This is a genomic window from Kitasatospora sp. UYEF31 (assembly GCF_057291755.1).
In genome coordinates this window covers 1-57,671 of the sequence record NZ_JBXAWK010000007.1, presented here as the reverse complement: position 1 = coordinate 57,671, position 57,671 = coordinate 1, and the positions used below count along the sequence as shown (strand labels likewise).

Here is a 57,671-nt window from a genome sequence, read left to right as displayed (position 1 = left end):
GTGGCAGCCGATGAAGCTCTACTACAACCAGGGCTTCAACCAGGGGCGGACGATCGCGCTCCACGAGGCGATGCTGTCCCGCGGCCTGGAGTCGCCGTACGGCGACTGGCTGGAGCGCTGGGAGAAGTCCGAGCACCCGCTCCGGGAGATCACCACCAGGGTGCCCTGCGGCGAGTACTTCCCGACCCGGGACGAGGCGCTGCTCGCGCACGCCACCCAGATCGACCCGGACGGCTTCTGGTTCCTGGTGCCGATGGATCTCCAGCAGGAGGCCTGGCCGACGGAGGACTTCGAGCTGGCCCGTTCACTGGTGGACACCGACCTGCCGGAGGACGACCTCTTCTCGGGGCTGAGGGCGCGCGTCGACGCCTGACGCAGTCACTCCGGGGGTACGGGGGTCGTCCCCCGGGCGGGAACAGTTCGGGGTTGGGGGCGCGCGTCGACGCCTGACGCAGTCACTCCGGGGGTACGGGGGTCGTCCCCCGGGCGGGAAGAGTTCGGGGTTGGGGGCGCGCGTCGACGCCTGACCCGGACGGCGGCACACCGCGTGTGCGTTTGTGAATCCGACCGTGTCATTCTGGAGACTCCAGCGGAGGCGGCTCCGCGGGTCTCAGGAGGAAAGACATGATGTCGGGCGCATTGGTGCAGCTTGCAGTCGAGGACAGCAAGGTCAGCCCCGGGCTCCTCGGGTTCTGCATGGTCGCGTTCCTCGGCGTCGCCCTGTGGCTTCTGATGAGCTCGATGCGGAAGCGGATGGGCAAGGTGGACTTCGTGGAGAAGGACACCAAGGCGCCGAAGGCCCCTGTTGTCAAAACAACAACTAAAGAGACGGCCGAAGCGACGGCCGAAGAGCTGGTGGAAGCGACGAAGGCGACGGATCAGCCCAAGGAGCACAACGGCTCCACGGCCTGAAGCACCCGGCACAGCTTGTGGGCGGGGTGGACCCTGCGAGGATGTCGCCTATGGCGCATCGACTCGCGGATTCCACCTCGCCCTATCTGTTGCAGCACGCGGACAACCCCGTCGACTGGTGGCCGTGGTGCGACGAAGCGTTCGCGGAAGCGGAGCGGCGCAACGTCCCGGTCTTCCTCAGCGTGGGCTACAGCGCGTGCCACTGGTGTCACGTGATGGCGCATGAGAGCTTCGAGGACGAGGCACTCGCCGCCTACCTCAACGAGCACTTCGTGGCGATCAAGGTGGACCGCGAGGAACGCCCGGACGTGGACGCCGTCTACATGGAGGCCACGGTCGCGATGACCGGCTCCGGCGGCTGGCCGATGACGGTGTTCTGCACCCCGGACGGTTCGCCGTTCTACTGCGGTACGTACTTCCCACCGACCTCGCGCGGCGGCTTGCCGTCCTTCCGGGAGCTCCTGGAGGCGGTCGCCCGCTCGTGGGCGGAGCGCCAGGGGGAGATCGAGGCGGCGGGGGCCCGGGTCGCCGGGCAGTTGAACGCCCCGCGCGACAGCCTCATCGGCGAGATTCCGCCGGCCGCCCCCGAACTGCACAACGCGCTGCTCGCGCTGGCCCGCGGCCATGACGACCTGCGCGGCGGGTTCGGCACCGCGCCGAAGTTCCCGCCGTCGATGGTCCTGGAGTTCCTGCTGCGGCACCATGCGCGCACGGGGTCCGAGGCGGCCTTGGAAATGACCGCGCGTACGTGTGAACACATGGCCCGTGGCGGCATCTACGACCAACTGGGCGGCGGGTTCGCGCGTTACAGCGTGGACGCCGACTGGATCGTCCCGCACTTCGAGAAGATGCTCAGCGACAACGCCCTGCTCCTGCGGGTCTACACCCACCTGTGGCGGTCCACCGGCGATGAGCTGGCCCGCCGGGTCGCGCTGGAGACCGCGGACTTCCTGCTGCGGGAACTCCGTACGCCCGAAGGCGGTTTTGCCTCCGCTCTCGACGCGGACAGTCTCGACTCGACCGGGCACAGCCACGAAGGTGCGTTCTACGCCTGGACGCCGGACGAACTGGCCGAGGTGCTCGGCCCGGTGGACGGCGCGTGGGCGGCGGGGGTGTTCAACGTCACCGACGAGGGCACCTTCGACTCTGTCCACAGCGGCCAGGGCCGCGGGGGGAAATCCGTACTCCAGCTCCTCGAAGACCCCAAGGACACTGAACGCTTCGCCGATGTGCGGCAACGCCTCTGTGCGGCCCGTGAGCTGCGTCCGCGCCCTGGTCGTGACGACAAGGTCGTCGCGGCGTGGAACGGCCTGGCGATCGCCGCGCTGGCCGAGGCGGGGGCGTTGTTCGAGCGCGACGACCTGGTGGACGCCGCGGTCGGGGCCGGTGACCTGCTGATCGCGCTGCACCTGGGCACGGACGAGCACGGAGACCGTCTCGTACGGACGTCCAAGGACGGCAGGCAGGGAACCAGCGCCGGGGTTCTGGAGGACTACGGTGACGTCGCCGAGGGGTTCCTGGCGCTGTACGCGGTGACGGGGGCCGACGACTGGCTGACCTTCGCGGGTGTGCTGCTCGACGTGGTGCTGTCCCACTTCGCCGACGAGCGCGGCGCGCTGTACGACACGGCGGACGACGCCGAGGAGTTGTTCCGCCGCCCGCAGGACCCGATGGACAACGCCTCCCCGTCCGGCTGGAACGCCGCCGCCGGGGCCCTGCTCACGTACGCGGCCTACACCGGCTCCACGGAGCACCGGGAGGCTGCGGGGAGGGCCCTGGGTATCGCCCGTACGGTCGGCCAGCAGGCACCCAGGGCGATGGGTTGGGGCTTGGCGGTGGCTGAGGCGTGGCACGAGGGCCCCGTGGAGATCGCGGTGGTCGGCCCGGCCGGTGACCCGGCGACGCGGGCACTGCGGCGTACGGCCCTGATGGCGACCTCGCCGGGCGTGGTGGTGGCGGTCAACGACACCGACGGTGACGAGCCGCGGGTGGCGCTGCTGAACGACCGGACCGTGCAGGACGGGAAGCCGGCGGCCTACGTCTGCCGGCACTTCACCTGCCGGGCCCCGGTGACGGACCCCGCGGAGTTGGCCGCCCAGGTCGGGTCCCGGGTGACGGAGTAGTGGTCCGCCTCGCGGGGCGACGAGTAGTCGCTCCGTAAGGCGACGGGCGAAGCGAGGAGCGCGGCTGGAGGCGGCAGCTTTTCGGGCGACGCAACCGGCCCCAGGGCGACGACCGGAGCGAAGCGACGGTCGGCGGCCCCGGGCCGTTTGCTTGGAGCCCGGGTCAGGAGCTGTAGACCACCAGCGACACCGCGATGTAGTGCGAGATGAACGCGGCGAGCGTGAACGCGTGGAAGACCTCGTGGAAGCCGAAGTACTTCGGGGACGGGTTAGGGCGCTTGAGGCCGTACACGACCGCGCCCAGGCTGTAGAGGATGCCGCCGGTGGCGATGAGGACCAGGACGGCGACGCCGCCCTTGTGCAGGAACTCCGGCAGGTAGAACACCGCGGCCCAGCCCAGGCCCAGGTAGATGGGCGTGTAGAGCCAGCGGGGCGCGCCGATCCAGAAGACCCGGAAGAGGATTCCGCCGATCGCGCCGGACCAGACCACCCAGAGCAGCGGAGAGTCCTCGTCCAGCATGAGCACCGCGAACGGCGTGTAGGTGCCCGCGATGATCAGGAAGATGTTGGCATGGTCGAGGCGGCGGAGGATCGCTTCGCCGCGCGGGCCCCAGTTTCCCCGGTGGTAGATGCCGGAGGTGCCGAAGAGCAGCGCCGCGCTGACCGCGAACACCACACTGGCGATCCGGGCCTTGCCGGACGGTGCCAGGCAGATCAGCACGATGCCGGCGGCCACTGCGAACGGGAAGGTCCCGGCGTGCAGCCAGCCACGGAGTTTGGGCTTCAGTGGCTGCAATGCAGCCAGAGGGGCATGCATGTCGATGCTCATAGTCCGACAGTGTACTTACGGAACCGTAAGTTACCGGCAAGTAAAAGGTGAAGAGCATCACCCGGGAATGCGCGTCAACCCGGAACGATACGGGAAACCTTGGGGCATCCGCCCGGGTTCGTGACGCGATATCAGGGTTCGGGGAATCCCGACGAAGACCACTAACAGGTGAGCGCGTTACACTCCGGGCAACCCTCAACCCCCGACGCCGGGGGCTCGCCGTCCCCGGCGCGAAATGGAGCGATCGTGGCGTACGAGGCTCTCGACCTGGACAAAGCCCCGACGAAACACCGACAGCTGATCGACTGGGTGGGTGAGGTCGCCGAACTCACCCAGCCTGACCGCATCGAGTGGTGCGACGGAACCGACGAGGAGTACAACCGCCTCGCCGAGCTGCTTGTGGACAAGGGCACCTTCAAGCGGCTCAACCAGGACAAGCGTCCGAACAGCTACTACGCGGCTTCCGACCCTCGGGACGTCGCACGTGTAGAGGACCGGACGTTCATCTGCTCGCAGAAGCAGGAGGACGCCGGCCCGACCAACAACTGGATGGCTCCTGCCGACATGCGGGCCAAGTTCAGTGGGATCTTCGCCGGCTCCATGAAGGGCCGCACCATGTACGTGGTGCCGTTCTGCATGGGCCCGCTGGGCTCACCGCTGTCCGCGTACGGCGTGGAGATCACCGACTCCGCGTACGTCGCGGTGTCGATGCGCACCATGACCCGCATGGGTCAAGCCGTACTGGACATCCTCGGCACCGACGGCGACTTCGTGAAGGCGGTGCACACCCTCGGTGCACCCCTGGCCGAAGGCGAATCCGACGTGCCGTGGCCGTGCAACACCGAGAAGTGGATCTCGCACTTCCCGGAGGACCGCGAGATCTGGTCCTTCGGCTCGGGCTACGGCGGCAACGCCCTCCTGGGCAAGAAGTGCTACGCCCTGCGCATCGCGTCGGTCATGGCACGCGACGAGGGCTGGCTCGCCGAGCACATGCTCATCCTCAAGCTCACCCCGCCGACCGGCGCCGAGCCCAAGTACGTCGCCGCGGCCTTCCCGTCGGCCTGCGGTAAGACGAACCTGGCCATGCTGGTGCCGACGGTGCCGGGGTGGAAGGTCGAGACGATCGGTGACGACATCGCCTGGATGCGCTTCGGCGCGGACGGGCGGCTGTACGCCATCAACCCGGAGGCCGGCTTCTTCGGTGTCGCTCCGGGCACCGGCGACGACACGAACGCCAACGCGATGAAGACCATGTGGGGAAACTCGGTCTTCACCAACGTGGCGCTCACCGACGACGGTGACGTGTGGTGGGAGGGCATGACCAAGACTCCGCCCGCCCACCTCATCGACTGGAAGGGCAACGACTGGACCCCGGAGTCCACGACCCCGGCGGCCCACCCGAACGCCCGTTTCACCGTGCCGGCGTCGCAGTGCCCGATCATCGCTCCCGAGTGGGAGGACCCGGCGGGAGTGCCGATCTCGGCCATCCTGTTCGGCGGTCGCCGCGCCACCGCGGTGCCGCTGGTCACCGAGTCCTTCGACTGGCAGCACGGCGTCTTCCTCGGGGCGAACGTCGCCTCCGAGAAGACGGCGGCTGCCGAGGGCACGGTCGGCGAGCTGCGCCGCGACCCGTTCGCCATGCTGCCGTTCTGCGGCTACAACATGGGCGACTACATGGCGCACTGGCTGAAGGTCGGCCAGGCGACGGACGCGGACAAGCTCCCGAAGATCTACTACGTGAACTGGTTCCGCAAGGACGCGGCCGGCAAGTTCGTGTGGCCGGGCTTCGGGGAGAACTCCCGGGTGCTCAAGTGGATCGTCGAGCGTCTGGAAGGCCTCGCCGACGGTGTCACCACGCCGATCGGCGTGCTCCCCACCCAGGAGGCCCTCGACCTCAAGGGCCTTGACCTCTCCGACGCCGACCTGGAGCTGCTGCTCACGGTCGACAAGGAGATCTGGAAGCAGGAGGCCGCACTGATCCCGGAGCACCTGGAGAAGTTCGGCACCCACACTCCGGAAGCCCTGTGGGACGAGTACCGCGCACTGGTCGCGCGTCTTGAGGCGTGACGTCTGACGCTTGATTATTGACCTTTGAGGCCCCGGCGGTGTCACACCGTCGGGGCCTCAGTGGGTTGAGACCAGCCAGGGCAGGTCAAGACCAGTCAGAAGAACGTACGGATGTACCCCACGGCGGTGCCGTCCCCGGCGACCTCCGGGATCAGCTGCCAGCGGTCGAACGTCGTACACGCGTGAGACACCCCCAGGCACACCAGATCGCCCACCCCGAGCTCCGCGCCGTCGACCAGCCGGACGAACGCGTGCTGGTCGGCCAGCGCCGTCACCGTCAGCCCGTCGGCCTTCCGGGCCGAGCCGCCGACCGTACGGACGGACAAGGGCACGGGCAGCCCCAGATCGCAGCCGACGTCCCGCTTGCCCGCGTTCAACAGGGCAAGGCCAGGCTCAGGCCGGGACAGCACCTGTGCCCACAGCCGCAGCGCCGGCCGCAGTCGCGCTTCACCCGTACGGCCCGATGGTGTGACGGTTTCGTAGAACCCGTCGTCATGGCCGATGTAGGCACCGCTGCGCAGCAGTTTCAAGACAGGCTGGTCCAGCTTCAGCTCACGGTCCAGGACCTCCGCGACGACGTCGAAGAACGAGCTGCCGCCCGCGCTGACAATGAATTCGTCGGTGTCGGGGACAAGCTCCCGGCCGATGAGTTCCGCGGTCCGGGCGAGGTCCCGGGTCCAGTCGCGTACGGCCGCCAGTGACTCGGGCCGGGCGTCGTGCACCAGCGCGCCCTCGTAACCGGCGACTCCGACGAGGTTCAGCGTCGGCATCTCCTCGACTACACAGGCCACTTCGAAGGCTGCGGCAGGAGTGCGGCATCCGGTCCGGCCGCCGGGGGAGCCCAGTTCGACCACCACGTCGACCGTGCCACGGAAGCGCGCAGCCGCCAGTCCGCTGTCCATCATGTTCGCCCCGGCGACCGAGTCGACGTAACAGACGAACCGGAAGTCCGGGTCGGCTGTCAGCTCCCGGGCGAGCCAGGCCAGCGCGGCCCGGTCGACGAGCTGATTGGCCAGAAAGACACGCCGCACGCCGAACGCCCGGTACACCCGCACATGGTGCGGTGTCGCGGCGGTGATGCCCCACGCGCCGTACGCCAGTTGCCGGGCGAACAGTTGCGGGGCCATCGTGGTCTTGCCGTGCGGCGCGAAGGCGAACCCGTGCCCGGCGGTCCAGTCGGCCATGGTCCGCAGGTTGTGTTCGAGCGCGTCCGAGTCAAGCGTCAGGACAGGAGTGCTGAAGCCGTCGTCGAACAGGTTGAGGCGGTCGGCGGTCAGCTCGCCGACCGTGCGGCCGTCGGCGGCAGGCGGCAGGCCCTTGAACCGGAAGTCCACCGGTTCGTCAGCCAGCGCGGCCAGCGCGGCCGATGTGGCTGGTTCCGGCGGTGGACCCGGCACAACAGGCACCGGATCACGCGGTGCTCGGCTACTGTCCGTGACATTTTTCGCTGTCATCTCTCGATCCCCAGGTCAATTGTGTGCCGATTCACCACTTCTTCACCAGATCCTGCCGATTCCGCGATTCCAGGAGGGGCGTAACCGGGAGTAGGGTTCTGGACGCGGTCGATCGCACGGCAGGAAGCTGCTGATCCCGCGGTCGGTGACCCCTACGACGGAGGAGCAGGTGAAGATGGGCCTGCGGGACCTCATTTACGGCGTGTATGAACGTCGCGTCGAAGCAAAGCTCGACCGGACAGCGATCCCCCGGCACGTCGGAGTCATCCTCGACGGCAACCGGCGCTGGGCCAAGGCCTACGGCGAACAGCCCGCCGAAGGGCACCGCAAGGGTGCCGACAAGATCCACGAGATGCTCGGCTGGTGCGAAGAGGTAGGCACCGAGCTGGTCACCCTGTGGCTGCTGTCCACGGACAACCTCAACCGCCCAGCCGATGAGCTCGCCGAGCTGATGGGCATCATCGAGAACGCCGTCCACGACCTGGCCGCGGCCCGCCGCTGGCGGGTCAACCCGGTGGGCGCCCTCGACCTCCTGCCCGCGCACACCGCGCAGGTGCTCAAGGAGGCCGCCGCATCCACGGCGGACATCGACGGCGTCATGGTCAACGTGGCGGTCGGCTACGGCGGCCGGCGGGAGATCGCCGACGCGGTCCGGTCGATGCTCCAGGAGCAGGCCGGCAAGGGCACCACCATCGAGGAACTGGCCGAAGCCCTCGACGTGGAGCACATCGCCGAACACCTCTACACCCGCGGTCAGCCCGATCCCGACCTGGTCATCCGTACATCCGGCGAACAGCGCCTGTCCGGCTTCCTGCTGTGGCAGAGCGCGCATTCGGAGTTCTACTTCTGCGAGGCCTTCTGGCCGGACTTCCGCAAGGTGGACTTCCTGCGCGCGCTGCGGAACTACGCGATCCGGAACCGCCGCTACGGCGTCTGAGGTTTTCCGGTCACGGGTTTCCTGGCCCAGGTTTTCTGACGCGTTGTCCGGTGTGGAGAGAAACACGGTCCGCAAGATCGAGCCGATTGTGTCGATTGCCCGACCGGAGGGCATAACCGTTGCGAGCCGACTCGGACACCAGCCCTGGCGACTCGCACCGCGGGTGACATCCCGTCATCCGCCCGGAACGCCCGCGCTGCCAGCAAGCCGCACCGGAAAAGGCGCACAAGCCCCGCCCGGAACAGCGGCCCCGGCAGCGGATTGGACAGGACCGGCCACCCGGCTCTGGGGCGTCACCGGAAAAACGGGACCGATCAGGGCGTCGGTGTGCGCGCCTTGAAAGAGGGGGCGACGCTCTCCGTGACCACGAACAACCGCCGTGCTCAGCAGCACCGCACTTACGTCCTGGACACCAGCGTGCTGCTGGCTGACCCGTCCGCCATCCTGCGGTTCGACGAGCACGAGGTGGTCCTGCCGGTGGTCGTGATCACCGAGCTGGAGGCCAAGCGGGACCACCCGGAACTCGGCTACTTCGCCCGGCACGCGCTGCGCATGCTCGACTCCCTGCGGGTCGAACACGGGCGCCTCGACCAGCCGGTGCCGATCGGCGAGGTGGGGGGAACCCTGCGGGTCGAGCTCAACCACAGTGACCCGGCGATCCTCCCGTCGGCCTTCCGGCTCGGCGACAACGACAGCCGCATCCTGACCGTGGCCCGCAACCTGCAGGCCGAGGGGCGCGACATCACCCTGGTGTCGAAGGACGTGCCGCTGCGCATCAAAGCCTCCGCGGTGGGCCTCAAAGCCGAGGAGTACCGCGCGGAGCTGGTGCACACGACCGGCTACACCGGTATGGCCGAGCTCCAGGTGGACGCCGACGAGATCGACGACCTGTTCGATAACGAGAAGGTCCGGATCACAGCGGCGGCTGAGCTGCCCTGCCACACCGGGCTGACGCTGATCTCCGAGCGCGGCAAGGCCCTGGGGCGGGTCATGCCGGACAAGCAGGTCAAGCTGGTGCGCGGCGACCGGGAGGCGTTCGGGCTGCGGGGCCGCAGTGCCGAGCAGCGGATCGCCCTGGACCTGCTCCTCGACCCGGAGATCGGCATTGTGTCGATGGGTGGCCGGGCCGGCACCGGCAAGTCCGCGCTGGCGCTGTGCGCGGGCCTGGAGGCGGTCCTGGAACGCAACCAGCACCGCAAGGTGATGGTGTTCCGTCCGCTGTACGCCGTCGGCGGCCAGGAACTGGGCTTCCTGCCCGGTAGCGAGGGCGAGAAGATGAGCCCGTGGGCGCAGGCGGTGTTCGACACGCTGTCCGCGCTGACGACCAAGGAGGTCATCGACGAGATCATCGCCCGGGGCATGCTCGAGGTGCTGCCGCTGACGCACATCCGCGGCCGGTCGCTGCATGACGCGTTCGTGATCGTGGACGAGGCGCAGTCACTGGAGCGCAACGTGCTCCTGACGGTGCTGTCCCGGATCGGCAGCAACTCCCGGGTGGTGCTGACCCACGATGTGGCGCAGCGGGACAACCTGCGGGTGGGGCGGCACGACGGTGTTGTGGCGGTGGTGGAGAAGCTCAAGGGCCACCCGCTGTTCGCGCACGTGACGCTGACCCGGTCGGAGCGCTCCCCGATCGCCGCGCTGGTGACCGAGATGCTGGAGGACCTGCCGGGCTGACGCTTTTGCCCCGCGGATTCACCCGCAAGGGACTACGGACCTGTCCGCCCGGTCGTTCGGGCGGTCAGGTCCGTTCGTTCTGCTCCAGGTGCACGCGGGCCGGAGGTCCGGTAGAAGCAGGTGTTCCAGCTCACATTCCGCTGGTCGAATGACTGTGCGGAATGGGGGCTTAAGTCCCGGTTCACCGTACGCCCGAATGTTCTGAGGTTTTCCGTGTTTGTTCTGCTCCGGGGGCGCGACCTGCGAAAACGGTAAACAGTAATGCGCACCACAGGGTCCCGTCCGACGGATGAGGACTTTGCCGACGGGAGCCCTGATGTGATTTAGGCCACACCTGTAGGGATTTGCTAAGCGGTTTGCGCTGAGGCAGGCTTCAGGGCTTGTAAGACCCCGCGTACGGCAACGTATGTAACCCGGACGGATGTACGGAACCTCGTACATAACGGACGTGGCGACGTGCGGCCCGGTTCCCCGGGCACCCGCTCGGATCATCGTGACTGTTTCCATGCACGCGGATCCGGCCGGCGCCCGTACGCCGCCCGAACTACTTCCCGAACCGGGAGGCCCCGGGCCGAAGTGGTTCATCGATGACTGATGGGCGGCTGGAGACCGGGGTACAGCCTCGTCGGACGCCCTTGATAAGGCGGACGGTGAAGTCGGAAGGAACATGTGTGAGCCGGGTTTCAGTCAGAGGCATTGCTGTCGCATCCGCGACTGCCGTCACCGCCGTCGGCGCTGTCGTAGGTATCAGCGGCGCGGGCGTTTCGGCGGCCGAGCCGGACACGATCGACACGGCGAGCACATCCGCCGCCTCCACCTCAACCCTGCTGCTCGCGGCCCCGGCCAAGGCGCAGGCCGAGACGCTGACCCAGGGCATCACGCAGCAGGCCGACGCGCAGAAGGCCTCCTTCGACGAGGCGCAGCGCGTCGCGGCCGAAGAGGCCGCGAAGCTCAAGGCCCAGCAGGAGGCCGACGCCAAGGCGAAGGCTGAGGCCGACGCCAAGACGAAAACTGAAGCCGACGCCAAGGCCAAGACGAAGGCTGAAGCCGACGCCAAGGCCAAGGCTGAGAAGGCCGAGAAGGACGCCAACGAGGAGCGGGCCAGCCGCAGCAACGAGCGGCTTGAGCTCACCACGGGCGACCCCAAGGCCATCGCCAAGTCGATGATGAACGCCACGCAGTTCCAGTGCTTCTCCAACATCGTGGAGCGCGAGAGCGGCTGGAACCCCAGGGCCACGAACAAGTCCTCCGGGGCCTACGGCCTCGTCCAGGCACTGCCTGCCAGCAAGATGGCCACGGCGGGCGCTGACTGGCGCACGAACCCGGCCACGCAGATCAAGTGGGGCCTGGACTACATGAACGAGCGCTACGACAGTCCCTGTGGCGCGTGGTCGTTCTGGCAGTCGCACCACTGGTACTGAGCCGTACCTGATTGAACTCTGACGCGCTGCGACCCCGCCCCTCCGTTCCGGAGGTGCGGGGTCGCAGTCGTTATTCGCCTGATCGGCGAGCAGGAGGCCGTTCCGGTTGTCATCGACGGATTCCCCTATCTCGTCTCCACGGCGCCTGCGCTGCCTTCCTACCTTCAGCAGGCGCTGAGCCCCCTCTGGTTCGCCAAGGAGAAGACGTGTACCCGCCTGATCCTGTGCGGCAGCGCGCTGACCACCATGGCCCAGCTTCCGGGAGGGGACGCCCCGCTGCGTGGCCGGGCCGTCCTTGAGCTGGTGGTCCGTCCGTTCAAATTCCGTGACGCGGCGGCCCGGGGTGATGTGGAGTTGGTGGACCTTGAGCGGATGTACCAGGACGCATAAGTGATGCGACCGCTATCCCGTACGGCAGGAAAGCGGTCGCATCAGATATCTACGAAGACTTGTCAGATCCGCTCGATGATCGTGCCGGACGCGTTCGCGCCGCCCGCGCACATGGTCACCAGGGCGAACTGCTTGTCCTGGCGCTCCAGCTCGTGCAGCGCGGTGGTGAGCAGCCGGGCGCCGGTGGAGCCCACCGGGTGGCCCAGGGCGATCGCGCCGCCGTTGACGTTGACCTTGTCCATGTCGGCCTTCTGGACCTGCGCCCAGGACAGCACGACCGAGGCGAAGGCCTCGTTGATCTCGACCAGGTCCATGTCGGCAAGTGACATGCCTGAGCGCTTCAGCAGCCGCTCGGTGGCGTCGTTGGGCCCGTCCAGGTGCAGGTAGGGGTCTGAACCGACGAGGCACTGGCTCACGATCCGGGCGCGGGGGGTCAGGCCGAGCTCGCGGGCCCGGTCCTCGTCCATGAGCAGGACCGCGGCGGCGCCGTCGGAGATCTGCGAGGAGTTCCCCGCGGTGTGGATGCCCTGCGGGTGTACGGGCTTGAGCCTGGCCAGGGACTCCAGCGTGGTGTCCCGCAGGCCTTGGTCCACGGTGACCGTCCGGGTCTCGCCGGTGGGCTGCCCTTCGGCGTCGAGCACGGGGGCTTCGATCGCGGCGATCTGCGAGTCGAAGCGGCCCTCCGCCCAGGCGCGCTTGGCGTTGGCCTGGGAGCGGACGCCCAGCGCGTCCACGTCGGCGCGGGTGATGCCGCGCAGCTGGGCGATCCGCTCGGCGGCGGTGAACTGGTCGGGGAGGTCGATCGCCCAGTCGGCGGGCTTGGACTTCTGGCCGGGTTTGGCCGTGTGGCCCAGCGGGTTGCGGCTCATCGATTCGATGCCGCACGCGACGCCCGCGTCGATGGCGCCGGTGGCGATCAGTCCGGCGATCAGGTGGACGGACTGCTGGGCCGAGCCGCACTGGCAGTCGATGGTGGTGCCGCCGGTGCGGTGCGGGAGCCCGGCGTACAGCCAGGAGTGCCGGACGATGTCGCCGGACTGCTCGCCGGCCTGGGTCACACAGCCGCCGATGGCCTGGTCGATGAGGTCCGGGTCGATTCCGGACCGGTCGACGACGGCGCGCTGTACCTGGGAGAGGAGCTGGACCGGGTGCAGTCCGGCGAGTACGCCGTTGCGCTTGCCGATGGGGGAGCGGACGGCTTCTACGAGTACGGGGTTGCCCATGGGCGGGTGCTCCAGCCTGCCCGGCAGCGAGCCGGGCGGTTAACTTGCCTGTGTCAAGGATATAGTCGCTTCACGGTAAGCCAGGCGGGCCCGGTGGGCAATGTCCGACCCGGCGTGAATGCCCGTCAGTCCCGTTTTGGCTTTCGGTATCGAGCGGGTTGGTCCAGATCTGCGCACCCGATAATCTGACGACGTGATCAGCGACGGAGCCGGTGCGGAACGTGACTTAGATCGCTCGCTCGACCGGCGCGAGTTGATCCTGAGACAGGCCGGGGCGCTGTTCGCCAGACATGGGTACAGCGGCACGACGGTCCGGCAGATCGCCGACGCCGCCGAACTACTGTCCGGCAGTCTCTACCACCACTTCCCCTCCAAGGAATCGATCCTGCTCCAGATCGTGGAGGACTTCTTCAGCGAAGTGACCACCCGTCACCAAGCCGAACTGGCCGCCCGGCGCGAACCGGTCACCGCCCTGTGCGGACTGGTCCGCGGCACCCTGGAAGTCATCGGGCGCAACCCGGACGCGGCGATCGTGGTCGTCGGCGAATCCCGCCGGCTGCGCGACACCGCGTACTACAGCCGGCTCGCCGACCACACCCGCAGCGCCGCTTCCTTATGGGCCGGGGTCCTCCAGGACGGCGTCGACCGGGGGCGGCTGCGCCGCGACCTGAACCCGGCCGTGCTGTGCCAGCTGCTCCAGACCACCGTGTGGGGCATGGCGCACTGGTACCGCACGGACGGTCCCTACGGGCCCGCTGAGGCGGCCCACGCCGTCGTGGGCCTGTTCGTCGACGGCCTGACCCGCCCGGACCGGCACCTCCGCGGTGACATCGGCGCGCTGCTCGGCCCGGCCCGCCACGCCCGGCCCGGCGACACGGTGCTCGCCGCGGGCGTCAACGTTGTGCCAGGGGAGGTCCGGAGCCTCGCCGCCGGGCACGGCGTCGACGCCCGCGACCGGATCAAGGCCGCCGCCGGACTGCTGTTCGCCAAACAGGGCTACTCGGCCACCACGGTCCGGCAGATCGCCGACGCCGCCCAGGTGCCGCCCGGCAGCCTCAACCACCACATCGGCTCCAAGGAGCGACTGCTCACCGACCTTCTCGGCGGCTTCCTCGACGATCTGACCGTCGAGTTCGACCGGGAGTTGAGCGCCACGAAAGCCCCTGTCGACCAGGTGCGCGGCCTCATCGGCTGCACCGCCGCGGCCCTGGCCGACCGGGGCATGTCCACCGTGCTCCTGGTCAACGAGCTGTCCCGGCAGGAACTCGCGGGCCGGCGGCGGGCCCTGGCCGACCGCTGGACCCAGACCCTGCGCGAAGGCGTCCGGGCCGGCGTGTTCCCGGCCGGCCTCGACCCGCTGTTCACCCACCGGGTCATCCGTACGGCCGTCACCGTCGGCGGCGCCACCTTCCGGGCGTACGGCGTACCCGACGTCGGGGCACTGTACGTGGAAGTGCTGCTCGGCGGCCTCGGGGCCAGGTGCTGACGGCCGTGCGGCAGGTAGGGCCTGCCCTACCTGCGAAGTGGCCTGTGGCCCATGCCGGGCGACCCCGCCGGAGACCTAGGGTTTCCCCATGACCACACCAGAGGACACCGCAGCCCCAGAAGCCGTCCCCGGCGCCGGTCCCGACAGCGGCCAACCGTCCGCAGGGGCGCTCCGCCAAGCCCTCCTCCGCCGCGATTTCCTCCGTACCGCCTGGCCCTGGCGGTCCTTCGTCTACCTGCTCAGCGGAGTCGTCGCCGGCCTGTCCGTACTGCTCATCCTGTTCGTCAGCCTGGTCGTCTCCGTCATCCTCGCGTTCCTGCTCATCGGACTGCCGCTCGTCGCTGCCCACATCTTCTGCGGTATCCCGATCGGCTCCTTCGAACGCCGCCGCCTGCGACTCGTCGACGACGACCCCATCCCCAACCCGCACCGGCCCGTCGCCGACCGCGGGATCTGGGCGTGGTCCAAGGCACGCTTCCACGAAGCCGCCACCTGGCGGGAGCTGGGCTACGCCGCCCTGTTCACCTGCGGCCTGTGGATCGCCGACCTCTTTGTGATCGGACTCACCGTGACTCTGCCGGTGATGATGATCGCCGCACCGGCCCTCCTCGCCGGAGCCAGTGACGGCGCGGTGGATGTCCTGATCAACGTAACGACCTACTCCCAGGCCTGGACCGTGTCCGTGCTCGGCCTCCTCGCACTGCCCGTCGGCGTGTACGCGATGACCGCCTACACCGTCGCCCGGACCGCCCTCACCCGGCTCATCCTCGCCCCGGGGGCCGACGAACTGGGCGAACGCGTCCAGGAGTTGAACCGCTCCCGGGCCCGCATCGTCGACTCCATCCAGGTCGAACGCCGCCGCATCGAACGCGACCTGCACGACGGCGCGCAACAGCGCCTGGTCTCCCTCAGCATGTCCCTCGGCCTGGCCCGCCTCGACGCCGCCGAGACGCCCCTCGCTCCGGCCCTCGCCCAGGCCCACGGGGAGGCCAAAGCCGCGCTCCAGGACCTCCGCGACCTGATCCAGGGCATCCACCCGCAGGTCCTCACCGACCGCGGCCTCCCGGACGCCCTCGCGGACCTCGCGGACCGCTCACCGATCCCCGTGGACGTGCACCTCGACCTGCCCGGTCGGCTGCCCGAACACATCGAGACCGCCGCCTACTTCGCGATCTGCGAAGCGTTGGCGAACATCGCCCGGCACAGTGGAGCGGACCGGGCCGGCATCAGCGGATCCGTACACGACGGAAAGCTTCTTCTTGCGGTGACCGACAACGGTGTCGGCGGCGCGGACATCAACGCGGGGACGGGAATCGCCGGACTGGCCGACCGGTTGGCCGCCGTGGATGGCAAACTGTCCCTGTCCAGCCCGGTCGGCGGGCCCACACTGCTGCGCCTGGAGATCCCTTGTCCACGAACACCGGCGGCTACGTTCCGCTCCCGGACGGGACGCGGGTTCCCGCGCGGCGGGAAGAAACCGCTGAAATCCTGACGCCTGAACCGAAGTCGGACAAAAGTCCGGGCCTGCGGGTGGCCCTCGCCGAGGACTCCGTCCTCCTGCGTGAGGGCCTTGTCAGCCTGCTCGCCCGGTTCGGCCACGATGTGGTCGCCGCCGTCGGTGACGCCCCGTCACTCATGGTCGCCGTGGAAGATCTCCAGCCGGACATCGTCGTCACCGACGTGCGCATGCCCCCCGGCTTCACCGACGAAGGCCTGCGCGCCGCCGTGGAGTTGCGCAAACAGTGGCCCGCGCTGCCGATCCTCGTGCTCAGCCAGTACATCCAGCGGGCCTACGCCGCCGACCTCCTGGACTCAGGGGACGGAACGGGCGTCGGCTACCTGCTGAAGGAACGGGTCGGCGACGTCGAGGAGTTCGTCGACGCCCTGGGCCGGGTCGCGGCGGGCGGCACGGTCATCGACCCCGAGGTCGTACGCCAGCTCCTGCGCCGCCGGCGCGACCCCCTTGAGCGCATCAGCCCCCGGGAGCGCGAGGTCCTCGGGCTGATCGCCGAAGGGCACTCCAACGCAGCCATCGCCCGGCTGCTGACGATCAGTGACGCCGCGGTCGGTAAGCACATCGGCAACATCTTCTCGAAGCTCGACCTGCCGCCGGCGGACGACACCCACCGACGGGTGCTCGCGGTCCTCGCCTATCTGCGGGACTGACGCGGTTTTCATCGCCGGAAAAGAAAAAAGCCTTTCGCGTACGGAATTCCGTACGCGAAAGGCTTTTTTGTCTTGGGTTCGGATCAGCCCTCGATGACGGCTTCCGTCTCCAGGGTCACACCGACCGCGTGGATCACCGAGGCGATCTTCACGGCCTCCTGGATGGTCTCGCGCGGCACGCCGTCCTTGCGCAGGACGCCCTCGTGCGACTCCAGGCAGCGACCGCACCCGTTGATGGCGGAGACTGCGAGCGACCACAGCTCGAAGTCGTCCTTGCCCACACCCGGGTTCGCCATGATGTTCATCCGGAGACCGGCACGCAGGTTCGCGTACTCCGGGTCACCGATGAGGTGCATCGTGCGGTAGTAGATGTTGTTCATGCCCATGATGGCGGCGGCGGCCTTGGCGGCCGTGTACGCCTCCTCGGACAGGTGCTCCTTGGCCTCGGGGGCCAGCTCGGCGAGCACCTTCGTGCTGCGGGTGGCGATGGCGCAGGCCAGCACCGTCCCCCACAGGGTCTGCGCGGGGAGCTTCGAGTTGCCGATGACCGAGCCCAGGTTGAGCTTGAGGTCCTTGGCGTACTCCGGCATCGCTGCCTTCAGGACATCGAGACCCATGGGGTTCAGCCCGCCATCAGCTTGGCGGCGTCAAGGGTGTCGCCGCCCTTGTTCCAGTTGCACGGGCACAGCTCGTCGGTCTGCAGCGCGTCGAGGACACGCAGGACCTCGTCGGGGTTACGGCCGACGGAACCGGCGGTGACCATCACGAACTGGATGGTGTTGTCCGGGTCGACGATGAAGACGGCGCGGTCGGCGACACCGTCGGCGTTGAGCACGCCACAGGCGGCGGACAGCTCGCGCTTGAGGTCCGACATCATCGGGAACGGCAGGTCGGTCAGGTCCGGGTGGTCCTTGCGCCAGGCGAGGTGCACGAACTCGTTGTCGACGGAGACACCCAGGATCTGGGCGTCACGGTCGGCGAACTCCTCGTTGAGGCGGCCGAACGCGGCGATCTCGGTCGGACAGACGAAAGTGAAGTCCTTCGGCCAGAAGAAGACAACCTTCCACTTGCCGTCGTAGGACTTGTCCGTGATCTGCTCGAACGCCTTGTCCGCTTCGAGGGCGACAACAGAGGTCAGGTCGAACTCGGGGAACTGGTTGCCGATCGTAAGCACTGGGTCTCCTCCAACAAGGCGCTGTAAAGCGTTGTGGCTGCCCGGCGGCCCCAAGAGGCCCGGCCGGTTCGGACGTACGACGATCACGGTGCCACACGCGCGATTGATTAGGGAAATAGAGATCTATGTGATCGTTGATAGGTTGCCGCTATCAGTGCGTGGTGGTACCAAGAGACATGGTCATACGTTCCCCCACCGTCTCCCAGCTGCGCGCTTTCGCCGCGCTGGCCGACCAGCTGCACTTCCGGGACGCCGCGGCGTCCATCGGGATGAGCCAGCCGGCGCTGTCCAGCTCGATAGCCGCGCTGGAGGAGAACCTGGACGCAAAACTGGTGGAACGTACCACGCGGCGGGTCTTCCTCACCCCCGCGGGGGAACGCGTCGCCAGGCATGCGCGGCGCGTACTCGACGCCGTTGAAGACCTGGTCTCCGAAGCCGAGGCGGCCCGCCGGCCGTTCACCGGGCCGCTGCACCTGGGGGTGATCCCGACCGTCGCGCCGTACCTGCTGCCTACGCTTCTGCGGCTCGCCCGCGACGACTATCCGGAACTGGAACTCTTCGTCCACGAGGAACAGACGTCACTGTTGCTGGACGGCCTCACGTCGGGGCGGCTCGACCTCCTGCTCCTGGCGCTGCCCGCCGGGGGCGCCGGGCTTGACGAAATCCCGTTGTACGACGAGAACTTCACACTCGTTGTGCCCGAAGGGCACGCGCTGGCCGGTGCTGCGGCGGTGGAAAAGCCCGCGTTGCGGGACCTCGACGTGCTGCTGCTCGACGAGGGGCACTGCCTGCGGGACCAAGCGCTCGACGTGTGCCGCGAGGCCGGGGCCGGCGAGGCCGGCGCGACCCGCGCGGCGAGTCTGCCGACGCTGGTGCAACTGGTCGCCGGGGGGTTGGGCGTGACGCTGCTGCCCGAGACGGCGATAGAGGTCGAGACCCGGCCGGGGTCCGGGCTTTCCGTGGCCCGCTTCAAGGCACCCGCGCCGTACCGGCGCGTCGGGCTGGTGATGCGGGCGAGTACGGCGCGGGGGCAGGAGTTCAGCGAACTGGCGGACGCTTTGCGGGAGTCGGCGCGGCGGCTGCCGGTGCGGGTGGTGGGTCAGCGGGGGCCCGAGTAGGAGGGCTGGCCCGACCGGTCCGGGACGGCGCTGACTTCCTGGCCTTCGCTCGCTTGGCCGTCGTTCATCGGGTGCGCGACCCAGAAGTCGACGAGCTTCAGGAACTCGGCGTTGACGGCGATGTCCAGCACCGCATTGCTGTTGAGCTCAAGGCGGGGGGACAGCGGCTCCGTACCTTTGTTGAAAAACAGGCTCACCACATTGTCCTGGCGTGGGAAGTGCAGAGTCGGCGGACTCACTTCCGTCTGCCGGACGGTTCCGTCGTCGGCGCGGCCAGCGTCGAGTCCGTGGGCCAGCTCGCGGGCTGGAGCGGCATCGCGCGACTGCTCCCCGCGGAGCTGCTGCTGACGTGCCGTCGCGTATTCGGTGAAGTCGCGTTCATGGTTCATTCCCCGCCCCCTGGTGACTGCTCTCAACCTGTACCGAGCGCAGTAGGCCTGGATGGGTTGCACGGACATGGAAAGATCCCCGTGTATTCAACTGACTGATTTTCCAGCCGGTTGAATACACGGGGACCTTGGTCCGTGCCGCTCAGGCCACCTCGGCCCAGTCCTGCGGAAGCTTCGGCGTCGGCCACGCCGGGTCCGGCCGCCACCGCTGCCACCCGTCGCCGAAGGGGAAACCCCAGGACTGGACCAGCTCCACGGCCCGGTGGCCGTCGGCGTAGATCGCTTCCACGTCCGCGGCGGTGTAGCGCCCGGCGTCCTGGCAGGCCGCGAGCTCGTCCTCGTCTTTGAACTCCCAGCGGCGGTCGGGCGTCACCCACACGTCCAGGACCTGGTCCTCTGTGTCGACGCCGCCGGCGAACCGGGTGTACGGGCGTTCGATGTTGACGTACCAGCCCATGAAGCGCCAGTCGGGCGACCAGAACAGCCAGATCGACCACGGCTCCCCGGGCCGGGCCAGCATCAGCACGCCGTTGCCCGTCCACTCCTCCTCGGCGGGGATCCGGTCGAGCCGGAAGCGCTGGTCGACCGGGACCGTACGGATGTCCGAGCCGTCCGGGAGCACCGGTTTGATCCGGCGGGTGCCGCCGGCGAGCCAGACGACAAGCAGATCGGGGGTGTCCTGGACGACGGTGACCGGGCGTGCGTCCAGCACACGGTCGCCGCGCAGATAGCGCCACAGGATCTGGTCTCCGGGTGTCCACGTCTGCGGGTGGATTCTGGTGATCTCCGTCATCGCGCGATCGTAGGTCCTGTCTGCTCGTTCCGCACGGGGTGCGCTCAGCTGCTTACGGACGGGTCATCCGCAGGACATCGAGTGCCTCGTCGAGCTGCTGCTCAGTCAGCCGCCCGTCTTTGATATGCCCACGTTCAATCACTACCTGATGAATCGTTTTGCGCTCTTTCAGTGATTGCTTTGCGATCGCCGCCGCCTCCTCGTAGCCGAGGACCCGGTTGAGCGGCGTCACGATGGAGGGGGAGCTCTCGGCGTACTCGCGCAGGCGTTCGACGTTAGCGGTGATTCCGACCACTGTGCGCTCGGCGAGCACCCGGGTGACGTTGCTCAGCAGCCGGATGGACTCAAGCAGGTTGCGGGCCATGACCGGGAGCATGACGTTCAACTCGAAGTTGCCGGACGCCCCGGCGAAGGCGACCGCGGCGTCGTTGCCGATGACCTGCGCCACGACCTGGTTGACGGCTTCGGGGAGGACCGGGTTGACCTTGCCGGGCATGATCGATGAGCCGGGCTGGAGATCGGGGAGCTCGATCTCGCCGAGGCCGGTCCGGGGTCCTGAGCCCATCCAGCGCAGATCGTTGCTGATCTTGTACAGGCCGACGGCGATCGTCCGCAGCTGGCCGGACAACTCCACCAGGGCATCGCGGGCACCCTGGGCCTCGAAGTGGTCGGCCGCCTCGGTGAACGGCAGGCCGGTGACCCGGGCGATCTCTTCGATCACGGCGGCGGCGAAGCCGGGCGGAGTGTTGATGCCGGTGCCGACGGCGGTGCCGCCCAGGGGCAGCTCGGCGACCCGGGGGAGGGCGGATTCAAGGCGCTTGACGCCGTACGCGACCTGTGTGGCGTAGCCGCCGAACTCCTGGCCGAGGGTGACCGGCGTGGCGTCCATGAGGTGGGTGCGACCGGCCTTGACCACGTCCTGGAACTCGTCTGCTTTGCCGGTCAGCGCGGCGGCCAGAATCCGCAGCGCCGGGATCAGGTCGTGGGTGACCGCCGCCGTCGCCGCGATGTGGATCGAGGACGGGAACACGTCGTTGGACGACTGCGACGCGTTGACGTGGTCGTTCGGGTGGATGTCGAGGCCGGACCGCTCCGTCGCCAGGGTGGCGATGACCTCGTTCACGTTCATGTTCGACGACGTGCCCGAGCCGGTCTGGAACACGTCCACCGGGAACTCGCCGGGCCACTTGCCCTCGACGACCTCGCCCGCTGCGGAACTGATGGCCGAGGCGCGTTCGGGGTCCAGGACGCCGAGTCGGGCGTTGACGCTCGCGGCGGCGGTCTTGATCAGCGCGAGGGCGGCGATGTGCGCGCTTTCGAGCCGGGTGCCGGAGATCGGGAAGTTCTCCACAGCGCGCTGTGTCTGCGCCCGCCACTTGGCGTTCGCGGGCACCCGCACGTCGCCCATGGAGTCGTGCTCGGTACGGAAGTCCCGGCCGGAATGGGAATCGGGGCCGGAATGGGAATCGGGGCCGGAATGCGAACCCTGGTCGGAATGGGAATCCTGGTCGGTCATGGTTGATGCCTCCTGGGAGAAGTCAACTGCGGGGAAGACCAGTGTCTTCCCCGCTACCCCAGGACAAGGACGTGGAGGGTCCGCGGGCCGTGGACGCCCTCGACGCGCTCCAGCTCGATGTCGGACGTCGCCGACGGGCCGCTGATCCACGTCTGCGGGCGGTACGGGTCGAGTCGTCCGACCGCTTCGGGCACCGTCGCCACGATCTGGTCGGCGCGGACCACACACAGGTGGTAATCGGGGAGCAGGCTGAGCACCCGGCGGCCCTGCTCGGGGCCGCCGTCGAGGATGATCGTGCCGGTTTCGGCGACAGCGACCGCACAGCCGGTGACCACTCCGTCGAGGGCGTCGAGTTCGGCGTAGGAGAGGCGAGGGGTGTCGTCGACCAGGTCGACACCGGTCGCGGCGAGCCACGCGAGGCGGGGGCCGGCGGGAACGGCAAGACGGCGTACGGACGCCTGTCCCAGGAGACCGCGGGCCGCGGCGAGCATCGTGGTGGCGTCCGCGCGCACCACGGTGGCCTGGTAGTCGCCGACGCGTTCGGCGAACTGCCCGACCAGGTCGGTCCCCGCAGTGCGGGCCCGCTGGTAGGAGCGGTCCACCGGGGAGGGCGCGGGCCGGTCGGCCAGGGCTGCGCGCAGACGCTGGAGTGTTTCCGTACGGGCGTCGGATGAGGGGCCGGGGAGTCGGCCCCCGGTGGGTTCGGTTCTCACGGCTCTTCGGTCCTTCCGCCGTCGGTGTTCTTGAACCACTGCCGGAACGACTCGGCCGGTGGTGCGGGGGCGTCCCGTTCGGCGGACCAGGCCGCGGCGGCGGGGCCGCCGAGCAGCTTGGGGATCTTCCCGATGGTGTCCTTCTTCCGGAAGACCTTGGGCACGAAGGCCGCCGCGTGCTGGGCCAGGCCGAGCCGCCACGGCTCGTCGAGCACCCAGGCGGTGGTCTTCATCGCGAACGCCTCGCCCTTGGCCTTGGGGCCGTGGCCGCCGTCGGTGAGTTTGGTCCGCAGGTCGAGCAGCAGGTCGGGGATGTCGATCCGGACGGGGCACGCGTCGAAGCACGAGCCGCACAGCGTCGAGGCGTACGGCAGGGACGCGGTCTGAGCATCGACCTCGTGCTGGTTCACGCCACGCAGCTGCGGAGTCAGGACCGCGCCGATCGGCCCGGAGTACACCGAGCCGTACGCCTGCCCGCCGGTCCGTTCGTAGACCGGGCAGACGTTGAGGCACGCGGAGCACTTGATACACCGCAGGGCCTGCCGGCCCTTGGGGTCGGCGAGCACGTCGGACCGCCCGTTGTCGAGCAGGATCAGGTGGAATTCCTGCGGCCCGTCACCGTCGTGCACACCGGTCCACATCGAGGTGTACGGGTTCATCCGCTCACCGGTGGAGGACCGGGGCAGGAGCTGGAGGAAGACCTCCAGGTCCTGGAAGGTCGGCAGCAGCTTCTCGATGCCGAGGACCGTGATGAGGGTGTCCGGCAGGGTCAGGCACATCCGCCCGTTGCCCTCCGACTCGACCACACACACCGTGCCCGTCTCGGCGATCGCGAAGTTGCCGCCGGACACTGCGACTTTGGCCCGCAGGAACTTCTTCCGCAGGTGCAGGCGGGCGGCTTCGGCGAGGGCGGCCGGATCGTCGGTCAGCCCGGCGGGCGCGGGCCGCCCCGCCGCGGCCATGTTCTGGACGAAGATGTCGCGGATCTCGCTGCGGTTGCGGTGGATCGCCGGGACCAGGATGTGCGACGGCAGGTCGTGGCCCAACTGCACGATCAGCTCGGCGAGATCGGTCTCCCACGCGTGGATTCCGGCGGACTCGAGGGCCTCGTCGAGACCGGTCTCCGTGGTGGCCGTCGACTTGACCTTGACCACCTCGTCGGCCCCGGCCGCCCGGGTGAGCCGGACGACCAGGTCGTTCGCCTCGGCGGCGGTCCGCGCCCAGTGCACGGTGCCGCCCGCCTTAGTGACGGCCGCTTCCAACTGGAGCAGGTATTCGGGAAGGCGGGCGAGAGTGTTGTCCTTGACCGCCTCACCGGCACGGCGGAGCTTCTCCCAGTCGTGCTTCTCGCCGACGGCCGCGTCCCGCCTGGCCCGGATGGTGTGGGTGGCCTTGCGCAGGTTCGCCCGCAAACGCGGGTCCGCGAGGGCGGACCTGGCCGCCTCGGGGAACGGCGGCATGCCCAAAAACGTGGGCCGCGCGTCGCTCCGGGCGGCGGTGACGGTGCGCCGGGCCCGGGCGGCCTTCAGGGTCCTGATCGGATTGACCGGGTGGACGGCGCTCATGCGGGGGCCTCCGCGGGGTCGTCCCAGTTGATGGAGAGGAACGACCGGTAGGCGTCCTGCGGGCTGCTCGGCGGGAAATACGGTGGGAGGTCCGGCTGGGCCTGCGTCGAGGCGAGGATGTCGGCCAGGTGCAGCACCCGGATCGCCGCCTGGGTGCGGGAGGCGATGCCGCCGATGTGCATCAGACAGGAGTTGTCCAGCGCGCACAGCACCTGCGCGCCGGAGTCCTGCACAGCGTGCATCTTGTCCCGGCCGATCGCCACCGAGGTCTCGGGGTTCTTCACCGCGAACGTGCCGCCGAAGCCGCAGCACTCGTCAGCCTGCGGCAGGTCGAGCAGGGTGAGCCCGCGGACGGCCCGCAACAGACGCAGCGGCCGGTCCTCGACGTTGAGCAGCCGCAGGGAATGACAGGTGGGCTGGTAGGTGACGCTGTGCGGGAAATACGCGCCCACGTCTTCCGTCTGCAGCACGTCGATCAGGAACTCGCTGAACTCGAAGACCTTCGCGGCCGTCCGCGCGGCGCGCTCCCGCAGCGCGGGCGGGGCCGTCTGCGCGTGGTGCCGCCGGGCCATCGCGGCGCACGATGCCGACGGCGTGACGACCGCGTCGTACGGTTCGAAGGTCTTCACGAAGTTCTCCACCAGCGGCAGCGCGTCGCGCCGGTAGCCGGTGTTGACGTGCAGTTGACCGCAGCAGACCTGTTCGTACGGGAACTCCACCTCGTGGCCGAGGCGGCGCAGCAGCCGGACGACGCTCTTGCCCGTGCCTGGGAAGAGTGTGTCGTTGAAGCACGTGATGAACAGGGCGATACGCACATTCCACCTCCGGACACGACGTTACGTTCGGGCCCGGTGTTTCGCCCGGCGACTGTGCCGGTTAGCGTGCCCGGTGACTCCGGATGGCGGATCAGGAGTCGCCGGGTACTCCCCGAACGGCTCCTGCCCGGCGGGCGTAAAGATCACGACATAGGGTCTGAGCATGAGTCGCCTGCCCGTCCTGAGCCGCTATCTCCCCGCATCACGCCGCGGGCGGGTGGTGACGGCCGTGCTGCTCGTGCTCGCCGTGCTCGCCCTGTTTGTCGTCGGCGCACTCGGCACAGGCGGCGACGGGTCGCCCGTCCGCAGCAGCGACCAGAAGATCGAGGTAGCCGCCGGGCCCGGAGCCGAGGCCGGGCAGAAGATCCAGCTCGACACCCGACTCTTCCTGCCCGACACCAGGGCCCCCGCTCCCGCCGTCCTGCTCGCGCACGGCTTCGGCGGCAATAAGGAGAGCGTCCAGGCCGATGCCAAAGACCTGGTCAGCGCCGGTTACGCCGTGCTCACATGGTCCGCGCGCGGCTTCGGCGCGTCCGGGGGGCAGATCGCACTCAACCAGCCGGACTACGAAGTCGCCGACACCCGCGCCCTGATCGACTGGCTGGCCGCCCGCCCCGAGGTCCGCAAGGACGCCCCCGGCGACCCCCGGGTGGGCATCACCGGCGGGTCGTACGGCGGAGCGGTCTCGCTGCTCACCGCCGGTTACGACCAGCGGGTGGACGCCATCGCCCCGCAGATCACCTGGAACGACCTGCCCGACGCGCTGCTGCCCAACGCCACCGGCGCGGGCGCGGAGCAGGGAGTCTTCAAGAAGACCTGGGCCGGGTTCTTCTTCTCCTCGGGGATGAGCCCCCTCGCCGCCGTGGGCCTGGCCCCGCCGGGTACGGACCCGGGCTGTGGACGGTTCAAGGCCGATGTGTGCGCCGTCTACCAGGAGGTCGCCCGTACGGGTAAGGCCACCCCGCAGGCCGTCGAACTGCTGCGCAAGGCCAGCCCATCCTCGGTCGCCGACCGGATCAGAGTCCCCACCCTGCTGATCCAGGGCCAGAACGACTCGCTCTTCCCGCTCGACCAGGCCGACCGCACCGCCCAGGCGGTCAAGCGCAACGGCGCACCGGTCGAGGTGGCCTGGCAGGCCGGCGGCCACGACGGCGGCCCCAGCCAGAGCGCCTGGACCCGGGGGCTGGTCAAGGACTGGTTCGACCGGTTCCTGAAGCCTGAATCGAAACCTGACACAAAAACAGCCGGGGACACACCCTTCCGGGTGACGCGCCCCGGCACGGTGGACACCCAGAGCCGCGAACGCACGCTGAAGATCGCCGCCGACGGCACCTACCCCGGACTGAACGGCACCCGGCAGCGCGACATCACCCTCGCCGGCCCCGAGCAGACCGTCATCAACCCGCCGGGCGGCGCCCCCACCTCCATCTCCACACTCCCGGGCCTCGGTCTGCTCGGCTCACTGGGCGGCGACGGCGGCGGGCTCGGTGACATCAGCCAGTTCACCGGCGGCCTCGCCCTGGACATGCCCGGACAGAGTGCGATTTTCCAGTCCGCGCCGCTCACCGGCGAACCACTGACGATCACCGGGTCCTCGACTGTCAAGGTCAAGGTGTCCGGCGCTGACGACATCGTCCTGTTCGCCAAGCTCTACGACGTCGACCCCGGCGGCACCGCCGTCCTGCCACACCAGCTCGCAGCCCCGGTCCGGGTCACCGGCGCCAAGGACACCCCGCGCGAAGTCGAGATCCACCTCCCGGCCATCGACGAGGAGATCAACTCCGGGCACCGGCTGCGCCTCACACTGACCACCACCGACCTCGGCTACGCCACCCCACTGGATCCGGCCACCTACAAGGTCGTGCTCGCCGGACCGCTGACCGTGCCCAGCGTTCCCACCCTGAAAGTCGAGCCCGACGGGATCGTCTGGTGGGTCTGGGCGCTGCCGCTGGCCGCCCTGGCCATCGCCGCCGGAATCCTCTACTCGCTGCACCGGCGCCGGGTCCAACTCCCGGCCCCGGATCCGGAACTGGCCGAAGTGCCATTGCGGATCAGTAATCTGACGAAGCGTTACAAGGGTGGCAAGCTCGCCGTCGAAGACCTGTCCTTCAGCGTCGACAAGGGCCAAGTGCTCGGCCTGCTCGGCCCCAACGGGGCGGGCAAGACCACCACGCTGCGCATGCTCATGGGCCTGATCCACCCCGACGAGGGCAGTATCCGCATCTTCGGGCACGCCATCACCCCCGGCGCACCCGTGCTGTCCCGGCTCGGCTCCTTCGTCGAAGGCCCCGGCTTCATGCCGCACATGTCCGGGCGGGTCAACCTCGACCTGTACTGGAAGGCGACGGGCCGCCCGGCGGCGGACGCCCACCTGGCGGAGGCCCTGAAGATCGCCGCGCTGACCGACGAGGCCCTGGCCCGCCCGGTCCGCACCTACTCCCAGGGCATGCGCCAGCGACTGGCCATCGCCCAGGCCATGCTCGGCCTGCCCGACCTGCTGATCCTCGACGAACCCACCAACGGGCTCGACCCGCCGCAGATCCGCGCCATGCGCGACGTCATCGTCGACTACGCCGCCACCGGCCGGACCGTCGTCGTCTCCAGCCACCTGCTCGCCGAGATCGAACAGACCGCCACGCACGTGGTCGTGATGGCCGGCGGCAAACTGATCGCGGCCGGCCGGACCGAGGAGATCACCAAGGTGACCGGGCGCAGTCTGGAAGACGCGTTCCTCACTCTGATCGGGGAGCAGTCATGAGCACACCGACCACCACCGCCGACCACAACGGTCCGGGCCGTGACGACCAGGACCACGACAGTCGGGCGCACGGCGACCGGGCCCACGGCGACCGGGCCCACGGCTACCGGCCCCGGCACACGCTGCCGTTCAAGGTGGAGTTCGTCCGGCAGCTGCGCCGTCGGCGCACGCTGGTCATGCTCGGCCTGCTCGCGCTGTTGCCGTGGATCCTGGTCGCTGCGTTCAAGATCGGCGGCTCACCCAAACCCGGTGCCGTACCGGCGTTTTCGGACGTCGCCACCAGCAGCGCGATCAACCTGACCGCGTTCGCCCTGCTGGTCTCCACCGGGTTCCTCCTGGTGGTGGCGATCGCACTGTTCTGTGGTGACACGGTCGCCAGTGAGGCTGGCTGGTCGTCGCTGCGCTACCTGCTCGCCGCCCCCGTGCCGCGGGCGCGGCTGCTGCGGGTGAAACTCGCGGTCGCGCTGACCTACAGCGCCGGCGCGCTGATCCTGCTGCCCGCGATGTCGCTGCTCGCGGGCACGATCGCCTTCGGCTGGGGCCCGCTGCGGGTGCCCACCGGGCCCACGCTCCCCGCGGACACGGCCCTGGGCCGGATGGCGATCGTCGTCGCGTACGCGATCATTTCGCAACTGGTCGTCGCCGCCCTGGCGTTCTACCTGTCCGCGGTCACCGACCAGCCGCTCGGCGCGGTCGGCGGCGCGGTCGGCCTGGTCGTCATCTCCAACATCGTCGACGCGGTCACCGCACTCGGCGCGTGGCGCAATATCCTCCCCACTCACTGGCAGTTCACGTGGATCGACGCGCTCCAGCAGGACCTGCGCTGGGAGGGCATGCTCAAGGGCTGCGCGGTGTCGATCTCGTACTCAGTGATCCTGTTGGCCCTGGCGTTCCGGCACTTCGAACGCAAGGACATCGTGTCCTGACCAGAGAAACCGTTGGTCATCCGCACCCTGTGCCTCTCAGCTGTTCACTTCTTCGCTACTGACAGGTAGCTTGTCGCTCGCTCCAGAGCGCATCCGGGTGCTGGCGCGTCCGGTGTGACTGCATGTGTTCCTGTTCTGCCCGGGTTTCCCCACGTTTCGCGGTGACCCGGTGGCACTGAGACCAGACGTACTGTCACGTACCGAAGGTGAGGGAACATGTCCCCAACTGCGTTGCGCAGTCGCAAAAGACGGAACTGCCTGATCGGGGTGGCCGCCGTGGCGGCCACCCTGTGCGGTGGCCTGGTCGCTGTCCCGACCAGTGCCCAGGCGGCACCCGGCGCGGGTCCGACCGTCACGGCCCTGTCGCCCGAGCTCGAAGCGATCCGGGTGGCCGAGGCCAAGCAGCTCTACGGCGGCGACGGTTCGGTCAAACCGGTCGACCAGCGCAAGTCCGGGCTCATCGCCCTCGGCGACAGTGAGATGTCCGGGGAGGGTGCCGGCAACTACGAGTACCCCACCGACGGTCAGACGAACTGGTGCCACCGCTCGGCCGACCAGGCGATCCACAAGACCGGCATCCCGGCGGACCTCACGTACAACGTGGCGTGTTCGGGTGCGGCGACGTACAACCTGAAGATCGGCGGCAGCAAGCAGTACGCCGACGAACTGGTGCAGTCCGACAGTCTGGCGATCAAGGCCAGGAACACGAAGATCAAGCTGGTCACGGTGTTCATCGGCGCCAACGACGACATCGACTTCAGCGGCACGATGACGGACTGTGTCACTAGACGCCTGCTGTTCCAGGGCGAGTGCTACCAGAACTACACCGGTGTCTGGCAGGGCCGGGCCGACGCGATCGTCCCGAAGGTCACGCAGACCCTGCTCGACCTGAAGACCACGATGCGCAACGCCGGTTACGCCGACGGCGACTACAAGCTCATCGCGATGAGCTACCCGTCGCCGATCGGTCCCGACGTCGAGGACAACCCGAACTTCCCAGGCTGGTACACCGGCGGTTGCGTCGGCTACCTCAGGGACGCCGCGTGGGGCCGCAACGAGGCCGTGCCGGTCTTCGAGAAGGCTGAACGCCAGGCCGCGGTCAACGCCGGGGCGACCTACTTGGACGCTTCGCGGCTCTTCGAGGGCCATGAGGTGTGCAGCGACAACACCTGGGCGCGCGGGTTGTACATCGCCGACCCGCTGCACCCGCTCGACCCCAACAGCACCCGGCAGTCGTTCCACCCGAACGCCAGGGGCCACGATGCCTTCGCGTCCTGCTTGACTCAGGCGTACAACTCGAACCTGAGCCAGGTCTCCTGCGCCGACGTCAACAGCAGCGGCAGCCCGAAGCTCTACCCGGGTGTCCTCAGCGCCTCGTTCACCCAGCAGAAGAACGACGGCACGGGGCTGTGCGCGGACAGCTACGGCTACTCCTCGCGCAACGGCACCAAGCTCGACCTGTGGCCGTGCCACGGGGGCCGCAACCAGGGCTTCTGGTACGACGGGGCGACCAAGACCCTGCACAGTGAGTTGAGTCAGGACCGCTGCGTGGACATCGCGGGCGGCTTCACGACCGGCGCCACGGTGGCGCTGTGGGACTGCCACGGCGGAGTGAACCAGCAGTTCGTCCAGGTGGGCGGCACGATCCGGCCGGCGTCCGCGCAGACTCTGTGTGTCGCGCCGTCGGGTACCGATCCGACCGTCGGGGCGCTGCTGACCCTGGCGGCCTGCGACGGTTCGGCGAACCAGCGTTTCACCGCAGGGGCGGCCCAGCTGACGCAGTTCAGCGAGTTGAGGAGCGGCGGTACGGGCCTGTGCCTGGACGTCACCGGCAGTGCGCCGGCCAACGGGCAGACCGTGGGCACGTTCGCGTGTGACGGGGCGTCCGACCAGAAGTGGTGGCGCAACCCGGTCACCGGCCAGGTGCACAGCCTGAAGGACCCGGCCTACTGCCTGGACAACCGGGGCGCGACCGCGGCCGGCGCCCAACTCGGCACGTGGTCCTGCAAGGACGCTGTCGGGGCCTACCGCAACAACATGGCCTTCGACCAGTCCGCGACGGGTGCCCTCACCAGTCGGGTGTCCGGACTGGTGGCGACTGCTCCGGCCGGTGGTGGGGGTCTGCTGACCCAGCAGACGGCCAACAACGGCGCGGCGCAGAAGTGGGCGGCCGGCGCGGCTGTCGCGCTGCCGCACGGTGCGATCCCGTACGACGCCTATTGATTCTGATCGGCCCAGCACAAACGAGGGCCCGGTTTCTGGGGGTCGATGCCAGGGGCGGGGCCCTTCGCCGTTGATCTGGTTCCCTGTGCTCGCGTTCAACGCAAGCACAGGGAACCAGATCAAGAGAGCGCCGTCAGGGTCGCTTGCCGATGTTCAGCGTCGGCCCGGTCAGGTCGGCGAAGAAGTCCTCGCCCTTGTCATCGACGACGATGAACGCGGGGAAGTCCTCGACCTCGATCTTCCACACCGCCTCCATGCCGAGTTCGGCGTACTCCAGGACCTCGACGGACTTGATGCAGTCCTGCGCGAGCCGGGCCGCCGGGCCGCCGATGGAGCCGAGGTAGAAGCCGCCGTGTTTCGCGCACGCGTCGGTGACCTGCTTCGAGCGGTTGCCCTTGGCCAGCATCACGAACGAGCCGCCCGCCGCCTGGAACTGCTCGACGTAGCTGTCCATGCGGCCTGCGGTCGTCGGGCCGAACGAGCCGGACGCGTAGCCCTCGGGGGTCTTGGCCGGGCCCGCGTAGTAGACGGCGTGGTCGCGCAGATACTGCGGCATGCCCTCACCGGCGTCCAGACGCTCTTTGATCTTGGCGTGTGCGATGTCGCGCGCCACGACCACCGGACCGGACAGTGAAAGCCGGGTCTTCACCGGGTGCTTCGACAGTTCGGCGCGGATCTCGGACATCGGCCGGTTGAGGTCGATGTGCACGACGTCGCCTGACACGTCGTCATGAGTGGTCTCCGGCAGGTACTGCGCCGGGTCCTTCTCCAGCCGCTCCAGGAACACGCCCTCGGCAGTGATCTTGGCGAGTGCCTGCCGGTCGGCCGAGCAGGACACCGCCATCGCGATCGGCAGCGACGCGCCGTGCCTCGGGAGGCGGATCACCCGGATGTCGTGGCAGAAGTACTTTCCGCCGAACTGCGCTCCGATGCCCATCTCTTGAGTGAGCTTCAGGACCTCGGCCTCCAGCTCCAGGTCGCGGAATCCATGACCCAGCGGCGATCCCTGAACAGGCAGGTTGTCTAGGTAGTGTGCCGACGCGTACTTCGCAGTCTTCAGCGCGAACTCCGCGGACGTGCCGCCGACCACGATCGCCAGGTGGTAGGGCGGGCAGGCCGCCGTGCCCAGCGAGCGGATCTTCTGGTCCAGGAACTTCACCATCGCGGCGGGGTTCAGGACCGCCTTGGTCTCCTGGTAGAGGTACGACTTGTTGGCGCTGCCGCCGCCCTTGGCCATGAAGAGGAACTTGTACGCGTCACCCGCGGTCGCGTACAGCTCGACCTGTGCGGGCAGGTTGCTGCCGGTGTTCTTCTCGTCCCACATGTTCAGCGGGGCCATCTGCGAGTAGCGCAGGTTGAGTTCGGTGTACGCGTTGTAGATGCCACGCGACAGCGCCTCTTCGTCCCGTCCGTCCGTGAGGACCTGCTGGCCGCGCTTGCCCATGACGATCGCGGTGCCGGTGTCCTGGCACATCGGCAGCACACCGCCGGCCGCGATGTTGGCGTTCTTCAGCAGGTCGAGCGCCACGAAGCGGTCGTTGGGGGAGGCCTCGGGGTCGTCGAGGATCTTGGCGACCTGCGCCAGGTGCGTCGGCCGCAGCAGGTGCGAGATGTCCCGCATGGCCTCGCGGGCCAGCAGCGTCAGGGCCTCAGGATCGACCTGTAGGAAGGTGCGCCCACCGGCTTCGAAGGTGCTCACGCCCTCACTGGTGACCAGGCGGTACGGAGTGTCGTCCGTGCCGGTAGGCAGCAGGTCCGTGTACTGGAACTCGGGCATGACCATCCTCATTCAACCGGTGATTGCAGTCTCCCCAGCGTAGAACGGGGCCCGGCGGCCTTGGCACTGCCCCGCGCCGAGGCCCCGGAACCGTAGGTCAGCGGTGTGTCGTACGGGGCCTGGCCGCAGGTCAGCGGTGTGCGGTGAGGCCCCGGCACCGCAGTTCGGGGACGTGTCGTACGGGGCCGGGCCACAGGTCGCTCAGGAGGGCAGCGGGACCTTCCAGTACGCCGAGTCGTACAGCGCCGAGGGCTGCAGATCGATCACCAGGTCGCCGGTCGCCCCGGCCGGGACGCTCAGGCCGAAGGTGCGTGTCTCACGGTCGCCGGCGTTCAGCGCGTCGATGTCCGCAGAGTTGGTCACGCCGGAGTTGTCCGTGGCCTGGATCTGCCGGGCTTCCCGGCGGTCCTGGCCCACCGTGCCGCGGATGGAGTTGAAGACCAGGTGTGCGCTGTCCCTGGCGGTGTTCTCGTACACGACGGTCACTTTCACGGCCTTGTCGCCGGGCTTGTTCCCTGTCGCGTTCGTGTCCGGCTGGAGCTCCTCCACCCGGGTCAGGGTGACCTTCAGGCCGCCCTTGTAGCCGACCGTGCCGCCGATGACCTGCGCCTGGGACGCGGAGCCACCGCGTGGGGAGGTGACGTCGCCCTTGTCCACCTCGTCCTTGACCAGCACGCCGAAGAGCACGCCCCACACGACGGCGACCAGCAGGGCGAGCAGGCCCAGGATCCACCCGGCCAACGCCACTCCGCCGTTGTTCGCCAGGCGCTTCTTGAACCGGCTGCGCCCGATGAGGCCAAAGATGACCGCCAGGACGCCGAGGGGGATGGCGATGACCGCGCCGACGAGGGGGATCAGCGAGGACAACAGGGCGATGATGCCGAGCACCAGCGCGGCGGTCCCCAGGCCGTTACGGAGCGCGACGGGCGGGTAGTAGCCGCCGCCGTTCGGGGTGGTCGGATACGGCGTGGACACCGGGCCTCCAGGGAGTTCCTCGGACTCCCAGGTTTTGCGCCGGAAGTCCTATTTGTCATTAATCATCACTATATGTGATCTTCGCTGCGGCGGCGCTCCCGACGGGCGGCCCGACCGTGGACTTTCCGACTGCGGGGCCCCCGTTTTTGAGTGGGGCGGCCAGTGGGGCGGCCAGTGGGGCGGCCAGTGGCGTGGCCAGTGGTGTGGCCAGCGGTGCGGCCGCCGGAGCCTTGCTCCCCGCCCGCATCCCCAGCGCCACGCCCACACCCACCAGCACCGCCCCCACGTACTGCCCGCCTGTCGGCGCCCCGGTGCCCAGGACGAGCCCGGAGACCGCCGCGGTGATCGGCACGAGGCCGCTGAACAGCCCCGCCCGCTCCGGACCGAGCAGGCCCAGTGAGGAGTACCAGAGGAGGAACGCCCCAGCAGTAACGGGAAGCGCCATGTAGAGCAGCGCCAGGACCTCCGTGCCGGTGGGCGTCCGCAGCAGTTCCCCGCCGTCCACGGCCAGACCGAGCAGCAGCATCTGCGGCACCGCCATCGCCGTGGCGTACATGGAGATCCGCAGCGCCCCGAAGCGCGGCAGCAGCGGGATCGCCACCAGTGAGAACGCCACCTCGCACAGCAGCACCCCGACGGCCAGGCCCATGCCCCCGGCGGTGCCGGAGCCGAACCCCTGCACGATCCCGCTGCCGACCACCACGACAGCCGACGCGGCCAGGAGCCCGAGTGAAGGACGACGGCGTACGAGGAGTGGGCCGAGAAGGGTGAGGAGTACGGGGGAACTGCCGACGATGCTGCCCACGGTCGCCGGGTCCGCCCGGTCGAGGGAGGCGATCAGCAGGAGGTTGAACAGGGACTGGCCGCACAGGGTGAGGACGGCGAGGCGGGCCCACTCGCCGCCGGTCGGCCGCAGCAGCGGCACCCGCTTCACCCGCATCACGAGGTAGAGCACGCTGGTGGCCAGCGTGTAGCGCAGCGCCTGCCCGCCGGGGACGGGGAAGTGGACCAGCGCGGCCGAGACCCCCATCGAGCTGCCGAGCAGGATCTGTGCTCCGGAGGCGTAGGCCATTCCGGTCTGCCGGGTTTTCTTGACTGAGAGGGCTGATTGCGCGGTCTGTGTTGTCACGGCGTCCATGTGATGCAACGTTAGGAACGAAGTGGACTGCTGGACAGGTCCATTTGACAGCAATCGGAGGGGACCAATGCGCGACATGCTGCTGACCGTGGACCACACCGTCGGCGCGCTCGGTGTCCAGGTCGCCGCCACCCTGCGGGACGCCGTACGCGAAGGCCGGTTGAAGCGCGGGGAGCGCCTGCCGTCCTCACGGGCCCTGGCCGGCGACCTCCGCGTGTCCCGCGGCGTGGTCGTCGAAGCGTACGAACAGCTCGTCGCCGAGGGCTATCTGACGGCCCAACAGGGATCGGGGACCAGAGTCGCGCAGCTGCCCGGGCCGACCGTAGCGACGGCCGAGCCCGAGCAGCCCGATCAGCCGCCGCGCTACGACCTCAAGCCCGGCACCCCGGACCTCGCGGCCTTCCCCCGCAGCGCCTGGGCGGCGGCCACCCGGCACGTGCTGAGCACCGCCTCGAACGCCGACTTCGGCTATCCGAGCGCGGCCGGAGCGCCTGACCTGCGCGAAGCCCTGTCCGACTACCTCGCCCGGGTCCGCTGCGCGCAGGCCCCGCCGGAGCGGATCACCACCGTCGGCGGCGTGGCCCAAGGACTGTCGATCATCGCCAAAGTGCTCGCCCGGCGCGGGCACACCGAGATCGCGGTGGAGGACCCGTCCAGCGACCGGCAGCGCGGCATGTTCACCCTGCAAGGACTCGACCTGGTGGGCGTACGGGTGGACGACGAAGGCCTCGACGTGGCCGCCCTGCGCCGCACCGGCGTCCGGGCCGTCCTGCTCACGCCCGCCCACCAGTTCCCCACCGGAGTCGTGCTCTCCCCGCACCGCCGCAGCGAACTCGTCGCCTGGTCCAGGGACTGCGACGGACTGATCATTGAAGACGACTACGACGCGGAGTTCCGCTACGACCGCGACCCGGTCGGCTGCCTCCAGGGACTGGCCCCCGACCGGGTCGCGCACCTGGGCTCGACCAGCAAGGCGCTGGCCCCGGCGCTGCGCCTGGGCTGGGTGGTGCTGCCCGAGCAGTTGAGCGCGGAGTTCCGCGACGTGAAGTTCTACACCGACCTGGGCGCCGCGACGCTGCCGCAGCTCGTCCTCGCCCGGCTGCTCACGTCCGGCGCGTACGACCGGCACCTGCGGTCCATGCGCCTGCGCTACCGCGCCCGGCGGGACGCCCTGGCCGCGGCGGTCGGCGAACACCTGCCCGGGGCCAGGGTGCACGGGGTGGCGGCGGGCCTGCACCTCTACGTGGAACTCCCGCCCGGCTGCGCCGAAGCGGCTTTGGTGGCCGCTGCGAAAGACCGTGGCGTACGGGTCGACGCCGTCGGCCCGATGCGCCGGGAACCGGGCGGACAGGCGGTGGTGCTCGGCTACGCGTGCCTTTCGGTGGACCGGCTGCGGGAGGCCGTCCGGCTGCTCGGCGCTGCGGCGGACGAGGTCCGCCGGGCGCCGCTGGTGAACTGACTTTTAGTCAAATTCCGTTGTTCGTACGGATTTGTAGCAGTTGAGTGCCGCAGGACCGTACGACTTCCTGATCGGTCGGAAACCAGGAAGTCGCACCTGGTGCCTTTGGGTAGTGTGACGCTGTGGCCCCTTCTTTCGAAAAGCTTCCCGAGCCGACAGCCCCACAACCTCTGGTAGAGCGGCACCCGGTAGAGCAGTCCCCGGCGGAGCAGCCCTCAGTGGAACTGCGGGCTTCCGACGCGGACCGTGACCGTTTCTCGGCGATCCTGCGCGAGGCCTTCGCCGAAGGCCGCCTCACCCCCGACGAGCACGCCGAACGTGTCGACGCGGTCTTCCAGGCCAGGACACTCGGCGACCTGGTGCCGCTGATCGCCGACCTCCCGGCCGGACAGCCCGCCCGCGCCGCCGCTCCGGACGCCCCCGGTGCTGAACCGGCCGCGCTCCGGGTGGACCTCGGCCCCGCACCCGCGTACTCCTCGATGATGGTCGCCTTCTTCGGCAGCTCCGTCCGGGCCGGGCGCTGGGCCGTGGGGGAGCAGATGACCGCCGTCGCGGTGATGGGCAGCGTCGAGATCGACCTGTCCGAAGCGGTCTTCCACTCGCCGGAGCTGGTCATCAACGTCGTGGCTTTGATGGGCAGCGTCGAGATTCGGGTGCCCGCCGGGGTGAACGTCCGCAACCAGGGATTCGGCTTCATGGGCTCCTTCGACGTGCGCGAACAGCACAACGGCGACCCGAACGCGCCGACCGTGGTCCTCAAGGGCCTGGCCCTGATGGGCAGCGTCGAGGTGAAGCCGAAGAAGATCAAGAAGAAGCACTTGGAAAAGCTCATGGAAATGGGCGTGGCGACCCTGGCTGCGAAGCTGGACACGACGCCCGCGGAACCGGCTGCGGCCGCGGAGCAGGCCCCCGGAGTTACCCCCGGGCCGACCCCCGGGCAGACCACTGAGCCGACCCCCGAGTCGACCACTGCGCCGGTTTCCAACCAGGTTCCCGAGCAGACCCCCGAGAAAAAGAAGGAACTGTAACTCTCCGGTTTCCTGCGTCCGAAATAGCGCAATGTGTCCTTGATGTTAATTTGACGTGATTTCGCGTCGCATTGACAGAAACAAAGGCATGCTCAAAGAGGTCGCGGGTAGACGGACCGGTGTAGGGACCTACGCACCGCAGTCCGAAGCCGGCCCACACTGCCTCAGGAGATGTACATGCCCGAACTGATCGAGAACGCTCCGCCCCGTACTTTCGGCTGGACCGTCCCCGCCGACGGCGTCTGCCGTACGCAGGACGCGCAGCTGTTCCTCGGCCGTCCGGGGGAACCGGTCGTCGCCCGGCTCGCCCGCGAAGAGGAGGCCAAGAAAGTCTGCGCCCGCTGCCCGGTGCTGCTCGAATGCCGGGCCACCGCCCTGAAGGAGCCGCAGGTCGCCGGAGTACGCGGCGGACTGACCCCGCAGGAGCGCACCGCCGTCGCCCGCCGCCGCGCCTGGCGGAACTGACCGCAGGCCGGTTACCGGCCGCTGGGCCGCAGAACGGATTCCCGGTTCGCGGCACCGCGTGCCGCAGCCTGCTCACTGCTTGCGGCACCGCGTGCCGCAACCGCCTTACTGCTTGGCGCTACCTGCCGCAACCGCCTTACTGTTCGCGGCGCTTCGCCTCGGAGACGATGTGGTCCTTCGAGGTGTGGGTGGTCGACTTCGCCAGCTTCTCCAACATTTCGACCAGCTCGGCGCTCTGCTCGGGGGAGTAGTCGGCGAGCAGCTCAGTGAGGCCCTGCCGCCGCGCTTCGATCAGCTTCCCCAGGACCGTGCGGCCGCCGGCGGTCAGCGACATCCGTTCATCGCCGCCCAGTTCCACCAGGCCCTGACCGACCAGCGCGGCACCGTGCCGCTCCACATCGGCCACCGCCTCGTGCAGCCGCCCGGCCAGTTCCGTCGCGGTGACCGGACCCGACTCGTCCAATTGCACCAGGCCGTACGCCTGGGGCACCGACACATCCACCCCGGCCCGCTTGATGATGCCCTCGTAGCGGGCCCACCCGTTCTCCCGGTGCACCAACTGCGCCAGCGCGCACTCGATCTCGCCGACCGAACTGCGCGCGGTCGGCACCGGCAGGTTGTCCTCCGCGTTGACGGTCTTCGTCACGCTGCGCAACGGCACTTCCTTGAGCAGCAGCGACAGCAGGAACGCGAGCACGATGATCATTGAGGCGGTGAGGAACACCGGCTGGAGCGCGTTCGCGTAGGCGTGCAGGAACTCCGCTTTCACCGGCGGGGCCATCTTGGCCAGTTCCTTGGGCGAACCCGCCGACTCCGCGCTGATCCCGGGCGGGAGCCGGTCGGCGATGTCGGCGAGGTTGGCGGAGAGCCCGTTGTTGAGGATCGCGCCGAACACCGCGACACCGAACGAACCACCGATGGAGCGGAAGAAGGTGCTGCCCGAGGTGGCGGTGCCGAGGTCCTTGAAGTCCACGGCGTTCTGTACGGAGAGCACGAGCACCGGCATGACCAGGCCGAGGCCGATGCCGAAGACCAGCATGTAGAGGGAGGACGCCGGGGTGGTGGTGTACTCGTCCATCCGCGACATCAGGAACATCCCGATGATCATCACGAAGGTGCCGATGATCGGGTAGATCCGGTACTTCCCGGTCTTGCTGATCAACCGGCCGCCGATGATCGACATACTCAGCATGCCGAGCATGAGCGGGATCAGCCGGAGGCCCGACTCGGTGGGTGTGGCACCGTTCACGATCTGCATGTACAGCGGCAGGTACGCCAGCGCGCCCATCATCGCGAAGCCCACCACGAACCCGAGCGCCGACGCGATCCGGAACACCGACATGCCGAACAGTCGCGGCGGCAGCACCGGTTCGGCCGCGCGCCGCTCCACCACGATGAACGCGGCGAGCAGCACCAGGGAAACGACACCAAGGCCGATGATCTGTCCGGAACCCCACGCATAGGTCCCGCCACCGAGTGTCGTCAGCAGAACCATGCAGGTGGTGGACGAGGCAAGCAGGGCCACGCCGAGATAGTCGATGACCGGCTTCGATGTCTGCGTACGGCTTTGCAGCGCATAAGCGATCACCACCAGGGCGATCACACCGATCGGCACGTTGACGTAGAACACCCAGCGCCAGCTGAGCTGTTCGGTGAAGAACCCGCCGAGCAGCGGTCCGGCGACACTGCTCAGCCCGAAGACTGAGGCGAACAGACCCTGGTAGCGGCCCCGGTCGCGGGGCGGGACGACGTCGCCCACGATCGCCATCGACAGCACGATCAGGCCACCGCCGCCGAGCCCCTGGACCGCCCGGTACGCGATCAGCTGGGGCAGGTTGTCAGCGATGCCGCACAGCACCGAGCCGATCAGGAAGATCACGATGGAGGCCTGGTAGAGCTTCTTCCGGCCGACCAAGTCGCCGAGCTTGCCCCACAGCGGTGTGGTCACCGTCGAGGCGAGCAGGTAGGCGGTGGTCACCCAGGCGATGTGCTCCAGGCCGCCGAGCTCACTGACGATCACCGGCAGCGCGGTGGACACGATGGTCTGGTCCAGTGAGGCGATCAGCAGGCCGAGCATCAGCCCGGCGAACACAAGCCGCAGCTTGGCCGGCGGCAGCTGCTGCGGGCCCGGCTCCGCGCTGGACGCCTTGTCCAGGGCGGACGTGCTCATCCGGGCCTCCTTGTGGTCGATCTTCCAATCGAAGATCAGGAAGCGCGGTGCCGCAAAAGATACGGCCGTACGTACGGCCGTTTGCGCGGCGCGCGGGTCTGGTCGCACCGGCACCGGCACCGGCACCGGCACGGCGCACGGCGCACAGGGCACGGGGCGCAGGGCACGGGGCGCAGGGCACGGGGCGCAGGGCACGGGGCACAGGGGCACAGGGGCACAGGGGAACAGTCATGTCATGACGCCAGTGACGGATGATCCCGGCTGTCCGGGATCATCCGTCACTGGATCATGAACGCTTTTGGTGAAGAGCGCCGCAGGTGCGGTCTACCTCTTGGCGCGGTACAGCAGCCAGTGCCCCGCCATCCGCTCCACCTGACCCGGCGTGAACTGGGTCATACAGTCGTCGTCGCTGTAGTCCATGAAATTGTGGATGGGGTCCAAGCCCGGCGCGGTGCAGGTGTCCCGGCCGCCGGGGCAGCCGAAGGCCGGGCTCTTCTCGGACGCGGTGTCGTACACGAAGTCGCCCGGGTCCGCACAGCCGCCCTGGAAGGTGTGGTAGAGCCCGAGCCAGTGGCCGATCTCGTGAGTCGCCGTGTCACCCCCGTCGTACGGCGGAAGTCCGCCGCCCGGGATCGACTGGTAATGGATGACCGTGCCGTCCATCTTCGGGTCGTCCTGGTACCAGGACGGGAAGGTGGCCCACCCGAGCAGCCCGCCGCCCGGGTTGTTCGAGTAGATGTTGAGGGACTCCGGGCCCTTCTTGCGCAGTGCGGTCTTCATCGCACGCTCTTCGGGGGTTTCCGGTCCGGCGGTGAACCAGGCCGCGTTGTCCGAGTAGTCCACGGCCTTCAGCTTGAACACGAACGGCGTCTTGGCGTTGTACGCGTCCCCGCGGCCGCCGTACGCGTCGTTCAGGACATCGATCTGCCAGTTGACCTGGGCTTTGGTCAGCGAACCTGCCGCGCCGTCCTGGATGACGTGCCAGTAGACGGGGATCTCGATCGGCTTCTGCTTGGCCTTGGCCACCAGCTGTCCGGGGCTCATGCCCCGCGCGGACGCCTGGGAGCGGAGCGCGGCGTCGGCTTTCGCCTCCATCGCCGTCATCTCCCCGGCGGTGACCGTGTTCGGGTCCACGGCGGTGGCGCCGGGCATCAGCTTGGCGCCGACCGGGCCGGACGCCCCCGGGGCACACGCACGGTCGCCGGAGGCTGTGGGGCTTGCCGCCGCCTGGGTGGTCTTGGCGTTCGACGGTGCCGCGGCCAGCCCTGAGGCGGGCGTGGCGGCGAGGGAAGCGGCGGAGAGGACGCCGCCCAGGAGAGCGGCGCCGAGCATTCTCCGGCGTCGGTGAGTAGTCCTTGCAGGGTGCTGCACGGGTGGGACCCCCGAAGTGTCCGCGGAGCGGGCGGGATTGCCCGCATGGAGGTTCCGCACGACGGGATCTACCGGCGCAACCCCTTCCGGCACCGGACGCTACTGACCGCTTGGTGGTAGGTGTGAGGCACATTTCAGCCAGAGGTGCCGCATGGGCCTGAAGTGGCCTGTGGGTCCCCTGGGTCGACAAAGCCGTACGGGCCGCTCCCGCGCGATGCGCGGCGGCGACCCGTACGACATTTGATCTTTGGTTCTGCCGACCTTCGGTCGTCAGGCCGGCCGGTGGCTCAGCGCGCCCGGTCGAAGTCGATGCCGCTGTACGCGCGCAGCTTCCCGAGCCGGTGCGTCGACTCGATCTGCCGGATCGTGCCCGACTTGGAGCGCATCACCAACGAGGACGTCTCGGCGGTCGACGAGCGGTAGCGCACACCGCGCAGGAGCTCGCCGTCGGTGATGCCGGTCGCCACGAAGAAGACGTTCTCCCCGGACACCAGGTCGTCGGTGCACAGCACGCGGTCCAGGTCGTGCCCGGCCGCGATCGCCCGCTGGCGCTCGGCTTCGTCCTTCGGCCACAGCTTGGCCTGGATCACGCCGCCCATGCACTTGATCGCCGCGGCGGTGATGATGCCCTCGGGCGTACCACCGATGCCGAGCAGCAGGTCGACGCCCGTGCCCTCCTTGGCCGCCATGATCGCGCCGGCCACGTCACCGTCGGTGATGAACTTGATCCGGGCTCCGGCCTCCCGGATCTCCTTGACGATGCCCTCGTGCCGCGGCCGGTCCAGGATGCAGACCGTGACGTCCTCGGGGGAACTGTTCTTGGCCTTGGCGACGGCGAGGATGTTCGCCGCCACCGGCGCGGTGATGTCCACGAAGTCGGCGGCCTCCGGGCCGGTGACCAGCTTCTCCATGTAGAACACGGCCGACGGGTCGTACATGCTGCCGCGGTCGGCGACAGCCATGACCGCGATGGCGCTGTTCATGCCGTTGGCGGTCAGCGTGGTGCCGTCCACCGGGTCGACGGCGACGTCGCACTCGGCTCCGGTGCCGTCCCCGACGTGCTCCCCGTTGAAGAGCATCGGGGCTTCGTCCTTCTCGCCCTCGCCGATGACGACGACGCCGTCCATTGACACGGACCGCAGCATGTGGCGCATGGCGTTGACGGCCGCGCCGTCCGCGCCGTTCTTGTCACCGCGGCCGACCCACCGGCCTGCGGCCATGGCCGCGGCTTCGGTGACCCGGACGAGTTCGAGCGCGAGATTGCGGTCCGGCGCTTCGGCGGAATCGGTGTGGGTGGTGCTGGACTGGTCCGTCATGACAGGCGGGCCTTCCTTGGCTGGGAGCACTGGCCCGGTACCGCGAGGTGCCCTGAACACCGGAAGCCGTGGTTGCTGCCGGGTGAGGGAACCCGACGAATGCCACAGCCCCGGGCCCGGACCGGCTCCGACGGGATTGCCCCTGATGGTATCGGTCACGCGTTCCCCCTACAGAGGGCAGGTGGGCACGGAAATGTCACCTTTTACCGGGTGGTTTGCTCCGGCCGGGTGACCGGGCCGGGTCGTCTGGGTGACCGGCCGGTCCTGCCGGACGGCTCCGGCATCCGACCGGTTGTGTCCGGCCGGGCCCCTGTCCGGAGGTAGTGGTTGTGCGTGGCCGCGCTTTTGTCCAGAGGTAGTGGCTGCGCATGGTGGCGCTTTTGTTTCAGGGGGCGGTTGGACACGGCAGCGCCCTTGCCCGCGGTCGCGGTTGTCGCGCGGCAGCACCCGTGCCCGGGGTGACACCGGCCCCCTGGGACAGATCGCCCGCGTGATGGGTCACCATGGGTGGGTGACTGGAATGACAGAGACCCCCGCACCCGCCGACGCCGGAACCCCCACCGGCCAGGAGGGCCTCACCATGCGCCGGGCGAAGCCCAAGAGCGGGCTGGCGACCGTACGCGACATCGTCTGGTCGTTCGGCCTCATCGGTGTCGTCGTCGCCGTGCTGGTGCTCGTGGTCGGGATCGGCCGCAGCGGGCAGGACGACGAGTCGGTCAAGCAGGTCCCGTACGCCCTGACGTTCCAGCAGGCGTCCATGGGCGCGCCCTACCAGCTCCTGGGCCCGGCGGGGTTGCCGGCCGACTGGAAGGCCACCTCGGTGACCTACCAGGGCGCCGACGAGGCGAACACCTCGTGGCACATCGGGTTCATCAACCCCGCGAAGAAGTACGCCGCCGTCGAGCAGACCAACGGCAACCCCAGGATCTTCGCCGCGGCGAAGATCCTCAAGGCGGCCCCGGTGGGCAAGCAGCAGATCAACGGTGACGAGTGGACGTCGTACGACGGGCCCAAGTACCGCGGTCTGCTGCGGACGAAGGACGGCGTCACTACGGCCGTCACCGGCAACGCCTCGCTCGCGGACCTGGGCGTGCTGGCCGGCTCGCTGCGCCCGGCACCGCCCATCCAGGGCTGAGCGGGCGCCCAGGGCCGTTCGCGGGGCAGGGGTGAGCCGCCCCCAGGGCCGTTCGCGGGGCAGGACCGACAGTCGGACATGCTTGACGCGGTCTTGTACCGCTCACCGGGCCCCGGTATCCGTACAACGGATGCCGGGGCCCGGTCGCTTTCCGGGCCGGGATCGCGCGGTGCCGTTTCCCGTACGCCGTCCGACGGTTTTCCGACAGCCGCCCGTCGGTCGTCCGATAAGTCGGCGGTAAACAGGAGCGGAAAATCGACGCCGCGACGCGCCTAGCAAATCGGATCAAAAGTGATCAATACAGGCTTAACTAGCGACTCATGTCGTCACAGTTTCCTAACGGTCGATCACCACCCTCTGCCTGAAAAGGTTTCCGCGCCCTTACTGTCCGGTTGCCCCTCGAACATTTGAGCGCTGCCATTTCCTGGCTCCAGGCGGTCGCTGAAATGAGACAGGCGGCGCCCAACCAGATACGACGACGCGTATGCGGGACCATCACGTCGCGCATGCGCCACGTCACTTCGCGTCCGGGGGAACCCCGGACGGAAGGGGGAGTCTCCTTGCGTCGAGCAATATCCGGCGAGGCAGCCGACGGGTCCCGGCCCGTGCGTTCTGCCCTCCGTCGCAGAACCCGCCTGATCAGCGTCCTGTCCGTGTCCGCGCTCGCCGTCGGCGGCATGACCGCCGTCACCGGCGCCGCGGCACCGTCCGACGACACGGCCACGGCCCGGGTGGACACCACCCGCGCACAGTGGAACCCGGGTCCCGAGGACCAGTACAGCAACTCCGTCGACGAGCAGTTCGACGTGGACGCGACCAAGGACCCGGCGCAGCGCGCCGTCCTGAAGGCGGCCCAGGAGGACCTGAAGAAGACCGCGCGCAAGGAAGTCGACGGCAACCCGCGGGCTGCCGCCCAGCTCGCGTCGATCGAAGCCGAGGCCAAGCGTTCCGGCAAGAGCCCGGCGCAGGTCAAGTCCGAGCGCAGCGGACGGCCGAAGGACTCGCAGCAGAAGGCCAAACTGCTGACCCTCATGGTCGAGTTCGACGAGAACGCGAAGGACGACTTCTCCGGCGCGATGCGCCCGCCGCAGTTCGGCGCACCGGCCGGGACGCCGTGCGTCGCCGAGCCGGCCGGGACGTTCAAGAGCGGTCCGCTGCACAACAACATCCCGCAGCCGAACGCCGCGACGGACAACAACAGCATCTGGATGAAGGACTTCGGTCCGGACTACTACAACAACGTGCTGTTCTCGAAAAAGGGCTACACCGAGCGCCTGCGCAAGGACCTCACCGGTCCGGACGGCAAGCCGGGCGTGGACATCTCCGGCTACAGCATGAAGAACATGTACGAGGAGATGTCCAAGGGCAAGTACACCGTCGACGGCAAGGCCGTCGGGTGGATCAAGGTCCCGCACTCCGAGGCCTTCTACGGCGCGACCGGTTGTGACAACGGCGTCGCCAAGGGCCAGAACGACAACACCGGCAGCCCGCTCAACCCCCTGGGCCCGCAGCAGCTGCCGATCGACGCGGTCAACGCCCTCGCCAAGCAGGACCCCGGCTTCAAGTGGGCGGACTACGACAAGGAGGACATCGGCGACGCCGACGGCGACGGCAACACGCAGGAGCCCGACGGCGTCATCGACCACCTCGTCATCGTCCACGCGGGCAAGGACAAGTCCGGCGGCGGCGGCAAGGAGGGCCAGGACGCGGTCTGGGCCCACGCCTCGACCGTGCTGTTCGGCCACAACATCCCCGGCACGGACAAGAAGATCGCCAACTACATCGTGCAGCCGGAGGACTCCGGCGTCGGCGTCTTCGCCCACGAGTACGGCCACGACCTGGGTCTGCCGGACCTGTACGACAACTTCTCCGGCGGCGACAACGACGTCAACTTCTGGGACCTGATGTCGTCGGGCTCGCACTCGGGCCCGCTGTTCCAGACCATGCCCGGACACATGGGCGTGTGGGACAAGTACAGCCTCGGCTGGCTTGAGCCCGCCGTGGTCAAGACCGGTTCCGGCACACAGGGGTTCATCCTCGGCCAGGCCGCCAAGACCCCGTGGTACGGCGTCGACGGCATCCGGGTGAACCTGCCCGACAAGAAGGTGACGGTCGGTCAGCCGCACAGCGGCAAGGGCATGTGGTACTCCGGCAACGACCAGAACTGGGCCGACACCGCCATCGTCCGCGACCTGAAGGTCCCGGCCGGCAAGGACGTCAAGTTCTCGATGTGGAACGACTACATCGTCGAGCAGGACTGGGACTTCGGCTTCATCGAGGTCTCCGAGGACGGCGGCAAGACCTGGAAGCAGATGCCGGTCAAGGACGACGCGGGCAACCTCGTCACCACCCCGGACAACTACCCGGACCCGCAGCACAACCTCGCCGCGTTCCGTAAGAAGAACGGCCTCACCGGCGACAGCAAGGGCTGGCGTCACGACAACGTCGACCTGGCCGCGTACGCGGGCAAGGACATCAAGATCCGCCTCGACCTGAACACCGACGCGGCGTTCCAGGAGAAGGGCTGGTTCGCGGACGACTTCACGCTGACCGCCGACGGCAAGACGGTGTGGAGCGACGACGTCGAGGCCGGTACTGACAACGGCTGGACCCTGCACAAGGGCACCAACGCGATCACCAAGGGCAACGGCTGGGGCCGCACTGACGGCACCTTCCTGCGCGAGCAGTACTACCTCCTGGAGTGGCGCAACTTCTCCGGCTTCGACGAGGGCCTGAAGTACACCTACACAGCCGGCCAGAACGGCCGCCTGGAGAAGGTCAAGTACAACGCCCCCGGCATGCTGGTGTGGCTCAAGGACGGCGCGTACGAGAACAACGGCGTCAACTTCAACATCGGCAACGGCCCGTCCTACGGCCCCAAGGGCTCGCTGCTGCTCGTCGACTCGCACTACGACCCGCTGCGCTACACCGGCGAAGCCGGTTCGGTGCTGTCCCCGGTCGACGGTCCCAAGCGCAATGTCAACGAGCGGGTGAACTCGTCCAACGTGGCCTTCGGCTTCGGGAACACGTACCCGTTCAAGGCCTGCGTGCAGGGCAAGTTCTGCAACGACTTCGGTTCGCAGCCGGGTGTCACCACGTTCGACGACGCCAAGGGCTACTACCCCGGTGTCGAGTACGTGAACGGCGCGGCGGCACTGCGTGAGCGCTACGGCTCGGCCATCGTCCCGGCGAAGTCCGACTACACCACCCGTGTGGTCACCGCCGACGGCAAGCCGGACACCGCCCACTACGGCCTCGATTTCAAGGGCTTCAAGCTGGGCGACGGCAACCCGGGCAAGGACAAGTCCTACGGCGTCAAGGTCAGCCTGGTCGCACCGCTGCCGAACGGCGCCGGAGCGTTCCTGTGGGTTGACGCGGCCAAGAAGTAACCATCGCGTACGGGGTTGCAACTGGTTGTGGCCCACGACGTAGATGACCGCAGTCGCAGGTAGCGCACGAAGGCCCCACCGCCGTGTTGTCTGAACACGGCGGTGGGGCTTTCCTGTGTGTGTGGTGCTGCGTGGTGCTGCGTGGTGCTGCCCGGTTACTGCCCGGTGCCTACTCTTCGTCGGGCTTGCGGTCGTCGCCCTGCACAGCGGCGTCCAGGCGGGCCCGCGCGCCGTCCAGCCACTGCTGGCACACGGTGGCGAGCTTCTCGCCGCGCTCCCACAGGGCCAGGGACTCCTCCAGTGTGGTCCCGCCCGCCTCCAGGCTCCGGACCACTTCGATCAGCTCGTCGCGGGCCTGCTCGTAGCCGAGCGCTTCATCGGGCGTCGGGGCGTCTGCGGTGGGCGCGTCGCTGCTCTTCTTGGTCATGTGTCGAGCGTACGGCGGAGTGGGGACAAAGCGGCTTGGTCGGCGGTGGTCGGCGGTGGCCGGCGGTGGCCGGCGGTGGTCGGCCGGGGCCGACTGGGGACTCACGGCCGGGGACTCACGGCCGGGCGCACAGGTTGGGCAGGTCGGCTGGGCGCGATTCCCAGCCGACCTTTGACCACGGGGAAAACGCTACGCCGGGATCGCCCACCTGTCAGCGGCACGTGGGCGAGACGGCCCAACGCCGGCCCGGACTTCCGTCGGTCGGCCGAGCGGGACCCGGCCGTTCAGCTCAGTCCTGGGCCGTCACTTCCACCGTGATCCGGCCCGTCGCGAGGCGCGCGGTCAGCCGCTCGCCGACCTCCACCTCGTCCTGCGCCCGGACGGCCTGGCCGTCGGCCTTCTGCAGGACCGCGTAGCCGCGCTCCAGTGTCGCGGCGGGGGACAGGGCCACCACCCGGGCGCGGGTCTGCTGGAGGTCGCCGACCGCCCGGTCGAGCTGGTGCCCGAGCATCCGCCGGGACCGGTCGCGGAGCTGGGCCGTCTCCTCCTCGCGGAACTCGACCATGCCGTACGGCTCGGCGAGCACCGGACGCGAACGCATCTGGTTCAGGCCGTGCTGCTCCCGGTCGAGCCGTGCGGTCACCGCGTACCTCGCCCGGTCGCGGGCCTGGTGCACCTTCGCCACCTCCTCGCCGACGTCCGGGACGATCCGCTTGGCGGCGTCGGTGGGTGTGGAAGCCCGCAGGTCGGCGACCAGGTCGAGGAGCGGGGAGTCGGGCTCGTGCCCGATAGCGCTGACGACGGGCGTCCGGCAGGCGAATACCGTACGGACGAGTTCCTCGTCGGAGAACGGCAGCAGGTCCTCCACACTGCCACCGCCACGGGCCACGACGATCACGTCGACCTCAGGGTCGGCGTCCAGGTCCTTGACCGCGCCGACCACCTGCGGCACCGCGTGCACCCCCTGCACGGCGACGTTCCGCACCTCGAAGCGCACGGCGGGCCAGCGGCGGCGGGCGTTCTCCAGGACATCCCGCTCGGCGGCGCTCGCCCGGCCGGTCACCAGACCGACGCGGTTCGGCAGGAACGGCAGCGCCTTCTTGTGCTGCGGCGCGAACAGGCCCTCGGCGGTCAGGGACCGCTTCAACTGCTCAAGGCGGGCCAGCAACTCGCCGATCCCCACCGGGCGGATCTCCGCCGCCTGTAGGGACAACTGCCCCCGCGGCCCGTACCAGACCGGTTTGGCGTGCACGACGACCCGCGCGCCCTCGGCGACCACCTCGGACACCTGGTCGAAGACCCGGCGGAAGCAGGTCACCGAGATTGATACGTCCTGCGCCGGATCGCGCAGCGTCAGGAACACCACCCCGGCTCCGGGTCGCCGGGACAACTGGGTGATCTGCCCTTCGACCCACACCGCACCCAGGCGGTCGATCCAACCGCCGATCAGCTTCGAGATCTCGGACACCGGAATCGGGGACTCGGCAGAAGTGGTCAGCGCCATGGGTCCAGGCTACGGGCCCGGTCGGACATAGCGAGCGACGAAGAAGGAAGCGCGGCCGGAGGACTCTGCGCTTGGAGCTCAGCGCAGCCACGCGCGAGGCGACTGAGCGCAGCGAAGGAGCGCGCCCGGAGGGCGCGGCTTTTCCGGCGACGCGGGGGCGCCGACCGGAGACTGAGCGTAGCGAAGGCGGAGAGAGGGCGACGCCCCCGCTTGGAGTCGGCATTAATCCGGAGGTCGCGGTTTTTCCGGGCGACGCGTGGCGCCGGACGGCGACTGAGCGCAGCAAAGACGCCGGGAGGGGAACGCCACGCTTGGAGCCCGGCTTAACATGGACACATGTCGACCACAGCCACCCGCCGCGTCCTGCTCGCCGCCCCCCGGGGTTACTGCGCGGGCGTCGACCGCGCGGTAGAGACCGTCGAAAAGGCCCTGGACCTCTACGGGGCACCGGTGTACGTCCGCAAGGAGATCGTGCACAACAAATACGTCGTGGACTCCCTCCGCAACCGCGGCGCGATCTTCGTCGACGAGACGTACGAAGTCCCCGAGGGTTCCACCGTCGTCTTCTCCGCGCACGGTGTGGCCCCCGTGGTCCACGACGAGGCCGCCGAGCGCAACCTCAAGACCATCGACGCGACCTGCCCGTTGGTCACCAAGGTGCACAAGGAAGCCGTCCGGTTCGCCGAGGACGACTACGACATCCTGCTCATCGGCCACGAGGGCCACGAAGAGGTCGTCGGCACGGCTGGCGAGGCCCCCGACCACATCCAGATCGTCGACGGCCCGCACGACGTGGACAAGATCGTCGTACGGGACCCGGCCAAGGTCGCCTGGCTCTCGCAGACCACACTCTCGGTGGACGAGACCATCGCCACCGTTGAGGCGATCCGCAAGAAGCTGCCGCTGCTGATGGACCCGCCCAGCGATGACATCTGCTACGCCACGCAGAACCGCCAGACGGCGGTGAAGCAGATGGGCCCCGAGTGCGATCTCATGATCGTGGTGGGCTCGACGAACTCCTCCAACTCGGTCCGCCTGGTCGAGGTGGCGCTTGAGGCCGGTTCCCGCGCTTCGTACCTCATCGACGGCGCTGACGAGATCGACGAGTCCTGGCTGGAGGGCGTCGGCACGGTCGGCCTGACCTCCGGGGCGTCGGTCCCCGAGGTCCTGGTCGACGGTGTCATCGAGTACCTCGCCCAGCGCGGCTACGCGGACGTGCAGATCCACCGCGCGATCGAGGAGCGCCTGCAGTTCTCGCTCCCGCAGGAACTCCGCAGGGACATGAAGGCGGCGGGCCAGGACGCGTGACGCGACCTGCTGAAACCGTCTACTGAGCCTGATCGCGGAGCCCGTCCACTGGGCCCGTCCACTGGGCCCGTCCACTGGGCCCGTCCACTGGGCTTGTTGACTGGGATTGTCGACTGGGATTGTCGACGGAACTCGTCGGCTGAGCCCTCCCGTTGAGCATTCCTGCTCGCCGGGAGGGCTCAGTGCGTCGGGGTGGCCGTCGCGTCGGAGTGGCCGTCAGTTCCACTTCCTGGCCAGCGCGATGACACCGGCCAGCGCGGTGCCGCCCCACAGCAGCCCGGCCTTGAACGACAGTCCGCTGAGGACGTCCAGGCTCAACCGGAGCATGACCCCCTCGTTGGTGTCGTTCGGGAAGAACAGACTGGTCAGCAGCAGTGCGATCAGGAAGGCGATCGGCGGGAGGATCACGGCCAGAACAAGGTTCTGGGTACGGATCTTCACCGCGACAAAGACCGCTGTCGTCAGGAACACCAGGCCGAAGAACCACCCGAGGCCGTTGGTGAACATCTCGTTGGACACCGCGCCCAGGAACGTGCCGGCGATCGAGGCGACGACCGCCCCGGCGGGGGTCAGCACGCCGCTGCCGGCCTTGGCGGGGCGTGCCCCGCGCGGGCGGGTGCGGGTGGTGCGGACGGTGGAACCGGCGGTTTTTCCCGCCCTGGACCGCAGCGACTGCTCACGTCGGCGCACCGGCTCACTCCGTCCCGACTGAGACGGCGGGCCGCGCCGCGGGGTGGGTCTGCTTTCTGACCGGCCCGTCGGCCGGATGTCCGACCTGACGTTCGGTTTGTCGCCCGGCTTGTCGGCCGGCTTCTCGGTTGGCCGGACGCCCGGCCTTTCGGACGGGCGTCGCTCCGGACGACTCGCCTGCCTGCCCTTCAGACGGCGCTCCGGACGACTCTGCCGCCCTTCCGGAAGCCGCGGCGGGGTCGCCTCCGAGCGGCTTGTCCGGCGGTCCTCCGGGCGGCCTTCCGGGCGGCTTTCCGCGCTGCGGTCCGCACGGCGGTCCGGGCGGTCGGGGCGTTCCGGCCGCTGGACGCGCTCGGACCGGTCCGGCTGTTCGCGTCGCGCTGGCCGTTCCGGGCGTGCGGACCGGCTCCCGTCGCCCTGCACAAGCTGGGACCGGGAGCGCTGGCTTACACGACTGGGCTGTTCCACAACCCCACGGTAGGTCCGCAAAGTGGTCCAAACCTGCCAAGAACACGCGGTTCCCCCCATCTGGCCGGTGTTATTACCGGCCTGCTCCTCATTACGGCTCCTGATTACGGCTCCTGATTACGGCTCCTGATTACGGCTCCTGCCCCTCAGGACGCTCCGGAGGCCTGCGGCGGTGGCAGTGAACGCAGTTTGTTTCCTTCTTCCGCGGAATCGACCAGTTCCGGGGCGGACATCGACCTGGCCGTGGCCTCGATCTGCCGGGGGCCGTCCAACTCGTCGTCCACCAGGCGCAGGTCTTTCATCCGCCGGGCGCTGACCAGCACCCGGGCCTCCAGGGAGCCGACCGTCTTGTTGTACGCGCCGACCGCCCCGGTGAGGGAACGGCCGAGCCGGTCCAGGTGCTCCCCGAGCCCGCCGAGCCGGTCGTACAGCTCCCGGCCCAGCTCGAACACCTCGCGGGCGCCGTCGGCCAGGGCGTCCTGGCTCCAGGCGTAGGCGACCGTGCGAAGCAGTGCGATCAGCGTCGTGGGGGTGGCCAGCACGACCTTGCGTGCCGCCGCGTATTCAAGAAGCGCCGGCTCCTGCTCCAGCGCCTGGGCCAGGAACGCCTCGCCGGGGACGAACAGCACCACGAACTCGGGCGTCGGCTGGATCTTCTGCCAGTACGACTTGCCGCTCAGCTGGTCCACATGTGTCCGCAGGTGCCGGGCGTGCGCGGCGAGCCGCTCCTTCCGTACGGCTTCGTCGGCCGTCTCGGCTGCTTCCAGGAACGCCGACAGCGGCACCTTGGCGTCCACCACCACGTGTTTGCCGCCGGCCAGGTGCACCACCATGTCGGGGCGGAACGTGCCGTCGTCACCGGTCACCGAGGTCTGGGTGTCGAAGTCGCAGCGCTCGACCATGCCGGCGACCTCCACCACCCGGCGTAGGTGCATCTCACCCCAGCGGCCCCGGACGTCCGGCTTGCGAAGAGCGGTGACCAGCGACGCGGTCTCCCGCCGCAGGTCCTCCCCGGCCCGGCGGACGTCGGCGATCTGCTGCGTCAACGCGGCCTGCGACGCCGAGCGGGCCCGCTCCAGTTCGCCGAGCCGGTCGTCCAGGCGGCCCAGGGTCTCCTTGATCGGGTCCCCGGCGATCCGGAACCGGTGGTCGGCCAGCTCGAGGAACTGCGAGTTGTTGCGGGCCAACGCGTCGGAGGACAGCGCCCGGAACCGCTCGCCCAACTGTTCCTGGGACCGCTCGGCGACATCGGCCGCGTCCAGCGCGGCCCGTTGCTCGGCCTCCAGGCAGGCGATCCGGGCCGCGTATGTCGACCTCGACCACAACATTCCCAGGGCGGCGCCGAGGGCGAGCCCGATCAGCAGAAGCAGCACAGCGGTCGTGTCCATGGCCCAATCCTGCGGTCAGGAGTCGGCGGATCGGCGCATTTCCGGGGACCGGGAGTGCTCACGGTCAGCCGGAGTGGCCTTTGGCGTACCGGGGAACTGCCGATCCGCAGTCGGCCTGCGGCTACTGCCCTTGTAGCTGTCGCCTTCTCTTACTGTCGTCTCCCTGCGTACGGATCATCGCTGGTCGGAGCGTTGCGGAGCCTGGTGGAGTCCATTGGCGCACCGGGAAAGGAGCCACGCTCAGCACGGGCCGTAAACTCGACGGGTAAACCCCTCGCTCCACCTCACTCCACAACCTCCGGGACGTCGTCTTGTCGCTCTCCATCGGAATCGTCGGTCTGCCCAACGTGGGCAAGTCGACGATGTTCAACGCCCTGACGAAGAACAACGTGCTCGCCGCGAACTACCCGTTCGCCACCATCGAGCCGAACGTCGGCGTCGTCGGTGTCCCGGATCCGCGACTGAAGAAGCTCGCGGAGATCTTCAGCTCGGAGAAGCTGCTCCCGGCCACCGTCGACTTCGTGGACATCGCCGGCATCGTGCGCGGCGCGAGCGAGGGTGAGGGCCTGGGCAACAAATTCCTCGCCACCATCCGCGAGACCGACGCGATCTGCCAGGTCATCCGGGTGTTCACCGACCCCGACGTGGTGCACGTGGACGGCAAGGTGTCCCCCAAGAACGACATCGACACGATCAACACCGAGCTGATCCTCGCCGACCTCCAGACCGTCGAGAAGGTGCTGCCCCGGCTGCAGCGCGAGTCCCGGCTGAAGAAGGAGTCGGCCGCCATGGCCGTCGCCGTCGAGGAAGCGCAGAAGGTTCTGGAGACCGGCACCACGCTGTTCTCCGCGGGCACCGACCTGTCGCTGCTGCACGACCTGCACCTGCTGACCGGCAAGCCGTTCCTCTACGTCTTCAACGTGGACGAGGAGGGGCTGGGCGACGAGGCGCTCAAGACCGAGCTGCGGGCGCTTGTCGCCCCGGCCGAGGCGATCTTCCTGGACGCGCAGATCGAGTCCGAGATGATCGAGATGTCGGACGAAGAGGCCCTGGAGATGCTCCAGGACCTGGGGCAGCAGGAGTCCGGGCTGGCGCAGCTCGCCCACGTCGGCTTCGCCACCCTGGGTCTGCAGACCTACCTGACCGCCGGGCCCAAGGAAGCGCGCGCCTGGACGATCCCGAAGGGCTCCACCGCCCCCGAGGCGGCCGGTGTCATCCACACCGACTTCCAGCGCGGCTTCATCAAGGCCGAGGTCATCGGCTTCGACGACCTGGTAGCCACCGGCGGCCGCCCCGAGGCCCGCGCCCAGGGCAAGGCCCGCATGGAAGGCAAGGACTACGTCATGCAGGACGGCGACGTGGTGGAGTTCCGCTTCAACGTCTAGCGGTCTCCATAGCATATAGGTTCCGCGCTAGGCAAATGTGCTGGTCAGAAGCTATGTGTTGCAGATCCATGGTGATCGTTCCGGGCTAGTTCGGGTTCCCGTGCTGGTTTGGTGCTGACTTTTTCTCCACGGATCGAGAGCATGCGGAAGCCCCCTCGCTCGGGTTGCGAGGGGGCTTTTGTGTGTCCGTCAGCGAGCCTCTGTGAGCTGTTCGTTCACGGAGACGATCAGCAAGTGCCGGGCGTACGCTGGATGTGAGGGGGTGGTGGCGCATGTCCACAGGGTTGGCAGACAACATCCGCAGGTTCCGCCGTGCGTCTGGCCTGAGCCAGGAACAGCTAGCGCATGAAGCGCAGGTGTCTCTGAGTGTCGTCCGCAAAGTGGAGCAAGGCGGGGATGCGCGGGTTGAGACGTTGCATGTCCTTGCTCGTGCGTTGGGGGTCTCGACGTCCGCGTTATTCGCTACGGAAGCGCCCGTGTCCGTTCTCGGCCCGCAGGACGAAGCGAACCGCCGCTACCTGGCTGAGCTTCGGCGCGCTCTCATGCCCGCTGTAGGGCTTGCCGCGCCCATGGCGAACCCTGGCGAGGTACTTGAGCTGTCCGCACTCAACAGGGGCGTACAGGAAGGGCACGCGCTCTACTGGGCGGATCAGTACGGGGCGGTAGCAACGCGACTTCCAACACTCCTGCGCGGTTCTGAGGCGGCTATCTTTGCCTTTGAGGGTGAGGAGCAGCAGCAAGCAACGATCGCGCGGTGTCACGCGCTCTTGCTGACGGGCAAATACCTGACCCAGGTCCGGCAGTACGACATGGCGTACTACGCGCTTGTTGAAGCGATTCGGCTAGGTCGCGAGACAGGGCAAACCCTCACGGCGGCAACCGGAATTGTGGGGCTGTGTTGGCTGCTGCTGCGGCAAGACCGCTTCGACGAAAGTGAGGAGTTGGCCGCGCTCACGGCGGCGGAGATCGAACCGCGAATGTCTGATGCGAACCGCGCGCAAGTGGTGGTGTGGGGTGAGTTGTGGCTGAGGGTTGCGTCAGCAGCCATCCGGAACAACCGGCCGGACGTAGCACGCGAGGCGCGGCGAATGGTCGGGGCTGCCGCGGGAGCGCTGGAATCTGAGTATCAGCTCTTCCCGCATGCTTGGGGCGGATTCGGCCCCGTGACAGCGGAGATCAAGGCAGTAGAAGACCTGTCGCTGATGGGCGACGCGCGGGGCGTTCTCCGGCGTGCTGATGACGGACGCTTGGGGGCGAAAGCGCTACGTGCCTTCGGCAAGCCGACCGCCCCGAATTGGGGCCGTCACCGGCTGGACGTGGCACGGGCCTACGTCACGCTCGGATCGCACCAAGATGCTATGGATGAGTTGATCCAACTTCGGCGCACATCCGGTGCATGGCTGACACACCAGCCAATGGGCCGATACGTCATGACAGACATTCTCAAGACCCGTAAGCGGACCCTTACCCAAGACATGCGCGACATGGCCGCTCACCTGGGCGTCGCCGGGTAGTTACCTCGAAACGGGATACTTTCTTCACGTTGGCTCATCAACTACCCCTCTACGTACGTGGTTTGAGGTCGTGAACGCTCCTACCGTCCCTCGTACCGAGTAAGCGGACTGAGGGGGCGATGTGGTGCACAGAACAGAAAGTGAATTGCAGCGACGGCGCGATCTTACCGAAGTGGGTTCGGGAGACATAGGACTGTTCCACCCTGCGGCGGGACCGGTCGGCAGGTTGATAGTCGAATACCAACCCCGGCGTGTAGCACTGATCTGTTGGGGTGTCAGCAATGGCTTGGCGAGTCTGGCTGAGCAGCGGGGGCAGGAAACGGCTAGGCGTGTCGGTTGGGTTGTGGTCGACGTCGTCCTGTCCCATGGGGGAACTGTCCGCACGGCTGAGCTGTACGAGGTGGCGGAAGCCCGATCCATCGCATGCTGTCGCGACTATGACTCGGTCTTCTGGGCCGTGCCTCACGACGCGTTGTCGCCTGACGTGCTCGTTCAGGTGACAGATCATGTCTGAGAAGCGCCGGCGCACTGAGATAGACCGACGGGTTGAGGCCGAGTGCGGCGGCGGAGCGGGCGGGGGAGTGTTGTACTTCCGCCCTGATCTGAAGGATGACTGTCCGTGTGGTCGCGAGATTTATGTCCTTGAGCTGACAAGTCAAGAGGTGCAACAGCTTGTGTCTGAGCTGTTGGAGGCTCAGAATCCGAACGTTCGGGACGGAATTTTGGTCATCGAGCAAGTCAAACTTGATGCCCATCAAGCTGAGCGCGGCAAGCATTTCCGTCGGGACGCATCGGCCCGGTAAGCACCTAGAAACACGAACAGCCCCCAGCTTGTCAGGCTGGGGGCTTACGCGTCTTACGGGGGCACTCAGGCCCCTTCTCGTGACTGTCTAGATCAGATAGAAGAACGTCGCATCTCGCTTGTGTCGCCTAAGGATTGCGTCTACCTCGGGAATGCCTGTTTCGTAACCGGCTCGGCCGGCCGGACGTACGTCTGGCCCGATGCCGACAGGCTCGGCAAGACCATCCTCATCATCCTGCCGCTGTAAGGAAGTCGTGCTGCACGCAACCACCTCAATACAGAAGCAACGGTCAGCGAGCGGCAGTTCAAGAACTGGTGCGGCGGAAAGGTCAGCACGAGGCCGCGGGCGACGGCCGTCATGCTGCTGGAGCACTTGTTCCCCCCGTGGTCGGTCGCGGAGTTGCTCGCCCCACCCCGCGCGTCGGTTCCAGCGCCGACGGCAAGCGACGCCCGATCCCCGACGGCCGTCGGGGACACCCCGTTCGTTATTGACGTAGATGCCGCCGAGACCGTGCAGTTCGCCAGAGCGGCGGCGTCGACCAACGTGCACCCTTTGGTGCTCGATCAGATCGACGCTGACATCGACCGGCTTGCCTGGGCGTACCTCACCCGGCCGCCTGGCGAAGTCGTGCGCGAGCTCCGCGTCGTGCGCAGCACAACGTTCTCCCTCCTCGAAGGAAGGCAGTACCCGCGCCAGGCGGTTCGTCTTTACCGGGCGGCAGCTCGACTGTGTGGGATCTTCTGCCAAGCCGCGCTGGACGCCGGCCGGTACCGAGCGGCTGCCGGCCTGGCGCGCGCTGCCGAACTTTCCGCCCAACTCAGCCGACCCGCTGACGCGGGGCGCGTGGCTGGGCCACCGGCGGCTGGTGTCGGTCGACGGCATGGAGTGGGACGCCCCGGACTCGGCCGCCAACCGGGCCGCGTTCGGCGGGTCGGGGGCCTTCCCCAAAGTCCGCGTGCTGACCCTGGTCGAAACCGGATCCCGGGCCTGTATCGGGGCGGCGGTCGGTGCCGCGACCGGTAAGGGTAGCGGCGAACGGTCCCTGGCCCTGGGGCTGTTCGAGCGGCTTGAGGACGACATGCTGCTGCTGGCCGACCGGGGTTTCTTCGGTTTCGGCCAGTGGTGCGCCGCCGCCGACACCGGCGCCGGCCTGCTGTGGCGGGTGGGCCAGAACCCCGCCCTGCCGGTCCTTCAGACCTACCCCGACGGGTCCTACCGCTCGGTGGTCATCGACCCCGCCGTGCGGGGCAAGGCCCGGGAACGACTGCTGGAGGACGCCGCGGCCG

General features: G+C 68.6%; 46 protein-coding genes (1 of these 46 running past the window's edge). 25 read left to right on the top strand and 21 right to left on the bottom strand.

Annotated features, from left to right (window positions below; translation table 11 throughout):
• The 3 genes from mca to AC0Z36_RS05370 all read left to right on the top strand — a co-directional run.
• Positions 1–373, top strand: partial view of a mycothiol conjugate amidase Mca gene (mca, locus tag AC0Z36_RS05380; RefSeq protein WP_485461516.1) — the 3' portion only. Its footprint begins 524 nt before the window's first position; 373 of the gene's 897 nt are visible here — the last part of the coding sequence; its start codon lies beyond the left edge, outside the window; the stop codon is at positions 371–373.
• A gap of 251 nt (positions 374–624) precedes the next feature.
• Positions 625–912, top strand: coding sequence for a hypothetical protein (locus tag AC0Z36_RS05375; RefSeq protein WP_485461515.1), 288 nt, complete (start codon positions 625–627; stop codon positions 910–912).
• A 50-nt stretch (positions 913–962) separates the two neighbouring features.
• Positions 963–3,035, top strand: coding sequence for a thioredoxin domain-containing protein (locus AC0Z36_RS05370; RefSeq protein WP_485461514.1), 2,073 nt, complete (start codon positions 963–965; stop codon positions 3,033–3,035).
• 163 nt (positions 3,036–3,198) lie between these two features.
• Here the strand turns inward: AC0Z36_RS05370 and trhA are convergent, their stop codons facing one another.
• Complete coding sequence (gene trhA / locus AC0Z36_RS05365) at positions 3,199–3,864, bottom strand: PAQR family membrane homeostasis protein TrhA (protein ID WP_485461513.1); 666 nt, start codon at positions 3,862–3,864, stop codon at positions 3,199–3,201.
• Between the two features lie 246 nt (positions 3,865–4,110).
• Here trhA and AC0Z36_RS05360 point away from each other — a divergent pair, with 246 nt between their 5' ends.
• Entirely contained in the window at positions 4,111–5,931 is a 1,821-nt protein-coding gene (locus AC0Z36_RS05360; RefSeq protein WP_485461512.1) for a phosphoenolpyruvate carboxykinase (GTP), read from the top strand.
• 95 nt (positions 5,932–6,026) lie between these two features.
• Here AC0Z36_RS05360 and AC0Z36_RS05355 read toward each other — a convergent pair whose 3' ends face one another.
• The gene (locus AC0Z36_RS05355; RefSeq protein ID WP_485461511.1) at positions 6,027–7,328 is read right to left on the bottom strand and encodes an amino acid deaminase; all 1,302 of its coding nucleotides are present in this window, start codon (positions 7,326–7,328) and stop codon (positions 6,027–6,029) included.
• 232 nt (positions 7,329–7,560) lie between these two features.
• Here AC0Z36_RS05355 and AC0Z36_RS05350 point away from each other — a divergent pair, with 232 nt between their 5' ends.
• From AC0Z36_RS05350 to AC0Z36_RS05335, 4 genes are all read left to right on the top strand, one after another.
• On the top strand, positions 7,561–8,322 hold the full coding sequence (locus AC0Z36_RS05350) for an isoprenyl transferase (protein ID WP_485461600.1): 762 nt from the start codon (positions 7,561–7,563) through the stop codon (positions 8,320–8,322).
• 360 nt (positions 8,323–8,682) lie between these two features.
• Positions 8,683–9,999 carry an RNA 5'-3' helicase PhoH2 gene (phoH2, locus tag AC0Z36_RS05345; protein ID WP_485461510.1) on the top strand — a complete coding sequence of 439 codons (1,317 nt, stop codon included), beginning with the start codon at positions 8,683–8,685 and terminating at the stop codon, positions 9,997–9,999.
• A gap of 671 nt (positions 10,000–10,670) precedes the next feature.
• Positions 10,671–11,420, top strand: a complete 750-nt coding sequence (locus AC0Z36_RS05340) for an aggregation-promoting factor C-terminal-like domain-containing protein (protein WP_485461509.1) — start codon at positions 10,671–10,673, stop codon at positions 11,418–11,420.
• A 246-nt stretch (positions 11,421–11,666) separates the two neighbouring features.
• Complete coding sequence (locus AC0Z36_RS05335; protein ID WP_485461508.1) at positions 11,667–11,810, top strand: hypothetical protein; 144 nt, start codon at positions 11,667–11,669, stop codon at positions 11,808–11,810.
• 62 nt (positions 11,811–11,872) lie between these two features.
• Here AC0Z36_RS05335 and AC0Z36_RS05330 read toward each other — a convergent pair whose 3' ends face one another.
• On the bottom strand, positions 11,873–13,033 hold the full coding sequence (locus tag AC0Z36_RS05330; RefSeq protein WP_485461507.1) for a steroid 3-ketoacyl-CoA thiolase: 1,161 nt from the start codon (positions 13,031–13,033) through the stop codon (positions 11,873–11,875).
• A 193-nt stretch (positions 13,034–13,226) separates the two neighbouring features.
• Between AC0Z36_RS05330 and AC0Z36_RS05325 the strand changes: the two genes are divergently transcribed.
• The 3 genes from AC0Z36_RS05325 to AC0Z36_RS05315 all read left to right on the top strand — a co-directional run bounded on the left by AC0Z36_RS05325 (position 13,227) and on the right by AC0Z36_RS05315 (position 16,685).
• The gene (locus AC0Z36_RS05325) at positions 13,227–14,519 is read left to right on the top strand and encodes a TetR/AcrR family transcriptional regulator (protein ID WP_485461506.1); all 1,293 of its coding nucleotides are present in this window, start codon (positions 13,227–13,229) and stop codon (positions 14,517–14,519) included.
• Positions 14,520–14,607: 88 nt separating this feature from the next.
• A complete protein-coding gene (locus tag AC0Z36_RS05320; protein WP_485461505.1) occupies positions 14,608–16,011 on the top strand; it encodes a sensor histidine kinase in 1,404 nt (467 codons plus the stop codon).
• A 32-nt stretch (positions 16,012–16,043) separates the two neighbouring features.
• Complete coding sequence (locus AC0Z36_RS05315; RefSeq protein WP_485461599.1) at positions 16,044–16,685, top strand: response regulator; 642 nt, start codon at positions 16,044–16,046, stop codon at positions 16,683–16,685.
• Between the two features lie 83 nt (positions 16,686–16,768).
• Here the strand turns inward: AC0Z36_RS05315 and AC0Z36_RS05310 are convergent, their stop codons facing one another.
• Together AC0Z36_RS05310 and AC0Z36_RS05305 are read right to left on the bottom strand one after the other, a co-directional pair.
• On the bottom strand, positions 16,769–17,302 hold the full coding sequence (locus tag AC0Z36_RS05310) for an alkyl hydroperoxide reductase (RefSeq protein ID WP_485461504.1): 534 nt from the start codon (positions 17,300–17,302) through the stop codon (positions 16,769–16,771).
• A gap of 5 nt (positions 17,303–17,307) precedes the next feature.
• Positions 17,308–17,859, bottom strand: a complete 552-nt coding sequence (locus AC0Z36_RS05305) for a peroxiredoxin (RefSeq protein ID WP_485461503.1) — start codon at positions 17,857–17,859, stop codon at positions 17,308–17,310.
• A 176-nt stretch (positions 17,860–18,035) separates the two neighbouring features.
• Between AC0Z36_RS05305 and AC0Z36_RS05300 the strand changes: the two genes are divergently transcribed.
• A complete protein-coding gene (locus tag AC0Z36_RS05300; RefSeq protein ID WP_485461502.1) occupies positions 18,036–18,977 on the top strand; it encodes a LysR substrate-binding domain-containing protein in 942 nt (313 codons plus the stop codon).
• Here AC0Z36_RS05300 and AC0Z36_RS05295 read toward each other — a convergent pair.
• From AC0Z36_RS05295 to AC0Z36_RS05270, 6 genes are all read right to left on the bottom strand, one after another.
• Positions 18,959–19,366: a hypothetical protein gene (locus AC0Z36_RS05295; protein WP_485461501.1), complete on the bottom strand. Its 408-nt coding sequence runs from the start codon at positions 19,364–19,366 to the stop codon at positions 18,959–18,961. The genes AC0Z36_RS05300 and AC0Z36_RS05295 overlap by 19 nt on opposite strands.
• A gap of 142 nt (positions 19,367–19,508) precedes the next feature.
• Complete coding sequence (locus AC0Z36_RS05290; RefSeq protein WP_485461500.1) at positions 19,509–20,159, bottom strand: ribonuclease FAU-1 family protein; 651 nt, start codon at positions 20,157–20,159, stop codon at positions 19,509–19,511.
• Between the two features lie 52 nt (positions 20,160–20,211).
• The gene (locus AC0Z36_RS05285; RefSeq protein ID WP_485461499.1) at positions 20,212–21,675 is read right to left on the bottom strand and encodes a class II fumarate hydratase; all 1,464 of its coding nucleotides are present in this window, start codon (positions 21,673–21,675) and stop codon (positions 20,212–20,214) included.
• 53 nt (positions 21,676–21,728) lie between these two features.
• A complete protein-coding gene (locus tag AC0Z36_RS05280) occupies positions 21,729–22,388 on the bottom strand; it encodes a LutC/YkgG family protein (RefSeq protein WP_485461498.1) in 660 nt (219 codons plus the stop codon).
• Positions 22,385–23,848: a lactate utilization protein B gene (locus AC0Z36_RS05275; protein ID WP_485461598.1), complete on the bottom strand. Its 1,464-nt coding sequence runs from the start codon at positions 23,846–23,848 to the stop codon at positions 22,385–22,387. Before AC0Z36_RS05275 ends, AC0Z36_RS05280 begins: the two co-directional genes overlap by 4 nt.
• Positions 23,849–23,949: 101 nt before the next feature.
• Entirely contained in the window at positions 23,950–24,768 is an 819-nt protein-coding gene (locus tag AC0Z36_RS05270) for a (Fe-S)-binding protein (protein WP_485461497.1), read from the bottom strand.
• 163 nt (positions 24,769–24,931) lie between these two features.
• On the opposite strand from AC0Z36_RS05270, the gene AC0Z36_RS05265 reads away from it, so the two are divergent.
• The 3 genes from AC0Z36_RS05265 to AC0Z36_RS05255 all read left to right on the top strand — a co-directional run bounded on the left by AC0Z36_RS05265 (position 24,932) and on the right by AC0Z36_RS05255 (position 30,675).
• Complete coding sequence (locus AC0Z36_RS05265; RefSeq protein ID WP_485461496.1) at positions 24,932–27,526, top strand: alpha/beta fold hydrolase; 2,595 nt, start codon at positions 24,932–24,934, stop codon at positions 27,524–27,526.
• Positions 27,523–28,452, top strand: coding sequence for an ABC transporter permease (locus AC0Z36_RS05260; RefSeq protein WP_485461495.1), 930 nt, complete (start codon positions 27,523–27,525; stop codon positions 28,450–28,452). The genes AC0Z36_RS05265 and AC0Z36_RS05260 overlap by 4 nt, the downstream gene beginning before the upstream one ends.
• 216 nt (positions 28,453–28,668) lie before the next feature.
• Positions 28,669–30,675 (top strand): ricin-type beta-trefoil lectin domain protein, encoded by a 2,007-nt coding sequence (locus AC0Z36_RS05255; RefSeq protein WP_485461494.1) that lies wholly within the window; start codon positions 28,669–28,671, stop codon positions 30,673–30,675.
• Between the two features lie 133 nt (positions 30,676–30,808).
• Here the strand turns inward: AC0Z36_RS05255 and AC0Z36_RS05250 are convergent, their stop codons facing one another.
• The 3 genes from AC0Z36_RS05250 to AC0Z36_RS05240 all read right to left on the bottom strand — a co-directional run bounded on the left by AC0Z36_RS05250 (position 30,809) and on the right by AC0Z36_RS05240 (position 34,565).
• Complete coding sequence (locus AC0Z36_RS05250) at positions 30,809–32,452, bottom strand: fumarate hydratase (RefSeq protein WP_485461493.1); 1,644 nt, start codon at positions 32,450–32,452, stop codon at positions 30,809–30,811.
• Positions 32,453–32,653: 201 nt separating this feature from the next.
• Complete coding sequence (locus AC0Z36_RS05245) at positions 32,654–33,427, bottom strand: DUF4190 domain-containing protein (RefSeq protein WP_485461492.1); 774 nt, start codon at positions 33,425–33,427, stop codon at positions 32,654–32,656.
• Between the two features lie 58 nt (positions 33,428–33,485).
• On the bottom strand, positions 33,486–34,565 hold the full coding sequence (locus tag AC0Z36_RS05240) for a DMT family transporter (protein ID WP_485461491.1): 1,080 nt from the start codon (positions 34,563–34,565) through the stop codon (positions 33,486–33,488).
• Positions 34,566–34,632: 67 nt separating this feature from the next.
• On the opposite strand from AC0Z36_RS05240, the gene pdxR reads away from it, so the two are divergent.
• From pdxR to AC0Z36_RS05225, 3 genes are all read left to right on the top strand, one after another.
• Positions 34,633–36,024, top strand: a complete 1,392-nt coding sequence (gene pdxR, locus AC0Z36_RS05235; RefSeq protein WP_485461490.1) for a MocR-like pyridoxine biosynthesis transcription factor PdxR — start codon at positions 34,633–34,635, stop codon at positions 36,022–36,024.
• A gap of 218 nt (positions 36,025–36,242) precedes the next feature.
• The gene (locus tag AC0Z36_RS05230) at positions 36,243–37,052 is read left to right on the top strand and encodes a DUF1707 SHOCT-like domain-containing protein (protein WP_485461489.1); all 810 of its coding nucleotides are present in this window, start codon (positions 36,243–36,245) and stop codon (positions 37,050–37,052) included.
• Between the two features lie 177 nt (positions 37,053–37,229).
• On the top strand, positions 37,230–37,517 hold the full coding sequence (locus AC0Z36_RS05225; RefSeq protein ID WP_485461488.1) for a WhiB family transcriptional regulator: 288 nt from the start codon (positions 37,230–37,232) through the stop codon (positions 37,515–37,517).
• A gap of 136 nt (positions 37,518–37,653) precedes the next feature.
• On the opposite strand, the gene AC0Z36_RS05220 is transcribed toward AC0Z36_RS05225, so the two are convergent.
• The 3 genes from AC0Z36_RS05220 to glpX all read right to left on the bottom strand — a co-directional run bounded on the left by AC0Z36_RS05220 (position 37,654) and on the right by glpX (position 42,374).
• Positions 37,654–39,687 carry an MFS transporter gene (locus AC0Z36_RS05220; protein WP_485461487.1) on the bottom strand — a complete coding sequence of 678 codons (2,034 nt, stop codon included), beginning with the start codon at positions 39,685–39,687 and terminating at the stop codon, positions 37,654–37,656.
• 324 nt (positions 39,688–40,011) lie between these two features.
• Positions 40,012–41,019, bottom strand: a complete 1,008-nt coding sequence (locus AC0Z36_RS05215) for a zinc metalloprotease (protein WP_485461486.1) — start codon at positions 41,017–41,019, stop codon at positions 40,012–40,014.
• Between the two features lie 326 nt (positions 41,020–41,345).
• Positions 41,346–42,374: a class II fructose-bisphosphatase gene (gene glpX / locus AC0Z36_RS05210; protein WP_485461485.1), complete on the bottom strand. Its 1,029-nt coding sequence runs from the start codon at positions 42,372–42,374 to the stop codon at positions 41,346–41,348.
• A gap of 520 nt (positions 42,375–42,894) precedes the next feature.
• On the opposite strand from glpX, the gene AC0Z36_RS05205 reads away from it, so the two are divergent.
• Positions 42,895–43,509, top strand: a complete 615-nt coding sequence (locus tag AC0Z36_RS05205) for a DUF4245 domain-containing protein (RefSeq protein ID WP_485461597.1) — start codon at positions 42,895–42,897, stop codon at positions 43,507–43,509.
• 653 nt (positions 43,510–44,162) lie between these two features.
• Entirely contained in the window at positions 44,163–46,898 is a 2,736-nt protein-coding gene (locus AC0Z36_RS05200; RefSeq protein ID WP_485461484.1) for an immune inhibitor A domain-containing protein, read from the top strand.
• Between the two features lie 169 nt (positions 46,899–47,067).
• Here AC0Z36_RS05200 and AC0Z36_RS05195 read toward each other — a convergent pair whose 3' ends face one another.
• Entirely contained in the window at positions 47,068–47,325 is a 258-nt protein-coding gene (locus AC0Z36_RS05195) for an exodeoxyribonuclease VII small subunit (RefSeq protein WP_485461483.1), read from the bottom strand.
• A 289-nt stretch (positions 47,326–47,614) separates the two neighbouring features.
• Positions 47,615–48,829, bottom strand: coding sequence for an exodeoxyribonuclease VII large subunit (gene xseA / locus AC0Z36_RS05190; RefSeq protein ID WP_485461482.1), 1,215 nt, complete (start codon positions 48,827–48,829; stop codon positions 47,615–47,617).
• 336 nt (positions 48,830–49,165) lie between these two features.
• Here xseA and AC0Z36_RS05185 point away from each other — a divergent pair, with 336 nt between their 5' ends.
• Entirely contained in the window at positions 49,166–50,137 is a 972-nt protein-coding gene (locus AC0Z36_RS05185; RefSeq protein WP_485461481.1) for a 4-hydroxy-3-methylbut-2-enyl diphosphate reductase, read from the top strand.
• A 216-nt stretch (positions 50,138–50,353) separates the two neighbouring features.
• Here the strand turns inward: AC0Z36_RS05185 and AC0Z36_RS05180 are convergent, their stop codons facing one another.
• Positions 50,354–50,827, bottom strand: coding sequence for a DUF6542 domain-containing protein (locus tag AC0Z36_RS05180; protein WP_485461480.1), 474 nt, complete (start codon positions 50,825–50,827; stop codon positions 50,354–50,356).
• 614 nt (positions 50,828–51,441) lie between these two features.
• Positions 51,442–52,683, bottom strand: coding sequence for a DNA recombination protein RmuC (locus tag AC0Z36_RS05175; RefSeq protein ID WP_485461479.1), 1,242 nt, complete (start codon positions 52,681–52,683; stop codon positions 51,442–51,444).
• 311 nt (positions 52,684–52,994) lie between these two features.
• Here AC0Z36_RS05175 and ychF point away from each other — a divergent pair, with 311 nt between their 5' ends.
• From ychF to AC0Z36_RS05155, 4 genes are all read left to right on the top strand, one after another.
• Complete coding sequence (gene ychF, locus AC0Z36_RS05170; protein ID WP_485461478.1) at positions 52,995–54,068, top strand: redox-regulated ATPase YchF; 1,074 nt, start codon at positions 52,995–52,997, stop codon at positions 54,066–54,068.
• Between the two features lie 272 nt (positions 54,069–54,340).
• On the top strand, positions 54,341–55,582 hold the full coding sequence (locus AC0Z36_RS05165) for a helix-turn-helix domain-containing protein (RefSeq protein ID WP_485461477.1): 1,242 nt from the start codon (positions 54,341–54,343) through the stop codon (positions 55,580–55,582).
• 506 nt (positions 55,583–56,088) lie between these two features.
• A complete protein-coding gene (locus AC0Z36_RS05160; RefSeq protein WP_485461476.1) occupies positions 56,089–56,385 on the top strand; it encodes a hypothetical protein in 297 nt (98 codons plus the stop codon).
• Positions 56,386–57,115: 730 nt separating this feature from the next.
• Positions 57,116–57,671: transposase (locus AC0Z36_RS05155; protein WP_485461475.1), on the top strand; the 556-nt coding region annotated here is incomplete at its 3' end.

Excerpts from the sequence above, each read along its gene's own strand:
- AC0Z36_RS05310 (WP_485461504.1), bottom strand. The coding sequence starts at position 17,302 with ATGGGTCTCGATGTCCTGAAGGCAGCGATGCCGGAGTACGCCAAGGAC.
- AC0Z36_RS05350 (WP_485461600.1), top strand. The coding sequence starts at position 7,561 with ATGGGCCTGCGGGACCTCATTTACGGCGTGTATGAACGTCGCGTCGAA.
- AC0Z36_RS05165 (WP_485461477.1), top strand. The coding sequence starts at position 54,341 with ATGTCCACAGGGTTGGCAGACAACATCCGCAGGTTCCGCCGTGCGTCT.
- AC0Z36_RS05265 (WP_485461496.1), top strand. The coding sequence starts at position 24,932 with ATGAGTCGCCTGCCCGTCCTGAGCCGCTATCTCCCCGCATCACGCCGC.
- AC0Z36_RS05205 (WP_485461597.1), top strand. The coding sequence starts at position 42,895 with ATGACAGAGACCCCCGCACCCGCCGACGCCGGAACCCCCACCGGCCAG.
- AC0Z36_RS05160 (WP_485461476.1), top strand. The coding sequence starts at position 56,089 with ATGTCTGAGAAGCGCCGGCGCACTGAGATAGACCGACGGGTTGAGGCC.
- trhA (WP_485461513.1), bottom strand. The coding sequence starts at position 3,864 with ATGAGCATCGACATGCATGCCCCTCTGGCTGCATTGCAGCCACTGAAG.
- AC0Z36_RS05240 (WP_485461491.1), bottom strand. The coding sequence starts at position 34,565 with ATGGACGCCGTGACAACACAGACCGCGCAATCAGCCCTCTCAGTCAAG.
- AC0Z36_RS05215 (WP_485461486.1), bottom strand. The coding sequence starts at position 41,019 with ATGCTCGGCGCCGCTCTCCTGGGCGGCGTCCTCTCCGCCGCTTCCCTC.
- AC0Z36_RS05195 (WP_485461483.1), bottom strand. The coding sequence starts at position 47,325 with ATGACCAAGAAGAGCAGCGACGCGCCCACCGCAGACGCCCCGACGCCC.
- AC0Z36_RS05285 (WP_485461499.1), bottom strand. The coding sequence starts at position 21,675 with ATGACCGACCAGGATTCCCATTCCGACCAGGGTTCGCATTCCGGCCCC.
- AC0Z36_RS05260 (WP_485461495.1), top strand. The coding sequence starts at position 27,523 with ATGAGCACACCGACCACCACCGCCGACCACAACGGTCCGGGCCGTGAC.
- glpX (WP_485461485.1), bottom strand. The coding sequence starts at position 42,374 with ATGACGGACCAGTCCAGCACCACCCACACCGATTCCGCCGAAGCGCCG.
- AC0Z36_RS05250 (WP_485461493.1), bottom strand. The coding sequence starts at position 32,452 with ATGCCCGAGTTCCAGTACACGGACCTGCTGCCTACCGGCACGGACGAC.
- pdxR (WP_485461490.1), top strand. The coding sequence starts at position 34,633 with ATGCGCGACATGCTGCTGACCGTGGACCACACCGTCGGCGCGCTCGGT.
- AC0Z36_RS05375 (WP_485461515.1), top strand. The coding sequence starts at position 625 with ATGATGTCGGGCGCATTGGTGCAGCTTGCAGTCGAGGACAGCAAGGTC.
- AC0Z36_RS05255 (WP_485461494.1), top strand. The coding sequence starts at position 28,669 with ATGTCCCCAACTGCGTTGCGCAGTCGCAAAAGACGGAACTGCCTGATC.
- AC0Z36_RS05290 (WP_485461500.1), bottom strand. The coding sequence starts at position 20,159 with ATGACGGAGATCACCAGAATCCACCCGCAGACGTGGACACCCGGAGAC.
- AC0Z36_RS05320 (WP_485461505.1), top strand. The coding sequence starts at position 14,608 with ATGACCACACCAGAGGACACCGCAGCCCCAGAAGCCGTCCCCGGCGCC.
- AC0Z36_RS05335 (WP_485461508.1), top strand. The coding sequence starts at position 11,667 with ATGGCCCAGCTTCCGGGAGGGGACGCCCCGCTGCGTGGCCGGGCCGTC.
- AC0Z36_RS05370 (WP_485461514.1), top strand. The coding sequence starts at position 963 with ATGGCGCATCGACTCGCGGATTCCACCTCGCCCTATCTGTTGCAGCAC.
- AC0Z36_RS05300 (WP_485461502.1), top strand. The coding sequence starts at position 18,036 with ATGGTCATACGTTCCCCCACCGTCTCCCAGCTGCGCGCTTTCGCCGCG.
- xseA (WP_485461482.1), bottom strand. The coding sequence starts at position 48,829 with ATGGCGCTGACCACTTCTGCCGAGTCCCCGATTCCGGTGTCCGAGATC.
- AC0Z36_RS05220 (WP_485461487.1), bottom strand. The coding sequence starts at position 39,687 with ATGAGCACGTCCGCCCTGGACAAGGCGTCCAGCGCGGAGCCGGGCCCG.
- AC0Z36_RS05295 (WP_485461501.1), bottom strand. The coding sequence starts at position 19,366 with ATGAACCATGAACGCGACTTCACCGAATACGCGACGGCACGTCAGCAG.
- AC0Z36_RS05225 (WP_485461488.1), top strand. The coding sequence starts at position 37,230 with ATGCCCGAACTGATCGAGAACGCTCCGCCCCGTACTTTCGGCTGGACC.
- AC0Z36_RS05175 (WP_485461479.1), bottom strand. The coding sequence starts at position 52,683 with ATGGACACGACCGCTGTGCTGCTTCTGCTGATCGGGCTCGCCCTCGGC.
- AC0Z36_RS05275 (WP_485461598.1), bottom strand. The coding sequence starts at position 23,848 with ATGCCGCCGTTCCCCGAGGCGGCCAGGTCCGCCCTCGCGGACCCGCGT.
- AC0Z36_RS05185 (WP_485461481.1), top strand. The coding sequence starts at position 49,166 with ATGTCGACCACAGCCACCCGCCGCGTCCTGCTCGCCGCCCCCCGGGGT.
- AC0Z36_RS05330 (WP_485461507.1), bottom strand. The coding sequence starts at position 13,033 with ATGGGCAACCCCGTACTCGTAGAAGCCGTCCGCTCCCCCATCGGCAAG.